The organism is Paenibacillus sp. JJ-100 (assembly GCF_948329825.1).
GTDB lineage: Bacteria > Bacillota > Bacilli > Paenibacillales > Paenibacillaceae > Paenibacillus.
The window spans coordinates 922745-980415 of sequence record NZ_CAOJCM010000002.1 but is presented as its reverse complement, the minus strand read 5'-3'; the positions used below and the strand labels follow the sequence as shown (position 1 = coordinate 980415).

Sequence of the window (57671 nt, the reverse complement as noted above, 5' to 3'; positions counted from 1 at the left end):
CGGAAACATCCAGTGCACTCGGTTTTGGATTCCGATGTGGTTTCCTGGGACTGCTTCATATGGATGTTATTCAGGAACGGATTGAACGTGAATTCAACATCCCATTGATCACAACGGCTCCGAGCGTAATTTACCACGTAACACTGACAAGTGGTGAGATGATACAGATTGATAACCCGTCCAATTATCCTGAAGTAGGCCGGATCGATTATGTAGAGGAACCATACGTGAAAGCATCCATTATTGTACCGAATGATTATGTAGGTACCGTTATGGAACTATGCCAGAACAAACGCGGTGAATATGTGAATATGGAATATTTGGATACAACACGGGTTACGATTACCTATGAGATCCCGTTATCCGAGATCGTGTATGACTTCTTTGATCAATTGAAATCAAGCACGAAAGGTTATGCTTCCTTTGACTATGAGCTATCCGGTTATCGCCAGTCCAATCTGGTCAAAATGGATATCCTGCTTAATGGCGAACAGGTCGATGCCTTGTCCTTTATCGTACACAGAGATCGTGCCTACAATCGCGGCCGCATCATATGTGAGAAACTGCGGGAATTGATCCCGCGGCAAATGTTCGAGATACCGATTCAGGCATCCGTAGGAACCAAGGTGGTTGCTCGTGAAACGGTCAAAGCGATGCGTAAGAACGTACTTGCCAAGTGTTACGGCGGTGACATCTCGCGAAAACGGAAACTGCTGGAGAAGCAAAAAGAAGGTAAGAAGCGGATGAAGCAGGTTGGTAACGTTGAAGTGCCGCAAGAAGCATTTATGGCGGTGCTGAAAATTGATGATTAATAATTCAATTTCGGGTACAGCACAGAGTGTGCGTACCGAAAATGAATTTTAATAATGCAATCTCCGGGTACTTCAATACCTTGCATATCGGAGAATGCATTAAAATATTCAAATTAGATTAACATTTTAAGCTGAAAGGGAAGCCAAATGGCTTTCCTTTTTTCAAATAGAGGGGGACTTGTCGTGACACTTGCAGCACATAGCCAGACAACAGGTGCGCCCCAAGCGGTGTATCTACACATACCATTTTGTACAAATAAATGTTTTTACTGTGACTTTAATTCTTATGTCCTGAAGGATCAGCCTGTGATGCAATATCTGGAGGCACTAGAACGGGAGATGGAGCATACCGTCAAGGCGACTCCGCCTGGCGAGATTAAAACGATCTTTGTCGGTGGCGGTACGCCAACTGCATTGAAACCGGATGAAATGGCGTATTTCCTTCGCTCGGTCAAAACTTATTTTCCGAATTGGGCAGAGGATATTGAATTTTCAATGGAAGCCAATCCGGGAACGACAGATGCTGAGAAGCTTGCGGCGATGAAAGAGGGCGGTGTTAACCGTGTCAGTTTTGGAGTACAGGCTTTCCAGAATGATCTATTAACAGGCATTGGCCGGATTCATAATACGGATGATGTATATCGAAGCTTGGAGAATGCACGCAAGGCTGGGTTGGACAATCTGTCGATTGACCTGATGTTTGGACTGCCGAACCAGACGGTCGAAATGTTGAACGAGAGCATTGATAGAGCACTGGAGCTGGATCTAAAGCATTATTCCATCTACAGTTTGAAGGTGGAGGAAAATACACTTTTCCATACACTGTATCAAAAAAATCAACTGCCTCTCCCGCATGAGGATGACGAGCTGCAGATGTATCTTCTATTAATGAAGCGGATGAAAGAAGCGGGTTATGAACAGTATGAGATCAGCAATTTTGCGAAACCCGGCTTTGAAAGCCGTCATAATATTACGTATTGGCGAAATGAGGATTACTACGGACTTGGTGCTGGTGCACATGGATACGTAGGTCGTGAACGTCATATGAATATCAAGGGCATTAACCCTTATGTAGAAGCCTCGCGTGCAGGTCTGCCTCGTTTGGATCATTTTGAGATTGGCCGTGCGGAAGCGATGGAGGATTATTTGATGGTCGGACTTCGAATGCTGGAAGGGGCTTCATCTTCTCGATTCCACGATCAATTCGGAGAGTCCATGGAGGAAGTGTTCGCGAAGCCACTGGGCAAAATGTTGCATGCAGGATTGCTTGAGCGGACAGCAGACGGCTTCCGATTAAGTGAACAGGGGATTCTGTTCGGGAATGACGTATTTGCAGAATTTATCGGCTCTATATCGCTAAAATCGTAGCTTGAAATTCTATACGCTCTGTTGTATATTTATTCATATTGTTTTACAGGGCGTGTTAATTTAACAACTACGAAACTAGCTTTCCTCGGAAAGCTTCGTTATAGGAGGAGAGCTGGATGTCGGTAATATGCAGGAAAGCTGTACCGGAAGATGTTGAACCACTATTTGAAATGATTAAGGGTTATGCAGAGCGTGGGATCATGCTTCCGCGTTCGCGGGAAGTACTGCATCGACAGCTGGAGCATTTTATTGTGGCAGAGGTGGAAGGAACGGTCGTCGGTTGCGGCTCGCTATGCCGCCTCGGGAATGATCTGGTAGAAGTAAGATCATTAGGCATTTCGGAAGGATATAAAGGGCTGGGCATTGGTTCACGTTTGCTTGAAAGGCTTGTTGAAGAGGCAGAGAGACAGCAAATCCCGAAGGTCATGGCACTCACCTATGAAGTTTCCTTTTTTCTGAAGAATGGCTTTGCAGTTGTAGAGAAAGAGATTTTTCCGGAAAAAGTGTGGACGGATTGCGTCCATTGTAGTAAACAGGATTGCTGTGACGAGATTGCTGTTTTGAAAGAACTAGATGTTTCAGCATAAATGTATCATTATGAACGATGTTTATAAAAAGATCTATATTAAAGAAAGATCACAAGCCAAGAAACCTACCGGTTCAGGGTTGTGATCTTTTTTATAATTTGTTGTTAATCAGGACTGAAGGGTTGGTCTATCTCTCCAGGCTGAAACGATCGATGAGGAGAGATCGCGGGAGGGCAACGTTTCAAGTGTTGTTGAATTTAACTACGTATCCTTCTGCCCAACAAACCATACTAAGGTTTGAGATATTCGTTATAAGTGTAGGTTATTGGCCTATAATATAAATAGATCGTTTCGTTCAGTAAACTCACTTGACAATGTTCATGTCAGTTTGGTATTTTTGTATTACTGATTAGCACTCATCTAACCGGAGTGCTAACGACATGGGACGAAACAGTCAGAAGGAGGGAATACTCACCATGTTAACAGAGCGTCAACGAATGATTCTGAACGCTATAGTGGATGACTATATCCGTTCAGCTGAGCCCGTTGGTTCCCGAAGCATTTCCAAAAGAGGCGATGTTGGATACAGTCCGGCAACAATACGCAATGAAATGGCTGATCTTGAGGAGATGGGCTTCCTTGAACAACCACATACATCGGCTGGACGCATTCCTTCACATAAGGGTTATCGATATTATGTCGATCATCTGGTTCCATGGAATCAGGTGGAGCCCCAGGAATTAGATGATTTAAAATCATTTTTTGCAGAAAAACTAAATGTAATGGAACAGGTTATTCAGCATGCATCCAATATTTTGTCTCATATGACCAATTATACCTCGATTCTTCTTGGTCCAGAGGTGTTTCATACGTCACTACGTCACTTCCAGCTGCTTCCGCTGAATGACAATGAAGCTGTAGCGATCATCGTGACCAACACCGGGCAGGTAGAAAACAAGACAGTTCAGATCCCGCCTGAAATTTCGGTTGCGGATATGGAGGGTGTAGTTCGTCTGTTAAATAGCAAATTGATCGGTGTGCCCATCTATAAACTGAAATCCCGTCTTTACAGCGAGCTAGGTCAAGAACTGGAGCGTCATATCACGCGTTATGAGGAAGTTATGCAGGTGCTTAACAGCGCGTTCGATAATGAGCAGGACAATCGTTTGTTCCTTAGTGGGGCTACCAATATGTTGACCCAACCCGAGTTCAAAGATGTGGAGAAGGTCAAGGATATCCTTGATTTATTAGATGAGACTCCAACATTAATGAAATTAATGATGCCAGTCCCTGGTGGATCTGGAATTCAGGTGCGAATCGGTACTGAAAATGATCATGAGGCATTTGCCAACTGCAGCTTGATTACAGCGTCCTATTCATTGGACGGCGAGGCACTCGGCTCAATAGGAATTCTTGGACCAACTCGAATGGACTACGCACGCGTCATCCATATTTTAAATACATTATCCCGTGATCTTACAACCATGTTGACTACTCGTTTCAAATAAGCAACAGAGGGGGTATGTTTCATTCGTATAAGGAGGTGAACATCTTGAAAGAGGAGCAACAATCATTTACAGAAGAGCAAGAGGTAACAGCCGCTGAGCAGAATCCAGTTAATGAGGCTGCAGCTGCAGAGGCTCAGGCTGAAGAGATCATAGATCAGGAGCAAACGGAGCTGACGCGTTTGAAGGCAGAAGCTGAGGAATCCCAGCAGCGTTTAATGCGTGCTCAGGCTGATTTTGATAACTTCCGACGTCGCACACAAAGGGAAAAAGAGGATCTTGCCAAATACGCTTCGATGAAGCTGATCACTGAATTGGTGCCGGTTATTGATAATTTCGAGCGTGCTATGGCTACTGTACCGGAAGGTACGGAGACTGAATCTTTTGCCAAAGGAATTCAAATGATCTTGCGTCAATTGGAGACTGTGCTGGCGAGCGAAGGACTTGCTGCGATGGAGACGGTTGGACAACCGTTTAACCCTGAATTCCACCAAGCAATTATGCAAGTGGATAGCGAAGAGCATGAAGAAGGCATCGTAGTGGAAGAGGTTCAAAAAGGCTATATGTTGAAAGATAAAGTACTTCGTCCGGCTATGGTTAAAGTTAGTTCCTAAACCTTATTAAGGATAAGAGAGCGTGACTATACAACCTTGACTCATAGGGACGAAATTAATATACACGTTTTTTTACACATAGAGCAGATATGAATTACAGAACAATAAGGCTCACAAGTAGCCTATTCATTTTAAAATGTTGAGGGAGGAAATTTCCGATGAGTAAAGTAATCGGTATTGACTTAGGAACAACCAACTCATGCGTAGCCGTTATGGAAGGCGGCGAGGCTGTTGTTATTCCAAATCCGGAAGGTGCACGTACTACTCCTTCGGTTGTAGGTTTCAAAAAAGATGGTGAACGCGTCGTTGGTGAAACTGCGAAACGTCAAGCGATCACGAACCCGGATCGTACGATCATCTCCATTAAACGTCACATGGGTTCTTCCCACAAAGAAACGATTGATAGCAAAGATTATTCTCCACAAGAAATCTCTGCAATCATCCTGCAAAAGCTGAAATCCGATGCAGAAGCTTATCTGGGTCAAACGGTAACACAAGCGGTTATCACCGTTCCGGCTTACTTCAATGACAGTCAGCGTCAAGCAACCAAAGATGCAGGTAAAATCGCTGGTCTTGAAGTACTTCGTATCGTCAACGAGCCTACAGCAGCTGCCTTGGCTTACGGTATGGAGAAATCCGAAGATCAAACGATCCTTGTATATGACCTGGGTGGTGGTACGTTCGACGTATCGATCCTGGAACTGGGCGACGGTTTCTTCGAAGTTAAGGCAACTAGCGGTGACAACGAGCTAGGCGGCGACGACTTCGACCAAGTTATCATCGACTACCTTGTGAATGAATTCAAAAAAGATCAAGGCATTGATCTGAGCAAAGATAAAGCAGCAGTTCAGCGTTTGAAAGATGCAGCAGAAAAAGCGAAAAAAGAACTTTCTGGTGTATTGAACACAACAATCTCCTTGCCGTTTATTACGGTTGCTGACGGTGTTCCTCAGCACTTGGAGTTGAGCCTGAGCCGTGCAAAATTTGAAGAGCTCTCTGCTGAATTGGTTGAGCGTACCCTTGAACCAACTCGTCGTGCACTGAGCGATGCAGGAATGACACCTAATGATATCGACAGAATCGTATTGGTTGGTGGCTCCACGCGTATTCCTGCTGTACAAGAAGCAATTAAGAAATTAACAGGTAAAGAACCGCATAAAGGTGTGAACCCGGACGAAGTTGTTGCTTTGGGTGCAGCTGTACAAGCGGGCGTACTGACTGGTGACGTAAAAGACGTTGTATTGCTCGACGTAACTCCATTGTCCCTCGGTATCGAAACTGCAGGTGGCGTATTTACAAAAATGATCGAGCGCAACACAACGATCCCTACAAGCAAATCTCAAGTATTCTCTACTTATGCGGACAATCAGCCTAGCGTTGAGATTCACGTACTGCAAGGTGAGCGCGAGATGGCAGCTGGTAACAAAACGCTTGGTCGCTTCATGCTGGGAGATATCCCGCCAGCACCACGCGGTGTGCCACAGATCGAAGTTAGCTTCGATATCGATGCCAATGGTATCGTTAACGTATCGGCAACAGACAAAGGTACGAATAAAACGCAAAAAATCACGATCACTTCTTCTAGCGGTCTGAGCGATGCTGAAGTGGAGCAAATGATGAAAGATGCTGAGCTTCATGCAGAGGAAGACAGAAAACGCAAAGAGCTTGTAGAAGCGAAAAACAGTGCAGACCAACTGATCTACTCTGTAGACAAAACAATTAAAGATCTTGGCGAAAAAGCAGATGCAGGCGAAGTTGAAAAAGCAAATGCAGCCAAAGAAAAATTGCAAGGCGTACTGGCTTCCGATAATCTGGAAGACATCAAAGCAGCTACAGAAGAGTTGACTGAGATTGTTCAACAGTTGTCTGTCAAACTGTATGAGCAAGCTCAAGCGGATGCACAAGCGGCTCAAGGCGCTGAAGATCAACAAGGTTCTGCGAAACGTGATAACGTTGTAGACGCTGATTACGAAGTAGTGGACGAAGATAAGAAATAATTAATTCGCAATTATTGCGAGTTATACATCGGTGACGTTCGGATTGAGGGAAAGTCATAGCCGGGGCTCCCGTGCTTTGACTTTCCTTTTGTCACGATGTGCGATAAGGTGAATGTTATGGGGGTGGAAGAGTGGCTGAAAAACGTGATTATTATGAGGTGCTCGGCGTAAGCAAAAATGCGAGCGACGAGGAGATCAAAAAGGCATACCGTAAGCTAGCTCGTCAGTATCACCCTGACGTGAACAAAGCAGCGGATGCGGAGGCCAAATTCAAGGAAGTAAAAGAAGCTTATGATGTCGTAAGTGACAGCCAGAAGCGTGCTCAGTATGACCAATACGGTCACATTGATCCAAACCAGGGTGGATTCGGTGGTGGAGACTTTGGTGGCGGTGGATTTGGCGACATCTTCGATATGTTCTTTGGTGGTGGCGGTGGACGTCGTGACCCGAATGCTCCGCAACGGGGAAATGACTTACAGTACACCATGACCATTGAGTTTAAGGAAGCTGTATTTGGCAAAGAAACGGATATTACGATTCCACGTACTGAAAGCTGTGATACTTGTCACGGCTCAGGAGCCAAGCCTGGAACGAAGCCTGATACGTGTACAGTCTGCCACGGGAGTGGGCAACAGGAGGTGGTTCAAAATACACCGTTCGGTCGTATGGTGAATCGTCGTGCTTGCTCGAATTGTAGTGGTACTGGTCAGATTATTAAGGAAAAATGTACAACGTGCAGCGGCAATGGTAAAGTTCGCAAACAGCGTAAAATCCATGTTCGTATTCCTGCAGGTGTAGATGACGGTGCACAGCTACGTATGACAGGCGAGGGTGAAGGTGGTCTTCGTGGCGGTCCGGCAGGGGACTTGTACATTGTTATTCGTGTGAAGTCTCACGACTTCTTTGAACGCGAAGGCGATGACATCTACTGTGAAATTCCACTTACGTTTGCACAAGCGGCATTGGGGGATGAGATTGAGATCCCGACACTGACCGAGAAAGTGAAACTGAAAATTCCGGCAGGTACACAGACTGGAACGTATTTCCGCCTCAAAGGAAAAGGCGTGCCGCGCTTGCGGGGCATGGGCCAAGGGGATCAGCATGTAAAAGTGGTTGTCGTAACACCTAGCAAGTTAAGTGATGAGCAGAAGGAACTCCTTCGTCAATTTGCTGCGTTAGATGGCGAACAAACACATGAGCATGAGCAGTCCTTCTTTGATCGAGTAAAACGTGCCTTTCGCGGCGACTGATTATAATGAGAGTAATGACACCTTTCGATGAATCGAGGGTGTCTTTTTTTATGTGAATTGATTGTACGGATGCAACGAGATTGGGGGATTCGGTATATTTTGGGCTCTGTTGCGGAAAGATAGCATGGCGGGAACGATATATTAAACAGATGTACTGTGAGAGAACGAAGGAAGCAGGTGAGCAAGTGACGGAGAAAAATATTTTGGCCTATTTTCATAGCCCCGAGCAGGCACAGGGAGCGGTCAAAAAATTGGAGGCGCTGCGTGTGGAGGACATATCCATCAATCGTTTCAGCCGTTATGCGGGTGTAGGGCCGAGCGGAGCTTCCTACAGACCAGGCGTTTCTGGCAGTTACTCATCATGGGTACCTGATGCGATGCAGACGAATGCCAGCTCAGGGATTATGGCTGCAGCAGACCCTACTGCTAGCGGAATGAGTGATGGCGGACAAGGTGGCCCTACGGGCCGGGACATACTATTGACAGTTGTTGTAGATGAATCGGTACATCACCGGGCGATGTCAATTATTGAACAAGCCGGTGGAATGATCTAATTTCGAGGTAGCCAAAGGGAGGAAGAGCAAGATGGGAAATCGACAACGACCAGGTGAAATTTTAACAAAAACAGAAAAAATGAAACAATTGCAATCTGCGAAAAACGAGGATGTGGAGTTCAGCGCTGAGATGGCAGATCACGAGGATATCGAAGCATTGCGCCGTGGTGAGGCAGCCGATCGGCGTCAGGCGCGGGAAATTCATGACTGAAGATCGCTCGGCGGTCACATTGGAAGCTATATTCTCAAGTTGGTCTGAAGCAGAATCTGCACGTAGAGCACTTGAGCTTCTGTATTCCAACCAGCTAAATATTAAAAGTATACGTGAACATACAGGGGGATCTGAACCCGTTTTTAACCCAGAAGATCAGTCACCTACAGCAATGGTTGGTGGCTTCAGCGGGGAGTTGAATGTGCTGGCTCTCATTAGCGATGAGACTGAGATACTATCGGAAGGACAGGTCTACGACGATCTGCCAGAAGAAGTAGCTCAAAGCATGAGGCCGAAGCAGGGCGTTTTGCTGACGGTATCCGTCTCCCAGAATGCATTGCCACAGACCGCTGAGATCATTACTCGAAATGGTGGACGGTTCTGTTAGTTTTGTTTATAAGTAAGATTCACCAGACACGAAAGATGAGACAGGATATTCAAGCAGTTAGACTGCGGATATCCTGTTTTGTTTTCTTTTATGGCTATGTTTTGTGCTCTGGCTTGCTTGTGTAGTACAATAGTTGGGATGTTCCAATAATGAGGAGGCAAAACCACGTATGTTATGGCATGAACTAACAATACATACCACAGAAGAAGCTGTGGAGATGATTTCGAATTTTTTGCATGAAGCGGGAGCTGGAGGGGTATCGATTGAGGAATCCGGCACTTTAAATAAAAAAAGGGATACAACGTATGGCGAGTTATATGATGTTCCCCTGAATGACATTCCCGAGGGTTGTGCGGTGATCAAAGGTTATTTCTCCGAAGGGACGGACATGACTGCATTGCAGGCAGAGGTGAATCCGAGAATTGAGGAACTGTCCGAGTTTGGTATTGATGCTGGAGAGATTCGGTATGAGACGCGTACAGTGGATGAGAATGATTGGGCAACAGCCTGGAAGCAATATTTCAAGCCGGTACGTATATCGGATCGCCTGACAATTAAGCCAACTTGGGAGGAGTATACACCTGAGAGTGCGGCTGAGAAAATTATTGAGCTGGATCCGGGGATGGCCTTTGGTACAGGGACACATCCAACGACAACGCTCTGTCTGCGTACACTGGAACGCGTCATTCAGGGCGGCGAAGAAATTATCGACGTGGGTACGGGGTCTGGTATTTTGGCGATTGGGGCGGTTCACCTGGGCGCAAAGCACGTGCTCGCACTGGATCTTGATCCGGTAGCTGTTACAAGTGCAATGGAAAATGTAGAACTGAACAACATGCAAAAGGAGATTACCGTTAAGGAAAGTGACCTCTTATCTGTTCTGGGAAGTCAGGACCCTGCCTTGGGCGTAAAACTCCCCGTAAAAATTATCGTTGCCAATATTTTGGCTGAAATTATTTTGCTGTTCGTCGATGATGTGTATAACGCACTGGAGTCTGACGGTATTTATATCGTATCGGGCATATGGAAAAATAAAGAGCAGGTTGTACATGATGCTCTTGTATCCGCTGGATTTGAAGTGCGTGCGATTGAGCGTGAAGAGGACTGGCTAGCATTTGAAGCCAGAAAGAGGTAAGCGATGGATTTTTTAGATCGGATATTCCGTCTTCCACTGGAACAATTGCCGTTTTTTCTCGTAACCATTTTGATTGCATTTACGGTTCATGAATTTGCGCATGCGTATTTCGCTAACAAATTCGGTGATCCAACAGCGAAGCTGCTTGGGCGGGTCACGTTAAATCCGGTTGCGCACTTTGACTTGCTGGGCGTACTGCTGCTCGTGATCGCAGGTTTTGGATGGGCACGGCCTGTTCCCGTGAATCGCAGCAATTTTGATAAACCTAGATTAATGGGAACGATCGTTTCTGTCGTAGGTCCACTGAGTAATCTGCTGCTGGCCATCATCGGTGCAATCATCTACGGAATATTGTTTGGATCCGGGGTGTTGGGAAATATTGAGAATGAACGGGTTGTTACAGCTCTAATGACGTTCTTACCGATGTTCAGTATTACGAACTTCTTTTTGTTTATGTTCAATCTCATTCCACTTCCACCATTGGATGGTTATCGTATTCTTGAAGATGTGTTACCACCTTCGACCAGTCGCAAACTGCAGGGGGTAGAGCACTGGTCTATCTTTGTATTCCTGCTGATTCTGGTTATCCCGCCATTGCAGGCCGTCACCATTCAACCGCTCTATTTGTTTGCTAATCATATGTACTTGGATTTAGTAGGTCTGGTTATTGAATTATACCGATCATGATCATCTAGCATTTGGCGTATAAAGCTGGTCAGAAACACATAAAAGTTGTATGATCATCTGTGGCGACTGGATTCTCGCCTGCTCTTGTGCAAGGAGAATCCCAGTCATAACAGGAAAGAATGGGTGGACAGACATATGCAGCGATATTTTATATCTGCAGAACAGTTCAGTGAACATGATGTTCGTATTACCGGGGATGACGCCCGTCATATTGGTAAAGTCATGCGCGGCAAGCCTGGAGACAAGCTGATTGTCAGCGACGGAAACTCCAGGGAAGCGCTGGTTGCCATAGAGAGTATTGAAACAGGCGAAGTGAGAGCTGCCATTTTGGAACCGCTGGTTATGGATCATGAAGCAAAATGGAATGTAACCGTGGCACAAAGTTTGCCTAAGGGTGACAAGATGGAGACGGTGATCCAGCGATGTACGGAAATCGGTGCCGTATCGTTTGTACCTTTTTTATCTGAACGTACGATTGTACAGTACGATGCCAAGAAAGAAAGCAAACGTTTGGAGCGCTGGCGCAAGATTGCCAAGGAAGCTGCAGAGCAGAGTCATCGTAACCGCATTCCTCATGTTGAGCAGCCGCTTTCCTGGAAAGGGCTGTTATCTTCTTTTAGGGACTATGATCTGGTATGTTATTGTTATGAAAAAGAGGATGGCAAGCAGCTTGGCGATGTTCTTAAGCTGTTTGCCAAACAGCATGCTCCTGATACAGGAGCAAATGTGTTGATTGTTGTTGGGCCTGAGGGCGGATTTTCCGAGAAGGAAACGGCCCAGGCAGATGAAGCAGGGGCAATATCTGTAGGACTGGGCAAGCGTATTTTGCGAGCCGAGACAGCGGGTATGGCTGCACTGACTTGTGTTTTATATGAATCCGGAGAAATGGGGGGAATGTAATTATGCCATCCGTGGCGTTTTACACCTTGGGCTGCAAAGTTAACTTTTATGATACAGAGGCCATCTGGCAATTATTCAAAAACGAAGGATACGAACAGGTCGATTTCGATGAACAGACAGCGGATGTGTATTTAATTAATACGTGTACCGTAACAAATACAGGTGATAAAAAGAGCCGACAAATCATCCGTCGTGCCATTCGTCGCAATCCGGATGCCATTGTTGCGGTAACTGGATGTTATGCACAGACATCTCCAGCAGAGATACTGGACATCCCTGGCGTTGACCTGGTCATCGGAACCCAGGATCGAGATAAAATTTTGCCATACGTCAGAGAAATTCAAGAATCCCGTCAACCGGTTAATGCGGTGCGTAACATTATGAAAACTCGTGTGTTTGAAGAGATGGATGTACCGGATTTTGCGGATCGTACACGTGCCTTCCTCAAAATTCAGGATGGTTGCAACAACTTCTGTACGTTCTGCATCATTCCTTGGTCCCGTGGTCTATCTCGCAGTCGTGAGGCCAACAGCATCGTTCAGCAGGCACATCAATTGGTACAAGCAGGTTACAAAGAGATCGTTCTGACAGGGATTCATACAGGCGGGTATGGGGATGACATGGAAAACTATGATCTGACCGACTTGCTGTGGGATCTGGACAAAGTGGAAGGTCTGGAGCGCATCCGGATCAGCTCGATTGAAGCAAGCCAGATTGATGACCGGATGTTGGACGTCATTAAACGTTCAGACAAGCTGGTTCGTCATTTCCACATTCCGCTCCAAGCAGGAGATGACACGGTGCTGAAACGGATGCGCCGCAAATACACAACCGAAGAGTTCTACAACAAAATGTTGCGTATTCGTGAGGCGATGCCGGATGTGGCGATTACTACGGATGTGATCGTTGGTTTCCCGGGCGAAACCGATGAGATGTATCGGAATGGCTATGAGTTGATGCGTAAAATTGGCTTCTCGGAAATGCACGTATTCCCTTATTCCAAACGTACAGGTACCCCGGCAGCGCGTATGGAAGATCAAGTGGATGATGAAGTCAAAAATGCACGCGTACATGAACTGATCGAGCTGTCTGAACAAATGCAGCTGGAGTATGCCCAGAAATTTGTTGGACAAGTATTAGACGTTATTCCTGAAGGTGAAGCGAAAGGTCGCGAAGGCAGTGGCAAGCTGCATGGTTACAGTGATAACTACATCCAACTTGTGTTCGACGGAACACCAGACATGATAGGTAAAGTGTGCCGCGTGAAGTTGATGGAAGCAGGTGCTAATGAAAGCCAAGGCACGCTGGTTCGTGTAATGGAAGAGAATTTGAAGTCTGCCGCGATGTAATCAAGGCATTATGAACAAGGACATCATTTCCTTGGGGAACGTACCCGAGGAGATGAGGTCCTTCTTTGCCAAAAAAGCTAATTGAATGGGATGGGGGAGATCAGTATGAACAAAAAAGAAATTTCAGCAGGTGGGGTTGTCTATAGAACGGGAGAAGACGGCCAACTTCAAATTCAGCTTATTGTGGATCGGTATGGGAAAACGACACTTGCCAAAGGTAAAATGGAAGAAGGAGAGACCATCGAGCAGACGGCACTCCGTGAAATTTTAGAAGAAACAGGTATGGTGGGTCGTATCGTAGAGCCGATCGATATCATCGCTTATACGTATGAACATGCCGAATTTGGTCCAGTGGACAAGGAAGTGCATTATTACCTTGTGGAAGCACAAAGTGGTGACTTGCAGCCTCAGATTGAAGAGATCAAGGGTGTAGACTGGTATGCTCCTGAAGAGGCATGGGCCAAACAACAGCAGAACGGGTACGATAACAACGATAACATTCTGCGGGTGGGCTTGAACAAATTAGGCATCCACGTGTAAAATGGCACGAAGTTACATTTGAACGATTCTCTGTCTATCTCCACGATTGGATGCCGATATGCGGCATATCATGACAACCTATTAAACGACGGGTGTCTTGGTTGATGAGGCGTGAACAGGTGGCTTATGCCAGATGGGTAGGTAACAGAACGGTAAGGCCAGTAATGAACTGATGATGTTAAAAAGGGTCTGGGCATGCGCAATCTGTGCCCCGTTGTCCGCTGACAGCCAGGCCGACGCTGCATGCAGCTGGCCGATCAGCGGCATAAATAGCAGAGCTCCCGCAATGTTGAGCACAACATGGGAGGCTGCTACAAATTTGCCTGCGGAGGCTCCGCCCGCAGCTGCAATAACTGCGGTGATACAGGTCCCCACGTTGGACCCGATCACAATTGCGATGCCGATCTCCACAGGCAAGACACCTGTGGCGGCCAGTGTAATCGCCATGCTGATTACTGCGGCGCTGCTGTGAATCAAGGCGGTCAAGCAGGCACCGGCAAGGAAGCCCCACCACAGGCTATCCGCAGAACGCTCCAGAAACCATTGGAATACGCCCATACTTCTTAGTGGAATGGCAATAGATTGCATAACCTGTATGCCTGTCATAACTAGAGCGAAGCCTGCTATTGCAAGAAAGCTGAATTGTATACTTGCTAAGCTACGGCGAGTGCGTTCAGGAGCCGCCTGATTGCGTTCACCGAGGACAATGAATATGGCCCAGCCTGTTAGGGACACGAGCAGCAAGGGAAGTGAAGCTCGCCCAATCTGAAGCCCGATCAGTTCTGTCGTCAGACAGGTTCCAATGTTCGTTCCAAGAATGATGCCGAGTGTTCGGCCATAGGTGATTAATCGGGCGTTAGCTAGTCCAATCGTGAGCACCGTCACGGCAGTACTACTCTGTAGCAAGGCGGTGGCACCTGCGCTGAATGCCATCCCCTTCCACGGGGCAGAAGTGGCACGGTTCAGCCAGTCGGCTAGCATTGGACCTGCCATACGCTGGAGTGCTGTCTCCATCAGTTTCATCCCGCCAAAAAAGATTATAAGTCCATATAGCAGAGGTAGAATTACTTCTCTGAACATGATTCCATCATTCCTCCCGTTCAATGCCTTATCACTTATCCTATGTGGAGATAGAGACAAGCATGACAAGCACAGGGGAATCAAAAAAATCTGAGGACAACAGCGATCGTAGGATCAATTCGTCCCTGGAGCGTCTTGCCGCTCACACCTATCTTTTCAACTAACCTAAGAAAGAAGTGGATCAAACTTGCCATCCGTTACACTGGAGCGTAGTCGCAAAAAGCGGCTAGAACATGCACATCCCTGGATTTTCAAAAATGAAATTGCATCTGTAGACGGTAACCCGGAACCCGGAGATATCGTTAATGTACTCAATCATCAAGGTCGCTACTTGGCGACTGGATATTATAACCCGGCTTCTCAGATTACCGTTCGTGTTGTTTCCTATCAACCTTTGGCATTTGAACAGATGGATACTGCTTTTTTTGCAGCACGTTTCCATGATTGTTTACGCCACCGGGAACGCTTTATTCAAGATGGCGAAGCCTATCGTCTCGTTTATGGTGAAGCCGATTTTTTACCAGGATTGATCGTTGATCGGTTCGGCGACATTTTGGTTGTGCAGATCCTTACACTTAGTATGGATCGCTGCCGTGAAGCGATCGTGCAAGCTCTCATTGAAGTGATGCAGCCGGAGGGCATTTATGAGCGCAGCGATGTATCCATTCGTGAACTGGAAGGTCTGGAGCAGATCAAAGGGCCACTCTATGGAGAATGTCCGCGTCATGTGACGGTGACGGAGAACGGGCTGCTCATCAAAGTAGATATTGTGGAAGGACAGAAAACAGGATACTTCTTCGACCAGCGTGAAAATCGTGCGGCCATCGAGCCGTTGATGAAAGGCTGGGGATACAAAAGTGGAATCAATATGCAGCAGGTCGAGTACGAAGGGACTGAACAGCTTCTACCTGTTAACAAGAGCGGCAAAGTGGTTACTTTCCCGTATTGGGACGGCGCTACTGTACTGGAATGTTTCTCTCATACTGGTAGCTTTACGCTGAATGCATGCAAGTATGGAGCCAAAAAAGTAACCTGTCTCGATATATCTGAACATGCCATCGAAAGTGCACGAACCAATGTCGAACTTAATGGTTTCACAGATCGGGTTGAGTTCGTGGTTGCCGATGCTTTCCAGTACCTGCGTGAGCAAGTGAAAGGCCTCGATGAGCGCAATGCACGAGCACGCGCAGCTGAACAAAAAGTGGACACGTCCAAGGCGCTGTCCAGCGCTGGAAAAACGTTCGATGTGGTCATTCTCGATCCTCCTGCATTTGCCAAAACCAAATCGGCAGTCAAGGGAGCATGCCGTGGATACAAAGACATCAACCTGCAAGGCATGAAACTTGTCAATGAGGGTGGATATTTAGTAACCGCAAGTTGTTCATACCACATGCGCCCTGACCTGTTTCTTGAAACGATTGCAGATGCAGCGGAGGATGCTGGCAAAGTTCTTCGTTTGATCGACTGGAAAGCCGCAGGCAAAGATCATCCGCAAATTTTGGGTGTAGATGAAGGGCACTATCTTAAATTTGCTATTTTCGAAGTACGGAGCAAAAAGCAATAGAAGTATTCTATTTTTGGGTAGTACTTAAATGAACAATTAGATTAATTCCATTTTTTATGGGTTAAGGTCCACAGTGGGTATCACTGAGGGCTTTTTGCCATGTGCGGAGATGATCGCCGTTTTTGGTGGATCATGGCAAACATACGTTCCGAATAAGCAAGGTATGGTATACTGAAAATTAAAATCTTGCACGTGCAGTTTGGAGGATGACACATGTCCGTTCGCTTTGTTATTGGCCGGGCAGGCAGTGGTAAAAGTACACTGATCACCCGGGAAATTACATCCCTGCTTCAACAGGAGCCGCAAGGTAAACCGCTGATTTTGCTTGTTCCGGAACAGAGCTCATTTCGGACAGAGCAGGCGCTTGTGTCTTCAGGAGGAATTAAAGGCATGATGCGTGCCGAGGTGCTTGGATTTCGCCGTCTGGCTTACCGCGTTATGCAAGAAGCTGGTGGTTCTGCCCGCATTCCGATTGGAGCCGAGGGTAAAAAGATGCTTTTATATAAAGTTATACAGCGGCGAAAGGAAGAATTACGACTATTCGCTGCTTCGGGAAGCCAGCTTGGGTTTATTGGGGATCTGACCAATCTATATGGCGAGTTTAAACGCTATGAAGTTCATGCGTCAGCACTTGAAGATGGGCTTAAGGAATGGAACATTGCGGCGAATTCACCTATTCTGGAAGACAAACTTCATGACTTGAATCTGATCTACCATGACTATGAGAAGGAATTGACCGATTTATATATAGATGATGAGGACACGTTGAATGAACTGACGGGTCGTTTGCCAGAAAGTACATGGCTGCAGGGAGCAGAAGTGTGGATTGACGGATTTCATAGTTTCACTCCACAAGAGATGAGTGTGATTGGACAACTGATGTTACAGACCTCGTCTGTGACAATTGCCCTGACGCTTGATCGTGCTTACGAGAAAGGAGTGCCCCCAGGGGAACTGGAATTGTTTTATCCAACGGCAAGTGCTTATGTGCGGCTCAAAGGCATGGCTGAACATTTAGGTGTGTCTAGCGAGACTACCGTTCTTCATGATGAAGTTCTACCGAGATTTAAGGATCGCCCTGGACTTGCGCATCTGGAAGCGGGTTTTGATCGTCGTGTCCGCTGGAGAAGTAACGGTGAGGACTCCGGGATATGCTTGTTCGCTGCGGAGAATCGACGGGCAGAGCTGGAGGGAGCTTTGCGTGAAATGCGCCGTCTGGCCCAGGAAGATGGAGCAAGATATCGTGAGATGGCAGTACTGGTTCGTGGATTAGACAATTATGCTGATATTGCTGAACCGCTATTCAAGGATTATGATGTTCCGGTGTTTATGGACCGTAGACGGAGTGAATTACATCACCCATTATCTGAATTTATTCGCTCGGCACTGGATATCGTTCGTCGCAACTGGCGATATGAAGATGTGTTTCGTTGTGTGAAAACCGATCTGCTGCTTCCGCTGGATGGTTCTATCACGCGTGAAGATATGGATCAGCTGGAGAACTATGTACTGGCTTGCGGTATCCATGGATATCGCTGGACGGATGGAAGGCCATGGAAATATGTCCCGAGTCTGTCTCTGGAGGACAACGGTCAGGAAGGACACAGCCGAGGACGCGATGCTGTGTTATCTCTGATGGAGAGCTGCAGAACGGTAATCACAACTGCACTGGGCACGTTTGAGAAACGAATGAAAAGAGCAAAAACAGCTGCCGCTCAGTGTGAGGCGTTGTTTGGCCTGTTAGAGGATGCGAACATTGCACATAAGCTGGATCAGATGTCTGCTCAGGCCAAGGCGCAAGGTGATCCGGAGCGATCCAGAGAGCATCGCCAAATGTGGGGAGCAGTGCTGGATCTGCTAGATCAGATGGTTGATATGATGGGCAATGAGCGTCTGGATATCAATTTATTTGCGGGCATGATGGAGACAGGATTGACTGAACTCAAGCTGGGGCTTGTTCCTCCGGCGATTGACCAAGTGCTGTTTGGTTCCATGGATCGCACCCGTTTGCGTGATATCAAATATGTATTTATTCTTGGAGCGGTCGATGGAGAATTGCCAGCGATCCCTCAGGACAACGGTGTATTAACCGAGCAGGAAAGATCTCTGCTCACAGAGAGAGGCATGGGGCTTGGACCAGGTGCCACAAGACTTATGCTGGATGAACGTTTTCTAATCTATACGGCTTTGACTGCTGCGAGTAATCAGTTATGGCTGAGCTATCCCGTGACAGATGATGAAGGGAAATCATTACTACCATCCGAAATTGTGCGCCATATACGGAAAATGTTCGGATTGCAGGAGCAGCCATTACTTGTACAGCCGCCAGTTTCAGATCTCGACGCTGTACATCTCTCTTACGCTATTCATCCGGAACAGAGTCTTTCAATGTTGATTGGACAGCTGCGCAGGTGGCGCAGGGGTGAAGACATACCCGAGATATGGTGGGCTGTCTACAATTGGCATGTTACCCGCGAAGCGAGCCGCCCGCAACTTGAACGGTTACTCGGCTCTGTCTTTTATCGTAATCGTGCACTCCGGCTGCAAACATCAACCAGCCGCCGGCTGTATGGTACGGAGGTACGGACAAGTGTCTCACGCATGGAACGTTTCGTAGCATGTCCGTTCTCTCACTTTGCATCGCATGGTCTAAAGCTTAAGGAGCGGCAATTGTATCGTCTTCAGGCTCCGGATATTGGTCAGTTGTTTCATGCTGCACTGAGTCAACTGGCGATGCGCCTACGTGAGGAGAATCGTAGCTGGGGCAGTCTGACACCGGAACAATGTCGCCAGGAAGCTGAGCAAACGGTGGAGAAGATTGCTCCACAGCTCCAGGGCGAGATTTTGTTAAGCACGAAGCGTTACGGGTATATTTTCCGCAAATTAAAAGATATCGTCAGCCGAGCATCGGTTATTTTGGGCGAGCAGTCCAGGCGCGGCAGCTTTGAACCGATTGGGCTTGAACTTGACTTTGGCCCTGGTAAACCTCTGCCGCCTCTGCGTTTTGAGCTGGAGAACGGGTGTGTACTGGAGATTGTCGGCCGGATCGACCGTGTAGATGTCGCTGAAGGTGAGAATGGCCTGCTACTCCGAGTGATCGACTATAAGTCCAGTCAGACGGATCTTAAACTTCATGAGGTCTACTATGGATTGTCGCTGCAAATGCTTACCTATCTGGAGGTATTGCTCAGTGCGGCGGAGGAATGGTTAGGGGAAACGGCTTTGCCGGGAGGCACTCTTTATTTCCATGTGCATAATCCGCTACTGCAATCCGCGAATGGCATGACATCGGAACAGGCGGGGCAAGAGCTGTTGAAACGTTTTAAAATGAAAGGTCTGTTATTGGCAGATCGCGATGCGATTGCTCAGATGGATCATACGCTGGATAAAGGACATTCCGCAATCATACCGGTCGCATTGAAAGCGGATGGCAGCTTCTATAGTAGTGCCGCTGTAGCGACGCCAGAACAGTGGGATACACTACTGTCTGCCGTACGTGGTAATATTCGTGAGATCGGAACCCGAATTACTGATGGAGATACAGCGATTGAGCCGTATCGTATACAGCAGGAGGTCGCCTGTACTTTCTGTCCATACAAACCAGTCTGCCAATTTGATGAAAACATCGAAGGGAACGACTATAAAATACTGTCCAAACCGGGCAAACAGCACATCTGGGATATGCTGTCTCACAGCAGGGAGGAGGAATCGTTATGACGCATATGCCTAAACCGGAAGGCAGCTTCTGGAGTGATGATCAATGGAGCGCCATCTCTGAGCATGGAGAAGATATTCTGGTCGCTGCGGCTGCAGGATCGGGAAAAACAGCGGTTCTGGTCGAGCGGATTATACGTAAAATAGCCGATCCTTCTCAAGGGTTCAGCGTGGATCGATTGCTTGTTGCCACGTTTACGAAGGCGGCGGCTGCCGAGATGAAGCAGCGTATTCGAGAGGCATTGGAGCGTGCGCTCGAGGAACAGCCCGAGGATGAGCACTTGCGTAGACAGTTGTCATTGCTTGGACGAGCCTCCATTACGACACTGCACTCCTTCTGTATGGAAGTCATTCGCAGGTATTATCAGCAGATTCCGCTTAATCCGGCTTTTCGTATTTTGAATGAAAATGAGGCCGAGATGCTTCGCCAGGAACTGCTTGAGGAGCTATTTGAGGAAAAGTATGGCGAAGAGGACGAGGGCAGTACGTTCCGCGAATTGGTGGACTGGTTCAGTGGAGAGCGAAACGATGATGCCATGCACCGGTTGGTGCAGCGTCTGTACGATTTCTCGCGAAGCCATTCCTGGCCAGATCACTGGCTCATGGAGATGGCCGAAGCTTTTCAGGTGGAAAGTGTAGAGGCGTTGGGGCAATCAGCATGGGTGCAGAGCATTTTACGGGATGCGGCTCTCGCTCTAAGCGGGGCAGCAGGACTGCTGCGACAAGGGATTCAGGTTTCCTTACAGCCTGAAGGACCAGCACCTTATGCAGAGACACTCAAAGAAGATTTGGCTATGGTTGAAGAGCTTTTATCCGCAGTTGAAGTGATGCCTTGGGAAAGGTTGCCTGAAGTATTCCAGCCGGCTGTATTTGGTAAATTGAAACCGTGTAAGAAAGATCAGACGGACCCCGGGCTACAGGAACAGGTAAAAGAACTGCGCGAAACAGCCAAAAAAGCAGTCGTGGATCTAAAAGGTTCTCTTTTTGGAAGAAGCGCTTTTTCCTTCTGGCAGGAGCTGGAACAAGCCGCGCCGCTTATGAAGGAACTTTCCAAGCTGGTAAGTACGTTTGGCGAGCGTTATCGTCAGGCGAAGCAGGAACGTGGTCAGGTTGACTTTAATGATCTGGAGCATTACTGTCTGCACATTTTGCGGCATGAGGACTCTACCCCTCAACATTCGATGCCTTCGGATGCAGCGATGGAATATCGTGCACGTTTTGATGAAGTGCTGCTTGATGAATATCAGGATACCAATACGGTCCAGGAGGACATCGTTAAGCTGATCTCCAGAGAGAATCCGGGTAACCGATTCATGGTGGGTGACGTTAAGCAGAGTATTTATCGTTTCCGGTTAGCTGAACCAGGTCTGTTCATGAACAAATACCGCAACTATACAGCGAGTACTCGTGTGGAGACGGATGACAACAGAGAGCGCACGGCAAATAGGGGTATTGGAACGGGGAAACGAATCGACCTTGCTCGTAATTTCCGCAGTCGTGCCGAAGTTGTCCATTCCGTTAACCTCATATTCAGACAGTTGATGAATGAAGGGGTCGCAGAGATTGCATACGATGAACGGGCTCAGTTAGCATATGGTGCTTCCTTCCCATCAGAAACACTTGGAAGCGAAGCGTATACACCTGAGCTCATGTTAATTGATCGCCAAGGCAGTGGGACGGATATGTCCGAAAATATGGAAGAGGGTGTGGATGCGGCAGCTGCCGCAGAACTGGAGAGTGCTGAACTCGAAACGGCTCAACTGGAAGCACGCGCCATCGCGTCTCGGATACGAGAAATGGTCGGAGAAACAGACAAGCCTGCTCTGAGCGTGTATGACAAGGCGCTACAAACGATGCGTCCGGCACGTTATGGAGACATTGTTATTTTGCTTCGTTCCACATTGATGTGGGCTCCGTTGATGATTGAGGAATTCAGACAGCAGGGCATCCCCGCAGGTGGAGAGCAGAGCAAGGGATACTTTCAAGCGACGGAAGTTGAAGTGATGTTATCTCTATTACAACTTGTGGACAATCCAAGACAGGATATTCCTCTGGCTTCTGTACTCCGTTCTCCCATAGTTGGTTTGAATGAAGAAGAGCTTGCTCAGATTCGTCTGGGCGACAAAAGACAGTCCTTCTATGATGCCGTTGTATCTGCTACAGGGGATTGGGGAGATGAACTAAATGTAGCCCGTCAGCGTTCTGAGCAGAGACAGCATACAAAGGTTGACCGTGTGATCCAGATGCAATGGCCGGAAGGTTGGTCAGAGATCGAACAAGCACAGCGGGAATCAGCCGCTACTATTGAGCTGGAAGCTGATCTGAAAGCTGGTTTGGAAGATCATGCTCGAACTGAAATACGTGAACAAGAGTCTGGCTCTATGGATGGGAACGAATATGCTCACTCACCGTTGCAACAGAAACTCATTCATTTCATGCGACAACTGGAACAGTGGAGACTTGAGGCAAGACAAGGTAGCTTAAGTGAGCTGATCTGGCGTATTTATCGGGATACCGGATATCTCGACTGGGTTGGCGGTCTTCCTGGTGGTCAGCAGCGCCAAAGTAATCTGAAAGCATTATACGATCGGGCACGTCAATACGAGGAAGCTACTGCGAACCGCGGTTTGTTCCGTTTCCTCACCTATGTCTCCCGATTGCGGGAAAATGGTGGAGATCTCGGAACGGTATCTAGTGGTTCAGGGGAACAGGACAATGCGGTACGAATCATGACGATACATCGAAGCAAAGGTCTGGAGTTCCCGATTGTATTTGTCGGCGGCATCTCTAAATTGTTTAATCAGCAGGATCTGCATGCACCGTTTCTGATGCATAAGGAACTCGGATTTGGCCCTAGATTCGTGGATCGTGATAACAGAGTTGCCTATCCTACTTTAGCCAATCTGGCTATTCGTCGCCGTGCTCAATTTGAACTACTTGCCGAAGAGATGCGTGTGTTATATGTGGCATTAACTCGGCCAAAAGAAAAAATGGTACTGGTAGGTACGGTGAAGGACGCTGTCAAAAAGGCACAGGCTTGGTTACAGGTTAAGGATAGTCCCGAGCTGGCATTACCAGATTATCTCCTTGCGGCTGGACGAAACTATCTGGACTGGATCGGACCAGCACTGATCAGGCACCGGGATGCTGCCGTGTTGCGTGAGCTTGCAGGTGATCCTGATTCATATGCAGCTTGCCTTGCAAGTGATGAATCACGCTGGAGCATATCCGTGGTTGCCGCGGATCAAATGTCCCGTAGCACGAATACAGACGTTGTGCAGAGTGAAGAGGATGAGACCACTGAACTTCGAAGAGAACGAATGTCGGCACTGCAAACGATGCAGCCGGTTCGATTAATATCATCAGCGGAAATCCCAGAGCAGTCAGACGGGATGACAGGTATTGATTTTGCTGAGGTTGAATTCGTCGAATCTGAGAAAGGCATAGATGTGAGTTCAGACCTGAAAGAAGGATCACATGAAGAAAACGTGATGGATGAACCGGGTAGAGGTGATACACTGTTAGGTACTACGTTGGTACGTGAGATTGAGAAGCGGCTTTCCTGGACATATCCATATGAATCAGCGTCTCAGGTGGCAGCAAGCACCTCGGTGACTGAAATCAAGAGCTCTCTTTTGATGCAGGAGGATGTCTCGTATCCTGTAATGGAAGAGTTACAAGAACGAGCTGAAACAGCCTATTCAGAACATCCACTAGACATAAACAATATGGATCGCTCTAAGGAAGGAACGCTGCCAATACAGCAGGAGTTGTTGGATCCCCGTAATCATCGTGAACCTGCATCAAGTTCTAATGCGGCTATAAACGCGGATGTTAGCGAGACTATACCGACCGAATCTTCATTTAAACTGCACCTACGCCGTCCAAAATTTATGAGTGAGAGACAACTGACGGGAACAGAACGGGGAATCGTGTATCATACGCTGATGCAGCATCTCCCTCTAGATGGGTCTGCTGTGGATGATACAATTGTTGATGAGACTATTGCCCGACTACTGACCCTTCAAATTTTGCTTCCTTATCAGGCAGAGGCGATTGAACGAGGAGAACTGACATCCTTTTTTGGTACGCAACCAGGAAGAGAAATGCTGCGTGCGGCATGGGTCAAAAGAGAAATTCCATTTACTTATGGTCTTCCTTCACATCAATCACCGGCCAAGTGGCTTCATGAATTGCGGTTGAACGAGGATCAAGAGAAGTTGAGTGATCGGATTAAGGTAGAAGCTACACTGGAAAACGAAACCGTGCTTGTCAGGGGGATTATTGACTGTCTCTATGAAGTCGATGGCGAACTTGTTCTGCTAGATTATAAGACGGATCGGGTGCTGGAACATCGCGGAGGACTGGAACCTTTAGTTGAAAACTATCGTTTCCAGCTAGAGCTGTACGGGCGGGCTATCGAAGATATATTGGGTCGACAAGTTGACCATACATGGCTTTACTTTTTTGATGGTGGTCATGCGGTTAGATTGTAGAAGAGTCTGTCTGCTTTGCATCCATGGAGGGTAGAACCCATAAATAACAATATAAGAAATGATGTAAGGAACCAGAGAGACATAGGGAAGAGAGGTGTAACGGACGATGCGTATTTTGCATACGGGAGACTGGCATCTGGGGAAAACGCTTGAGGGACGAAGCAGGCTTCGTGAACAGGAGGATTTTGTCGATGAACTTGTCAAATTAGCTGATGATCAGCAGGCTGATGCCATATTAATGGCTGGGGATGTGTACGATTCGGTGAACCCGCCTGCCTCGGCAGAGCAGCTGTTTTATGAGGCGGCAGCACGTTTGACGGAGCAAGGCAGACCACTCGTTGTTATTGCAGGTAACCATGATCAACCTGAGCGTGTAGCCTCGGTGACTCCGCTTGTAAACAGACAGGGGATTACACTGGTAGGTACACCGGTATCAGAAGCTGTCACGATTCATACACGTCGAACAGGAGAGACTGCTCATATTGCGGCTCTGCCTTACCCATCAGAAGCGAGATTAAATGAGCTGTTAACGACTGATGGGGATGAGAATATACTTCGTCAAGCATACAGTCGCAGAGTGGGTATGTTAATGCAGCGGCTCACTTCCTCCTTTCGTCCAGATACAGTGAACCTCGCGATGAGTCATATCTATGTACTGGGTGGAGTGGAGAGCGATTCGGAGAGGCCTATCCAGGTTGGCGGAGCTTACACTGTAGATCCTTCTTCCTTGGCTACAGGGGCACAATACACCGCTCTGGGACATCTGCATCGGGCACAAGCCGTCAAAGGTGACGGTATTATTCGGTACAGTGGCTCTCCGCTAGCTTATAGCTTCTCGGAAGCGGGACAGAGTAAATCGATTACGATGGTCGATCTGACACCGGGCGGAACGGCACAAGTGGAAGAAGTGCTGCTGACCTCAGGCAAACCGCTCGTTCGATGGAAAGCGAGAGGGGGGCTCGCTGAGGTGTATCGCTGGCTGGATGAAGGACGTGACTCACAAGCTTTCATTGATATGGAGGTTTGGCTGGAGGATGCCATGTCACTCAAAGAGATTCAGCAGTTGCGCAAGGCTCATGAAGGTATCATTCATATTCGTCCGGTGTATCCGGAGATGGAGGCTGCCGGGTTTATGGAGCAGCGCTCCGAGCTGCCTGTACATGAACTTTTCCGCAAATTTTATCAGCGTCAAACCGGCGGAGCACAACCAGAAGACAGCCTCGTACAGTTGTTCCTGGAGCTTGTGGACGAAGATGAGCCAGGTGTACGCGAGGAGGTGGAAGGCAGATGAAGCCGATTTTACTGAAAGTCGCAGGTCTGCAAAGTTATCGTGAGATGCAGGAGATTGATTTTACAGTGCTGACCGAGACGGGGCTCTTTGGTATTTTCGGGCCTACCGGCAGCGGTAAATCTTCCTTACTCGACGCGATAACCCTTGCGATGTACGGCAAAGTGGAACGGGCGGTTAATGGTACACAGGGCATTATGAATCATGCCGAAGATTCACTTTCGGTTGCTTTTACATTTGAGTTAGCTTCGGCCGGCGGAACCCGGAGATTTCGAGTAGAACGGCGCTTTAAACGTAATAATGATGTGTCCGTGAGCAACACGGTCAGCAAATTTATCGAGACGATTGATGGGGAAGATCAGGTGCTCGCCGATAAATTGGCCGAAGTTAACCGGTGTGTTGAAGATGTGATTGGGCTGAAAATGGATGATTTCACAAGGGCGGTTGTTTTGCCGCAAGGGAAATTTGCCGAGTTCCTTTCACTAAAAGGTAGTGAGCGGAGACAGATGCTTCAGCGGCTCTTTCATCTGGAGAAATACGGAGACCAACTGGCAATGAAGTTAAGTCGCCGGGTTAAGGATAACGACATGGCCCATCAGGCACTTGCTGCGGAACAACAAGGTCTGGGCAATGCGAGTAAAGAAATGCTTGAAGAAACGAAACGTATGCTTCAGGCTGCCGTTCTGCATGCACAAGAATCACGAAAAGTGCTGGATTCAGCGGTGAAGGAAGCGGAACAATTCAGCCGAATTCGTGAGCTGAGTCAGGAACGACAAGCACGAATCGCAGAGCAGCAGCAACTTCAGTCCAAAGCAGGACAGATTGAAGCGGATGAAGAACGTTTGAAGCTCTCGGGGACAGCTGAAATGATGTTGCCTGCGCTTCAGACGGTACGTGACGCTTCAACAATGTGGAAGCAGCGCAAGACAGAGGCAGAAATAGCCCGGCAACAGGCAGAGGCGCATGAACGTTTGGCTGTGCAAGAATCCGAAAAAGCAGAATCGGCCCGGCAGGAGCTTGCAGCAGAAGAGCCCAAATTGCTCCTGCGTCTTGACCAATTAGAGCAAGCCAAGGAGTTGCAACGGGAACGTGATGCTTTGCAGACCGATTGTTCGAAGCTTGCGGAGCTGATGGAGAAAGGGCAAGTTGAACAGGAAACGTTGAAGCAGCATCTGGATAAGGAGCAGGAACTCCAAATGCGAGGACGTAAGCGGCGTGAGGAATTGCAGGAGAGTCTCAAGCCGAACGAAGTGAAATCCGACGAACGCAGACAGCTACAAGCAGCGCTAGAACTGAAACACCGGATCGACACAGCTTCTGAGCAGGTGAAGCAGCATAAAACGGACATGCAGACATATCAGCAGTCTGCAGAACAAGCCGCGGCGAAGCTACAAGCCGCGGCCGAGGAAGAGAGACGACTGGCTGAACAGCGTCAGCAATTGATAGAACAGGCGTCAGCAGATCTTGAGGCGTTGCTTGCTTGTGAGCAGGATGTCAGCCGCGAACAGCGCTTGCTCGCCCGGGCGGAGGAACAGCTGCGCAGCACGATGCGTGAGCAGGAGCTGCACCGGCTGTCCACCGCCCTGCGCGCCGAGCTGCGCGACGGTGAGCCGTGCCCGGTGTGCGGCTCCGCACACCACCCCCTCCCGGCTGCGTCGCCGGGAGAAGGTCCGCACGCAGACGATGCGGACCTGGAACTGCTGCGCAGCCTGCACGCGGAGCTGCAGGAGCTGCGCTTCGGGCTGCGCCAGCAGCTGCACGAACGTCGCAGCCTGCTGACGCAGCTTGGCGCTGCGGCCGGCGATGCCCTGGCCGCTGCCGAGGCCGCGCCTGCGGCTGCGGAGCCCGAGCCTGCCGGATCGCCCGAGGAGGGGCGATCTCCGGCAGGCTGGGCAGCGCGTGCCGCTGCGCTGCGCGAAGCCGCGCAGGCGCTGGCTAGCGCAGCAGCGCCACTGCAAGGCGAAGCCGCCGCGTTGCAGCAGGCGGCTTCGGGCGCGCAGCAGCGCCGCATGGAAGCGGCAGCTGCGCAGGAGGCCGGCCGTGCCGGTCTCGCCCAGGCGGAGCGCAAGCTGGCCGAGAGCGAAGCCGCTGCGGCTGCATTGCAGAGCCGCTGGGCCGCGGAACTGCCTGACATCGACCAAGCCGAGGCCGCTGGCCTCTATCAAGCGATGCAGGAGCGCGATGCACGCGCCGAAGACATCAAGGAACGTCTGGCCAAAAGCGTGACCTTCCTTGAGGAGAAAGAGCAGCTTGTCCAATCATTGCAGCAGAAGCTGGTGGAATTGGACAAGCAGCTGATCCAGTGGCAGACGGAATGGCAAGGCGTCAGCAAGCAGCTTGCGGACAAAGAAGAACGTCTGCGTCAGTGGGTTGGTGCGCAGCGGGTGGAAGATTTGATCCGCGGGACCCAAGCTCGTCTGCACGAACTGCGCAAGACTGCAGAGGAAGCTGCACAACGTTTTAAACAAGCAGATGCGCAGAAGCAAGAGTCGGTAAAGCGCGACGTCATGACACAACAGGCTGTGGTTTCGGCAGCAGAACATCTGGAACAGGCACAGGAGCGCTGGGTGCGGCTACTCGAGCAGTCTCCGTTTGAGACAGATACTGCGGTTACACAAGCAGCAATGGCTGCAGAGGACGCTGAACAGCTCAAGAAAGAGATTCAGCATCACCGCGAACGAGAGCGTGAACTTGCGTCTCAGTTGCGTGAGTTAGAACAGAAGCTGGATGGTGCGGTTATTACCGAAGAACAGTGGGCGGCGTGCACTGAACGATTAAAAGAGGCGAGACTTGAGGATGAGAGAGCGCTGCAAGCGAAAGCTCGTGCTGAGCGGGATCTCGAAGATGTGCAGAAACGGCATGTTCGCTGGACGGAGCTGGAGACGAAACGGCTGGAGATCAGTCATCAGGGCGAGTTACTCAGCAAGCTACAGAGTGCGTTCAGGGGCAATGCATTTGTCGAATACATTGCAGAAGAGCAACTAATGCAGGTGAGTCATGCGGCCTCTCAGCGCTTGCGTTTCCTGACCAAGCAGAGATACTCCCTTGAAGTGGATTCAGGAGGCGGTTTTGTTATTTGTGACGATGCCAATGGCGGTGTAAGACGTCCGGTGTCTACATTATCCGGCGGAGAGACATTCTTGACTTCACTATCATTGGCCTTGGCATTATCCGCTCAGATTCAGTTACGTGGACAGTATCCGCTTCAATTTTTCTTCCTGGATGAAGGGTTCGGCACACTGGACCCGGAACTGCTGGATACGGTGATTACCTCACTGGAAAAGCTGCATGACGATCGGCTGGCGGTGGGGATCATCAGTCACGTACCTGAACTGCGTGCGCGTTTGCAGCGCAAACTTGTTGTGATTCCGGCGGGGGATGCGGGTGCAGGATCGAGAGTTGTGATGGAAAGCTTGTAGGGCTTTAGCCTTTAATGTGTAAGTGGATATGATTGTAAAAGTATCCTTTTTTCGATCTACTCTGATCACGAGTGAGTTTCATCACAGATACAGGTTCATCGTGCTGTTATAATACAGTTAAGCCGACAACTTGTTTAAGCCCCTCGTCGGACATCTGTCCAGGAAGCTTCCTGTGCAGATGTCCGCGTAGCCGGACTTCTACGGAAGACCGCTCACGAGGGGCTTCTTTTTTGATTCCATTTCTAAACTTCTCTTCTGCAGTGTCAATTCGCCCAGTTCTGAATACGATAAAGGGTGAAGAAGAGTTGAATGGGGAGGCGTTAGGATTGGATAAAGTAGCAGCAAAGAAACTGTGTAAGGATCACATCCATCGTTACGTATGTATACAGATGAATGACGGTTCATATTATGATGGCATTATTGAGAACGTGGATGATGAGATGATCTATTTGGCAGTACCAGTTGGCAATGAAGTCATGGGGGCTCATGCAAATGCAGCTCCAAATATGATGCCTGGTGTTCAATATCCGATGACGCATGCTCGTGGGTTTTATCCTGGTTACGGTTACCCAGGGCCGTATCCTTATTATGGATATGGACGCAGACGCTTTAACAGACTAGTTCTGCCATTGTTTGCCCTGACTGCATTAACTTTGCTGCCATACTACTAAGCAATAGGGATTCTTAACATTGTTTTTACATCAGTTTTTAGGAAAATTAAATCAATTAAATCAATTGAATTGAATTTACAACTTGTCCAAAGAAGCCATACCTCAGCAATGAGAACCTTGCTATGTGGTATGGCTTTTTTTCTAAAAGTAAACCACGTGTCGTGTCCATATTCTTGACCTACTCTGTATACAATTAGGCTAAGATTTAAGGGAACATTGGATCTATAAAAGGTGAATTGTGCTTGTTAGCAATATTTACTATTCAGAGATTGATTTGTCGGATCGGCATTGGACGTACGATTTTACTTTTAGTATGATATAAGGGTGTACATAATTTGAAGATATAGGAAGGAGGGATTGTACGATGGACTGCTTATTTTGCAAAATTGTAGAGGGCACCATTCCCTCCAACAAAGTACTGGAGAACGAGCATGTGATCGTTTTTCATGATATTCAGCCTGCGGCCCCAACACACGTGCTGGTCGTGCCAAAGAAACATATTGCTTCCATGAATGATGTAACTACAGAAGATTTGCCTTTGATTGGTGAGATTCACGCAGCTGCACAAGAGGCGGCCAAACGTCTAGGTGTGCAGGAATCAGGATATCGCTTGATTAACAATTGTGGCAAAGATGGCGAGCAAACGGTGCATCACTTGCACTACCATGTGCTGGGCGGAACCAGACTCGGTGCACTCACAAGTTTGTCTGATTCACACAAATAAGTGTGCGTTATGATGTTAATGAAGCTATAAAATTGTTTTTGTACTTGAAAAACTTTTGTAGCTCAGCTAATATTAAGGGATCACGTTAAGGTTGACACTTTTATTGCCTTTCGCCTATAATGGAAGATGATGAACCGTGTTATTGCTCTTGGACGGTCTGGTCGGAGGGAGGGAAAACTGGTGTCTGAAACTAAAGTTCGCAAAAACGAGACTATTGATGCTGCACTTCGTCGATTTAAACGTTCCATCGCTAAAGATGGCGTCTTGGCTGAGGTGAAGAAACGTAAGCATTATGAGAAGCCAAGCGTAAAGCGCAAGAAAAAGTCCGAGGCTGCTCGTAAGAGAAAGTTTTAGGAGGATTTTAACTACATGAATCTTAGCGAACGATTGAACGAAGATATGAAGCAAGCGATGAAGAGTAAGGACAAGTTCAAACTCTCCACTATTCGGTTGATTCGTTCGACGATCAAGAATCTTGAAATAGATTTGAAAAGAGATTTGGATGACAACGAAGTGCTTGATATCCTGAGTCGTGAAATCAAACAGCGCAAAGATGCCCTCCAAGAATTTGGCAAAGTAGGCCGCGATGATCTTGTGGCGAATGCCGAAGCGGAAATTGAAATACTCATCCAGTACCTTCCTGCACAGCTTACCGAAGAAGAAATTAAAGTTATTGTACAGCAGACCATCCAGGAAACCGGTGCTTCTTCGAAAGCCGAGATGGGGAAAGTGATGACGGCCCTTATGCCGAAAGTTAAAGGCAGAGCGGACGGCAAACTGGTAAATCAAGCAGTTCAACAATTTCTGCAATAAAGCTAATTCAATAAACACCTCCTGACTTGTCAGGGGGTGTTTTTCTAGTGCGACCTGCATGGAGATTTGACGGTAAAAATCTGTTACAGGCTCAGCAGTAGTAAATGTTAATAAGGGCGAGGCGCTCTTTTCACTGAATATACATAATAATGTATAAATAATGGGTTTTAAACTTGAATATGGGTATATTTTTCTTGCAATTGCATTTCCATTCAAATATAATTTTAAGTTTTTGAAACGTAATGTTGCATTGTACGTAATAAATACCATAAGCTGGACAATATAACATTATCGGAAAAGGGGGGGCTATTGTGAAGGGAAAGCGCCGGAAGAAGCTTACGGGGTCGATGATGCTCTTGATGCTGCTCACGCTTTTGCTTCCTGTCTGGATTGGGATACCGTCAGCGCATGCAGCTGAGAAAAGCGGCGCCGTATATGTTATTCCGGTTGACAAACCGATCGAGCAGGGATTAGGCAAATTCATGGAACGCGGATTCAAGGAAGCGGAGAAAATGAATGCGGGTTTGATCGTTCTTGACATCAATACGCCGGGCGGCCGTGTGGATACGGCAGATGCTCTAGGCACGATGATTAAAAACAGCCCGATTGAAACGTTGGCGTTTGTTCGGGGAGATGCTGCATCTGCTGGGAGTTTTCTTGCGCTGAATGCAGATAAGATCGTGATGTCACCAGGCAGTATGATTGGTGCTGCAGCTATGGTAGACAGTTCGGGCAAACATGTGGACGATCCTAAACTAGTTGCTTTCTGGAAGAGTAAGATGCAAGGAGCAGCTGAAAAGAGCGGTCGGGATGGTCAGATTGCGGCTGGCATGACCGACGTTAATATGGTTGTGGAGATGCCGGAAATTAACAAAACAAAGCAAAAAGGTGAAATTATCGCTCTCTCAGCCGAGGAAGCGCTGAAAGTGGGTTACGCGGATCATATCAGTAACACACCCGAGGAAGCAGCGGCTTGGCTTGGTTTTAGTCAGAGCGATGTATTCAAACTAGAGCGCACTGCTGCAGAGAACATTTCTACCTTTTTGACTAATCCGATTGTGATGACAGTGTTACTGTTCCTTGGTATTGCCGGTGTCATTATTGAGTTGATTGTACCTGGATTCGGCGTTCCGGGAATCGTAGGGATTGTATGTTTTATTCTGTATTTCTCTGGAAACTATATTGCGGGGTTTGCCGGAGCAGAGACGTGGGTATTATTTACAGTCGGCCTTGTCATGATGATTCTGGAGATGTTTATCCCGAGCTTTGGTATTCTGGGTATTTTGGGGTCCATTGCGCTGGTGGCTGGAGTTGTTAGGGCGGCTTATGACACGAGTGATGCGTTTGTCTCCCTCGGTATTGCCTTTGGAGCTGCCTTAGTAGTGATTGCTATCATTGCTGTCATCTTCAAGGACAGAGGGATATGGAATCGATTTATATTAAGTGAAAAATTATCTGCTGATCGTGGATATTCCTCGGCAACAGAGCGTAAAGAGCTGATTGGCTTGCAAGGCATCAGTCTGACACCGCTTCGCCCAGCGGGGACGGCGATGTTTGATGGTGAGCGAGTCGATGTAGTTACAGATGGTGCTTTCATTCCTGCGGATACACCTGTAATTGTTATCAAAGCCGAAGGTACCCGAATCGTGGTACAACAGGCTTTGCCGGTGTAATTTTGCAGTTGCCGGAGTGATCCTGTCGCTTCGGCTTGATACATAACCTATTGCTATGCTGCACGCAATGTGGTGGAATAATGTTTCAGCAGCGGATTAACTGGCGTCAGTTCTGATGCTCTCTTTTACAAAAAAACATATTGCAAACGGAGGAATTTAATCTATGGATCCAATGATTACAATTTTGCTCATCGCGGTGCTGGCTATTATCGTCTTGAGCGTATTCTTCAGCTTCTTCCCGGTGATGCTCTGGATCTCGGCCATTGCGTCAGGGGTACGGATTGGTATTATTACACTGGTCGCGATGAGATTGAGACGTGTAACACCTAGCCGGATCGTTAACCCGTTGATCAAAGCAACGAAAGCGGGTCTGGGTCTGAATATTAACCAATTGGAAAGTCACTTCCTCGCTGGTGGTAACGTTGACCGTGTTGTCAATGCCTTGATTGCTGCACAACGTGCCAACATTCCACTTGAATTCGAACGTGCTGCGGCTATTGACCTCGCAGGTCGCGATGTATTGCAAGCCGTTCAAATGAGTGTTAACCCACGTGTTATTGAAACGCCAATCGTATCTGCGGTTGCCAAAGATGGTATTGAAGTTAAAGTTAGAGCACGAGTTACGGTTCGTGCCAACATTGATCGACTCGTCGGTGGTGCTGGTGAAGAAACCATTATTGCTCGTGTCGGCGAAGGTATTGTAAGTACGAACGGTTCCTCGAACTCTCACAAAGATGTCTTGGAAAATCCGGATTTGATCTCTCGTACGGTATTGTCCAAAGGTTTGGATGCAGGTACTGCGTTTGAAATCCTGTCCATTGATATCGCCGACGTAGACGTAGGTAAAAACATTGGTGCGTTCCTGCAAACCGAGCAAGCTGAAGCAGATAAGCGTATTGCACAGGCAAAAGCGGAAGAACGTCGTGCGATGGCCGTCGCCCAAGAGCAAGAGATGAAAGCACGCGTTGTTGAGATGAGAGCACGTGTCGTTGAGTCTGAATCTCAAGTGCCACTTGCAATGTCTGAAGCGTTGCGCAGCGGTAAACTTGGTGTAATGGATTATATGAACCTGAAAAACATTGAAGCGGATACTCAAATGCGCAGCACATTGGGAAAACCAGCTGAAGGTTCCAATTCCAGCGATCAAGGTGATTCCAAAAACGGAAGATAGGCGGTGAGCGTAGATGAGCCTATTCGAATGGATATTTAATAATCTGTATGTTGTAGCGATTGTCGGGTTTGCTCTCTTTTCATTCCTTGGGAAGCTGGGGAAGTCAGCAAATCCGAACCAGAAACGTCCTGGCAATGGGATGCCAACGTTTGGCGGTGAAGACGAGAGGCGTTCTTCTCCACAGCAGACTTCTGCACCGGACGATCGACGTTATGAAGAGCAATACGATGAACGCTATGACGATGAACGTTATGATGACAGATATGATGAGCGTTATGACCAGCCGTACTCCGAACCAGCCGCTTCATCTCTTTCAGGAGATGAATTTAGAGATGAACAATCGCTGAGTAACATGCGGAGCTCTGTGGATGAGCAGATGAGTAAGATGGAAGAACAACAGCGAATGATTCAGGAAAGATTGAATCGTATCTCATCAGCAAGTTCCCTATCTGAATCCAATAGTACAGATGCAACAAGTTCAGGGGCTTCACGCCTTCGTCCGGAGGATATCCGAACAGGCGTGCTTTGGGCAGAAGTATTGGGTACTCCTCGTTCAAAACAGCCTTTTGGTACGAGAGGAAAGTTGTAGACGACGGTAAGTGGTCCATTATATGTTGAAGATCAAATGAAGCCTCTCTGGTGAGTACATGTCACCAGAGAGGCTTTTTTTGTGTTGTTTTATTTTTAGCAAAATATGTACGCCAACCTCTAACCGAATCCTCATAATTCACTGAATTAGAGCATAAGTTGAACTGTAGAGGAAGGGGGAAGACCTTCGAATGACCCGGATCAGCCGCAAGCTGCGCAGATGGACCAGTGAAGTGTTGGATCTGCCGCAGGATGTGCTTTATGATATGCCACGGTTAACCCTGATCGGCAGTAAACAGCTGTATATAGAAAACCACCGCGGTGTTATCCATTTCTCACCGGATCGCATCGTACTTGCCTTGTCACAAGGCCAATTAGAGATCAAAGGAAGCACGTTGGTTATACGCAACATTATGCCAGATGAAGTCGCTGTGGAAGGTACAATTCTGGATATTCATATGAATGGAGTGGAGGGGAACGAATGAAGCAGCCTAGTCTGTACAAATTGCGGGGAACATTGCGAATCACGGTTACAGGCGGAGACATTGAGACGTTAATCAACATGATTACAGAGCAGAGACTGAATGTGTGGGACTTGCGTGCGCATGATGGACGCCAGGCGGAGATGAATATTTTGCTTCCGCATTTTTTCAGGCTGCGTCCTATTATTAAAGGGACAGGCTGCAGAGTGAAAATTACTCACCGCAGTGGTTTTCCATTTTTTATGGCCCGCTTGCTCCGTCGAAAGTTTTTTGTTGGAGGTATGCTGTTTTTTGTGGCGGCCCTATTTGCTCTGTCATCGATGGTTTGGAATGTCGAAGTCAAAGGGAATGTAACAATTCCGACTGACGAGGTGCTCGCTGCAGCTAAAAAGGAAGGAATCTACCCGTTTCAATGGGGATTCCGAATGAAAAGTCAGGACAAGCTCTCCAAACAGCTGGCACTAGCGTTACCGAACGTGACCTGGATTGGTGTAACGAAAGAGGGGACAAGTGTTACCATTCAGGTCGTCGAGTCGGCACAACCTACGCGTGAACCTTTGCAAAACCCTAGGCATTTGATTAGTAAGTCTGATGCGGTTATTACGCAGATTTATGCTGAACAAGGAAGACCTGTTGTGCAAAAGGACATGCGTGTCAAGAAAGGACAAGTTCTGATCTCGGGTATTCTTGGTGATGAGGAAAATACCAAAACGGTTGTTGCCAAAGGTGAAGTGCGAGGAATGGTCTGGAGGGAATATGATATTCAGGTTCCTCTGATCCAGAAACATCAAACGATGACAGGGGAAAGTAAGGAGAGGTTTTATGTGGTGCTTGGTGATTGGGCGATTCAATTGTGGGGATATGGGAGCACTCCCTTCCGTTCATACGATACAGAGACTTATCATAAACCTTTAACTTGGCGCTCATTTCAATTACCAATGGGATGGATGACAGAAAAGGACATGGAAACGAGTTTTCATCAAGAGGAGCAGAGTGTGGCGTGGGCCAAAACGAAAGGATTAGAAGGGGCCCGAAATGATATTTTGGCCAAAAACGGTAAGGGCACAAAAATTTTAAGTGAAAAAATTTTGCATGAGAAGAAAGAGAATGGTAAAGTTTATATGAAAGTATTATTTGAAGTAGAAGAAAACATCGCGGAAGAACTTCCGCTAGTCCATAGTCAAGGAGAATGAGTATATTTGTCAGAGCAAACACGTAGCATACAAATCTCGCTCCAAAGTGCGGGAGAGGGGCAAGCTTTATTTGGACCCCAAGATATTTTTCTTAACCTGATTGAATCGGAGATTCCTGCCCAGATTGCTTCACGCGAAGCAGAGATTAATATCTTTGGTACTGTGAGGCACGTGGAATCACTTGAACAATTATTCAATGTGTTACTGGAATTAATCCGTAACGGGTATGTGTTAACCGAAAGAGATGTCTTGTATGCAATCGAGCTTGCTAAAGATTTGCGTGCAGACCAACTCTTGGATCTGTTCAAAGGCGAAATAACGACAACTTATCGGGGTAAGCCGATTCGTGTAAAAACAGTTGGACAGAAACACTACGTAACCACAATTAAAAAAAGGGATATCGTATTCGGTGTGGGTCCTGCCGGAACTGGTAAAACCTATTTGGCTGTTGTACTGGCTGTTGCCGCGCTTAAAGAGGGGAGTGTCAAACGAATCATTCTGACACGGCCTGCAGTTGAAGCAGGGGAAAGTCTGGGTTTCCTGCCAGGTGATCTGCAGGAAAAAGTAGACCCTTACTTGAGACCACTTTATGATGCGCTTTACGACGTTATGGGGCAGGAACAGACGGCGAAGGCATTGGAACGTGGCTTGATTGAAATCGCTCCTTTGGCATATATGCGCGGGCGCACACTGGATGATTCCTTTATCATTCTGGATGAGGCACAGAATACAACGCCTGAACAGATGAAAATGTTTTTGACTCGTCTTGGTTTTGGTTCCAAAATGGTTATTACCGGAGATGTGACACAGATTGATTTACCGCGTGGTAAAAAATCAGGACTTGTGGAAGCGAGTACCATTCTGAGCGAAGTTCAGGAGATTGGATTTGTCTATTTCGCCGAGCAGGATGTTGTGCGTCATTCCCTCGTCCAAAAAATCATTGTGGCATACAACCACGCCGCAGAAAATCAAGTATAGAAAGGGATTGTCTAAAGTGACCTCGAAAGAAATGTCAAAAGGCAAATCTTTTCAGAATAGAGCGACAGGATGGAAGTATAGCGTGTGGGCACGCTATCTTCTCTTTTTGTTTTTAGTGATTCTCTTTTACGTGAGTCTCTCTTCCAAACTGTTACCTGAGCGGTACGATATCCAGGAGGGGACGCGCAGTGAAGTGAATATTGTCGCGCCCATGCAGATTCCGAATAACAAGGCTACGTTGAAAGCACAGGAAGAAGCTGCCGAACGTGTTCAGCCTATGTTTCAGATCGTACAGATGCGTAACGAGAATTTAATGACAACGTTATTGGATCGTATAGATCGACTAAATCAGGACGATCAAATCTCAAGTCAGGATAAAATCGATATTTATCGAGACGAGATCCCGCAGCGTCAGAGAGACTTTGTCTCAAATTTTATTAATAACAATCGGAAAACAGGTACATACTCCGACACACTGCTGGAAGAGATTCGAAATGTGGTGCAGGAACAAAGTTACCGAATCCCTGAAGAAACGTACATTAAAATCTCGCGCCTGACTTCAGATGATATTCAAGAAATGAAGCCAGTAGCAAGAGATATTGTAGCGAGACTGATGACAGACCAGGTCAGTGAGGCTACTATAGCGCGGGCAAAAGTGGCGGAGATGGTGAGTGCAAGCTCTCTTGGCAAACGCACACAGCGTGAAGTCGTACAGGAGCTGACGCGGCTGGTAGTCACTGCTAACCGCTTTTATGATGAAGAGGGAACCAAAGAAGCGAAAGTACAAGCGCGTGAAAATACGCCAACTGTCTTTATCAAACAAGGAGAGCCGCTCATTTCTAAGGGTGAGGTTATTACCCCGGAAATATATGCTTTGCTTGATGAGAATGGTCTGCTTAAAAATGAGGTCAACTATTGGCCGCAGCTCGGGTTACTTTTGTTCTCATGCATGTTGTCAGCAGCGATTTTAATGTTTATCCAGCAAGGTAGTGGGACGCACTTCAAATACAACAATGCTCAGCTGCTTATGCTTGTTCTCATTTTTATTATTACGATTGTCGTTATGCACGTGACAGCTCTAATTCAGACGAATGAGCGTCCGTTTATCGGTTTTCTTGCACCCGTTGCAGTAGGAGCTATGTTGATTGCTCTGTTGCTGGATACATCGCTTGCTTTTGTATGTTCGATACTGATTGGATTATTGTCCAGTATTATTCTGAATATTCACCAGGGGCAACTTTTCGATTTTGAGCTTGGCTTCTTTGCGGTTGCTGTATCGTTTGTGGCCATTTTTGCGACACACCGAGCGAGTCAGCGATCAACCATTTTGAAAGGTGCTATTATGGTCTGTCTGTTTGGATCATTGGCGGTCTTTACACTAGCTCTGATTGACGCAGGCGATTGGAATCGTACAACCACCCTGTACGGGATCGGGTATGCCTTTGCAGGCGGCGTGCTGACAGCTATTCTGGTTATTGGGCTGATGCCATTCTTTGAAACGTCATTTGGTATTCTATCGGCACTTAAACTGGTTGAGCTTTCGAATCCGAATCACCCGTTGCTTCGCAAGCTGCTGACCGAGACGCCGGGTACCTATCATCACAGTGTTATGGTTGGTAATCTATCCGAGGCGGCGGCTGAGGCCATCGGTGCGAACGGATTGCTATGTCGTGTAGGATCGTATTATCATGATATTGGGAAGACTAAACGTCCCGTCTATTTTATAGAAAACCAGAACAATATGGAGAACCCGCATGATTCCATTGATCCCAAGCTGAGCAAGTCCATTATCATTGCCCATGCAAGGGATGGCGTAGAAATGCAGAAGGACTACAAGCTGCCCAAGCCGATTCGGGATATAGCTGAGCAGCACCATGGTACAACATTCCTTCACTATTTCTATCACAAAGCCTTGCGCCAAGCGGAAGAAGCGGGAATTGAACCCGATTTCACCGAAGAGGATTTCCGTTATCCGGGGCCTAAGGCGCAATCCAAGGAATCGGCCATTGTAGGGATTGCAGACAGTGTTGAAGCAGCCGTTCGTTCGTTGCGTAAGCCCACTGTAGAGCAGGTGGAGTCTATGATTGAAAAGATTATTAAAGGTCGACTGGATGATCATCAGTTCAATGATTGTGATCTTACGATGCGCGAGTTAGATGTGATCTCCAAGACACTGAAGGAAACTGTCATGGGTATTTTTCACTCCAGGATCGAATATCCGGAAGAGATTAAAAAAACTAAGCCGACGTCCCCCGAAGCCGGCTAATCAATATTAAGAGTAGACAGGAGTTAGGGATGAATGAGTCTTAACCTCGCATGGAATAATGAACAACAGGATCGAGAAATTACAGAGCCAATGATTTCAATGTTGGAGCAATTACTGGCGTTGGCTGGTGAAGCCGAAGGGATCACAGAGGGAGAGGTAGCACTCACCTTTGTTAATGATGAGCAGATTCATGAACTCAACCGTGATTATCGTGGCATCGATCGTCCTACAGACGTATTGTCTTTTGCAATGAATGAAACGGTAGATGAAGAGCTGGACATCATCTATGAGCTCGATGAAGACGAAGAGATGGAACAGTTACCGGATGTTCTGGGTGACATTATCATTTCCGTTCCGCGGACTATACTGCAGAGTGAGGAGTTCGGACATTCATTCGAACGTGAACTTGGATTTTTGTTTGTCCACGGCTTCTTGCATCTGCTTGGTTATGATCACCAGGATGAGGCAAGTGAGGCAGAAATGATGGGCAAACAGGAAGCTGTCCTCGCCCAAGCTGGGTTGACACGATAATGAAAAGGCGCTCCTGGGGTCTGGTATTCCTCAATGCTCTGGAAGGAATCGCATACAGCTTACGAACTCAACGGAATGTTAGAGTTCACACAGGAGTTGCCATCTTGATGTGTGTAGCTGGATTTTTCTTCCACATTTCGAGAACAGATTGGATGTTTGTGCTGGCTGCAGTATTCTTAGTTCTCATTACCGAGCTGATGAATACAGCCGTAGAAGCCGCTGTTGACCTGGCACAGCCCAATATTCATCCGCTCGCAAAAGCGGCAAAAGACACCGCGGCTGGAGCAGTATTACTTGCTGCGGTGTTCGCCGTCATCGTTGGATGTTTCGTTTTCTTTAAACCAGTGCTTGCCTGGCTCGGACTTTTATGAGGATAACTGCCATCAAAAGCTTTTCTGTCATCGAAGTTCCCAGTATAATTTAACGCCAGAATCAGCTTAACTAAATGATCCGCATATTATACAACCCCAAAGGGAGAGAAAAATAATGGATAATGGTTTGTTAATGCAGGAAGCAATTAAGGCACGTACTAAGGCGTACACGCCATATTCCCACTTTGGGGTAGGGGCGGCATTGCTGGATAGGGAAGGAAATGTTCATCATGGATGTAACATTGAGAATGCTGCATACACGCCAGGTAATTGTGCTGAGCGAACTGCGATGTTTAGTGCTGTAGCTGGGGGGCATAAACCACGCAGCTTCAAGGCAATGGCAATCGTTGGTGATACCGAAGGGCCGATTGCTCCTTGTGGTGTATGCCGTCAAGTTATGTATGAATTGTGTGATCCGAACATGAAGGTCATTTTGGGTAATTTGAAGGGTGACTTGTTAGAGACAACAGTTGCTGAATTGCTCCCATGGGCATTCGGACCCTCGGATCTCGACTCTACTAAAAAATAAATTTCAGGCCTAGGCGCCTGAGGAGGAACATATGAAAAAACAAGCATTTAAATCCGGTTTCGTTGCGATTATCGGGCGTCCTAACGTTGGAAAGTCCACTCTAATGAATCAAGTCATTGGACAAAAAATCGCAATTATGTCGGACAAGCCTCAAACCACACGTAACAAAATTCATGGCGTGTACACATCTGACGAGCACCAAATCGTCTTCCTGGACACGCCAGGAATTCATAAACGTCAATCCAAACTTGGCGATTATATGAACGAAACAGCCCTGAATACACTAGGAGAAGTAGAAGCTGCGTTGTTCTTGATCGATGCCTCAGAAGGTATGGGGGGTGGAGATCGATATATTGCTGAACAATTGAAAAATTTACGTACACCTGTCATTTTGGTTATGAATAAAATTGACAAAATTGAGCCGGAAGCGTTGCTGCCGCTGATTGAAGAATACCGTAAACTGCATGATTTTGCTGAGATTGTGCCAGTGTCAGCTATGCTTGGCAGTAATGTCAGCACACTGCTGGAGCAAATCGTAAAGTATTTGCCGGAAGGGCCTCAGTATTATCCTGATGATCAGGTGACGGATCACCCTGAACAGTTTGTCTGTGCAGAGCTCATTCGTGAGAAAATTTTACACATGACGCGTGAAGAGGTCCCGCACTCCATTGCTGTAACGATCGAAGATATGAAAGTACAGGATAATGGTGTTGTTTACATCTCCGCGGTAATCTTTGTAGAACGTGATTCTCAAAAGGGCATCATTATCGGAAAGCAAGGTGCCTTGCTGAAGGAAGTGGGTAAACGTGCACGTCAGGATATTCAAAATCTGCTAGGTTCCAGAATTTTTATGGATCTGTGGGTTAAAGTGAAAAAAGACTGGAGAAATCAGGATCGCGTTCTGCGCGACCTCGGTTTTGGACGTGAATAATACTTAATCTGAAGATGTTCATAATGCACTACTGAATATCCAATAATTGCAACACATAGTTTCCTTTGCAGGACTCCATCCTATCGGGTAGAACCAGACGTCATTTCCGAAGAGAGGATGAATTTCCGATGCGGGATTTTTCTTGGAAGGTATTTGCAATGACAGGTGATGTAGAATCCTATTTGTTATATACCGAGACGTGTAACTCGTCAGGACAGGAGTCAGACACTGCAAGGGAAGTGAGTGAAGATGAAGAAGCTGAGACATGACAGGCTGATTCAGGAATGGTTAGGTGACGAGGCATGCTATATAGGGTGGAAGGCATTGTCATCCGCAGCATGGACTACGGTGAAGGGAACAAAATTGTAACGCTGTGTACCGAAAGTGGCGGGAAGGCAGGAGTACTCGTCCGAGGTGCTAAAAAGCCCAAAAGCCGACATGCTGCATTGGTGCAGCCGTTTACTTATGGTCAATATGTTTATTTTCGCAACACAGGTCTCGGCACACTGAACGCAGGAGAGATTATCGATTCCAATCATGAGCTCAGGGAAGACTTGGTGAAGGCTGCCTATGCTTCTTATGCATGCGAGTTGCTGGATCGGGTGCTTCAGGATGAAGAGACAGGTGCGTTTTGGTTCAAGCAATTAAAAGCCTGTTTGCAGGCGTTGAAAGAAGATAAAGACCCTGCCGTAATTATAAGTCTGTATGAGATGAAAATTTTACAGGCAGCTGGTTATGGGCCGCAGCTGGACGAATGCATCTCTTGCAACCAGGAGCGACCAGATGAGCAGTTGTTTATAAGTCCAAGACTTGGTGGTGTCTTGTGTAGAGCTTGTAAACATTTTGACCCACCAGCGATAGCGGTTAGCCCTAAGACGTTAAAGTTACTACGCCTGTTTGTGCAGCTCGACCTGCAACGCTTGGGGAATATATCTGTAAGTGATTCTACGCGTAATGAAATCAAAAAAGTAATGCGAGCTTTTATGGATCACCAGCTAGGTCTTCATCTCAAGTCCCGTTCTTTCCTAGATCAGATGGAGAAGTACGGGATTTGATGTGCCAATCAAAAGTAAAAAAAAGTGGTTGACTTCATACTTAATTTTATATATTATGAAATATAAATTCTCTTTTTGGAGACATGCATTGAACGAGAGAAGTAGGAAACTGGATTCAGGGATTTATATGATAACGAGTTGTGTAACAACTGGGTATCTATAATAAGCGAGTCAGGGATGGTGGGAGCCTGATTGAATCGGTTTGTGAACATGGCACTCGGGAGCATGAATGGACACGGAAAAGTGGGCTTGATCATTCAAGGAATTGTCTGACTTGGGCCAAGTAGGGTGGAACCGCGGGAACAGCTCTCGTCCCTACGTCTGTACATCAGGCGTAGGGCGAGGGCTATTTATTATTGGCTGACTCCTCCTATGCTTGCCAACAAACTACCCGAAAAGGAGCATGATTATGAATTTTCAGCAGATGATCTTGACGCTGCAACAATTCTGGGCCGAGCATAACTGCATTATTGTTCAGCCGTATGATACGGAAAAAGGGGCAGGTACGATGAATCCGATGACCTTTTTGCGTTCACTTGGACCAGAACCTTGGAAAGTGGCTTATGTTGAGCCTTCCCGCCGTCCCTCCGATGGACGTTACGGTGAGAACCCTAACCGGTTGTATCAGCATCACCAGTTTCAGGTCATTATCAAGCCTTCTCCGGATAACATTCAGGAAATTTACCTGGAAAGTTTGAATCGTCTAGGTATTGATCCCCTCAAACATGATATTCGGTTTGTTGAAGACAACTGGGAGAACCCTTCCCTTGGTTGTGCAGGTCTTGGCTGGGAAGTTTGGCTGGACGGCATGGAGATTACCCAATTCACGTATTTCCAACAGGTAGGCGGAATTGAAACCAATCCGGTGGCTGTGGAGATCACATATGGTATGGAGCGACTTGCATCCTACATACAGGACAAAGAAAATGTATTTGACCTTGAGTGGGTTGAAGGAATTGCCTATGGCGATGTGTTCCGTCAGCCTGAATACGAACATTCCAAGTACACGTTTGAAGTGTCTGACGTAAAAATGTTATTTACCCTTTTTAATATGTACGAGGAAGAAGCAAACAAAGCCATGGCACAGCATTTGGTATTCCCAGCTTATGACTACGTGCTGAAATGTTCCCATACGTTCAACCTTCTTGACGCACGCGGAGCGATCAGTGTAACAGAGCGCACAGGATACATCACTCGTGTCCGCAACCTCGCTCGTCAAGTGGCGGCAACATATGTGGAAGAGCGTGAGAAGCTGGGCTTCCCGCTGATCAAGAAAGGGGGAGCCGAGAATGTCTAAGGATCTGTTGTTTGAAATTGGTTTGGAAGAAGTGCCTGCACGTTTTATTCGTGCAGCCATCGCACAGCTTCAAGAGCGTACCGTAAAATGGCTTGATGCATCTCGTATTGCCTACGGTGAAGTGCAAGCTTACGCAACACCACGTCGTCTTGCGATTCTGATTCAGAACGTAGCTGAGAAGCAGGAAGATGTGGAGGAGGAGGTTAAAGGACCTTCCCGCAAAATAGCCCTGGATGACAGCGGCAACTGGAGTAAAGCGGCTCTGGGATTTGCACGTAGTCAAGGAGTAGAATCAGATCAATTTACTTTCAAGGAATTGAACGGTGTGGAGTACATTTATGCAACGAAAAGCAGCAAGGGTGTAAACACCGCATCCGTTATTGGCGAAGGGTTGCTATCGGTACTACACGCGATGACTTTTCCTAAATTTATGCGCTGGGCGTCATATGATTTCAAGTTTGTTCGTCCGATCCGCTGGATGGTTGCGCTGTTTGGCACGGAAGTGATTGACCTTGAAGTGACAGGGGTAAAAGCCGGTAACGTTACACGAGGCCACCGTTTCCTTGGGAATGAAGCTGTCGTGTCCGAGCCTTCTGTATATGTGGATGTGCTGCGTAATGAACATGTTATTGTAGACATTCAAGAACGTGAGCAGATGATTGTATCCCAGATTCAGGCCCTGGCTGCTGAGAAGAACTGGGACATTGCCATCAAGGATGATTTGCTTGAAGAGGTATTGTTCTTGGTCGAAACACCAACCGTATTGTTTGGCACGTTTGATTCTTCCTTCTTGAACATTCCGCAGGAAGTTCTGATTACGTCGATGCGTGAGCATCAGCGTTACTTCCCGGTACTAAATCAGGATGGTCAGTTGTTGCCATATTTCGTTACAGTTCGCAATGGCGGTCGTGATTCGCTTGATGTTATTGCTAAAGGGAACGAAAAGGTGTTGCGTGCTCGTCTATCCGATGCGAAGTTTTTCTACGAAGAGGATCAAAAACTCGAGATTAAAGACGCGTTGTCCAAGCTTGAAAGCATTGTCTTCCAGGAAGAGCTGGGCACGGTTGGAGATAAAGTTCGCCGTATTCGCAAAATTGCTGACAACCTGGCTGCGAAGCTTCAAGTATCAGGTGATGTGGCTGAATCGGTTAGTCGTTCGGCAGATATCTGCAAGTTCGACCTCGTTACACTGATGGTTGGCGAATTCCCTGAGTTACAAGGGGTTATGGGTGAAGATTACGCTCGCAAAGCTGGTGAAAAAGAAGAAGTAGCCAAGGCGGTATTCGAGCATTACCAGCCACGTTTCGCCGGGGATCAATCTCCTGCTTCTCTTGTGGGTGCAATTGTTAGTGCGGCAGATAAGATAGATACCATCGTTGGTTGCTTCTCGATCAATATCATCCCAACAGGTTCGCAGGATCCATATGCTCTTCGTCGTCAAGCAGCAGGAATTGTACAAATTTTGCTGGATCATCAGCTTCCGCTGACCTTATCCGATGTATTTGGTGCAGCACTTGACGTTCATGCCCAGATGAATCTGTTGAAACGTGCAGATGCAGAGATCCGCAAAGATCTGCAGGACTTCTTCGCATTGCGTGTGAAAAAACTGCTGTCAGAGACGGTAAGATACGATGTCGTTGATGCAGTCATTGCTTCGGGATTCGACGATATTAGTGCTGTCGTTCCAAAAGGTGAGGCACTGATGAAAGCCGTGCTGGATGCGGAAGCTTTCAAAACAACGCTGGAGTCTTTCAACCGTGTAGGAAACCTCGCAGCTAAGGCATCGAACGCTACTGTGCACCCTGAGCTGTTTACAGAAGAAGGAGAACGTCAGTTGTTTGATGCATGGAATCAAACGAATGTAGCGTACCGCGATGCCTTGTCTAAGCATAATGCTGTTGAAGCCTTATCGATTGCTTCAGCCTGGAAGGATGCGATTACGGTATTCTTTGATTCAGTCATGGTTATGGCTGAAGATGAAGCGGTACGTGCGAATCGACTCGCGCTTCTGGCATCTATTGATCACGATCTGAAAGGTTTCGCTGACTTCTCTAAATTGGTTGGATAAGGTAATCTGGTTCTTGAAGTTCAGCAGGACACAAGTGCAGTATTAAAGAACCATATATGAGGGTATAAATATACGGAACGGGTTGTTTAGTTGTTGAACAACCGCTCCGTATTTTTAGCCTTTGTTTTTCTCCAGCGGTTGCAGAAGGATTTTGACTGTTTGGGGTCGTATATTACAATAGGCAGATATTTTATGAAACAGGTGGTTCGGGTTTGAGTGAGTTGAATGTACGTCACATCGTTGTGGATGGGGATGCTTGCCCGGTCAAAAAGGAAATCGCCAACACCGCGCGGAATTTCAAGATTCCTGTACTGCTTGTCTCGTCTTTTGATCATATGTTGCAAGCGGGAGAGGGTGTACGTACCGTGCAGGTGGACCGCAGTGATCAAAGCGCTGACTTGTACATTGCGAATCACATCAAGCCGTATGATATCGTGATTACACAGGACTACGGACTTGCTGCGCTTGCGCTTGGCAAACGTTGTTATGTTCTATCATTTAGAGGTCGAGAATTTAACGATCGAGATATTGATTTTATGCTCGACTCTCGCCATACAGCGGCTAAAGCTAGGCGTCAGGGACACTACGGAAAAGGTCCAAAACCTTTTACGGAGCAGGATCGGGAAAATTTTCAACATAAACTGACAAAACTTTTGAATGATTTGCAGGAGAATGTGTAAGTTTATCGAATTATATTTACGTGCTAGAAGAGATGAAGGTGGCCAAGATGAGTACCGGACAAGGCGGTATACCCGAAAGTATTATTGAATCGGTATTGCAGCAACATGATATCGTGGATACGGTTAGCCGATTTGTGCATCTGACCAAGCAGGGGAAGTACATGAAAGGCCTCTGCCCTTTTCATTCCGAGAAGACGCCTTCGTTTACCGTCACACCAGAGAAACAGATTTTCTATTGCTACGGATGCGGCACGGGTGGAAATGCCATCAAATTCAGGATGGAAATCGAAGGGTTATCCTTTCCCGAGGCTGTCAAAACGATGGCAGAAGAAAGTCATATCTCCATGGGTGACTGGCAGGGGCGTGAAGCTGCTCATGTAAATCCGGAGACGGCTCGTCTGCTGGAGGCTTATGAGCTTACCGCGAAGCTGTATCATTTTTTGTTGAAAAATACGGAGCATGGCAAAGTGGCCATGGAATATTTACGCTCACGTGGTATTGGCGACAAATTAATCGATCAATTCCAGATTGGTTATGCGCCAAATCGTTGGGATACACTTGTACAATTTCTCGAAAAGCGGAATTATCCGCTGGAAGAGATGGAGCGTGGCGGTCTTCTATCTGAGCGTAGTGAAGGCAACGGATATGTGGACAAGTTCAGAGACCGGATTATGTTCCCGATTCATGGCAGGAGCGGTAAGCCAATTGCATTTGCGGGGCGTATATTGGGAGAAGGACAGCCGAAATATTTGAACTCCCCGGAAACCCGGTTGTTCAACAAAGGCCGTGTTCTTTACAATCTACACCAGGCTAAAAATGCAATCCGCAAACAAAGACAAGTTATTTTGTTTGAAGGCTATGGTGATGTCATTTCTGCGTGGGATCAGGACGTACAGAATGGTGTAGCAGCTATGGGAACGGCTCTCACGGAAAACCAGGCGCTCATCATTAAAGGCATGTGTGATGAGGTCGTCCTCTGTTATGATGGCGATCGTGCCGGGCAGGCAGCCGCAATGAAGAATATCCCCATTTTGGAGGAGGCGGGGTTGCAGGTCAAAGTGGCGCTTATTCCTGAGGGACTTGACCCGGATGATTTCATCCGAAAACATGGTGGCGAACGATTCCGTAACCAGATTATAGACGGTGCTGTAACGACTACAAAATTTAAGCTTATAAACCTCAAAAAAAACCATATACTGCTAGAAGGCGGCGGACAAATCGCTTATTCCAAAGAAGCAGTGAAATTGATCGCTCCTCTGTCTTCACCAACGGAACGCGAAGTATATCTTCGTGAACTTGCTGCCGAAGTTGATGTATCTTTTGAAACACTGAAGCAAGAATGTAACGAAGAACGAGAAGCAATGAAAAATAACCAGGATTATGGGGATAATAACCCGAAAAGGTGGAATAATGGTAGGCAACAAAATAGGCATGTGCCTACGCCCAATCTGTTGCCGGCTTATCATGTTGCAGAGCGCAAGCTGATCGCCTGGATGTTACAGGATGATGAAGCAGCGCAGTATGTCAATGAACATCTTGGCGAAGCTTTTAATCTGGAGGATCATGCAGCTATTGCTGCTTATCTATATGCTTACTATGCGCAAGGCAAACCGCCGGATACAAGTCGCTTTATGTCTTCGTTGCATGATGATCGTTTGGAAAAGACGGTCAGCTCGATCTCGATGATGGATGGTCCAGGTGAATGGAGTGTTCAGGTGCTCGATGATTGCATCAGGGAAGTTCTAAAGTATCCGCGAAAAAAACAGTACGATTTAAAGAAGGAAGAAATGATTGCTGCAGAGCGGGCAGGTGATTCTGTACGCGCGGCACAAATTGCACTTGAGATGATTGCCCTAGAGAGACAGTGAACGTCTGGCTTATCGGATGTTTCTAGGGAGGAGGGAGTCGAGTTATGGCGAATGATCAGCATACTGAACTAGAAACAGAATTGACACTGGATCAGGTTAAAGATCAATTGATTGAATCAGGTAAGAAAAGGGCCTCACTGAACTATAAGGAAATTATTGAGAAACTCTCTCCATTTGAGCAGGATGCTGAGCAGATGGATGAGTTTTATGAGCAACTCAGTGACTTAGGCATAGACGTCGTTAATGAAAATGATGAAGAGGTGACCCTTCGTCCTAATGATGATTCCGAAAATAGCAGCAGAGATGGAGACGATGAGTTCCACTTTGACGATGATCTAAGCTTGCCACCGGGCATCAAAATTAATGACCCAGTCCGGATGTACCTCAAGGAAATTGGGCGTGTACCTTTGTTGTCAGCTGATGACGAAGTACAACTTGCAAAACGGATTGAGAACGGGGATGAAGAAGCGAAACGCCGTCTGGCGGAAGCGAACCTTCGTCTCGTTGTCAGTATTGCGAAGCGTTATGTGGGACGCGGAATGCTTTTCCTTGATTTGATTCAGGAAGGAAACATGGGTCTGATCAAAGCGGTAGAAAAGTTTGACCACAAAAAAGGCTATAAGTTCAGTACGTATGCGACATGGTGGATTCGTCAGGCGATTACACGTGCAATTGCCGACCAGGCAAGAACCATCCGTATCCCAGTTCACATGGTAGAGACGATTAATAAGCTGATCCGGGTATCCCGTCAGCTGTTGCAAGAACTGGGGCGCGAACCAACTCCTGAAGAAATTGCTGCGGAGATGGATCTAAGCGTCGAAAAAGTACGCGAGATTACCAAGATTGCACAGGAACCGGTTTCCCTGGAAACGCCGATTGGTGAAGAAGATGACTCACATCTGGGTGATTTCATCGAAGACCAGGAAGCTTTGGCTCCGGCAGATGCCGCTGCATACGAGCTCTTGAAAGAGCAACTTGAAGATGTTTTGGATACTTTGACTGAGCGTGAAGAAAATGTTCTTCGTTTGCGTTTTGGTCTGGATGATGGCCGTACGAGAACGCTGGAAGAAGTAGGTAAGGTGTTTGGTGTTACGCGTGAGCGTATTCGTCAGATTGAAGCCAAGGCTCTTCGTAAATTGCGTCACCCGAGTCGTAGTAAACGACTCAAAGATTTCCTCGAATAATTGAACTGTGGGAGACTTTCCGTGAGACGCTTTGGCGGCGGCGGGGTCTCCTTTAGTTTTAATTTGAACGGTTTGATTTCTTTCTTTTGGAAAATCATCCTTCAAATGTTTGATTGGACTTTATTTTATCGCTTTTCTTCACTCAATGCAAATCAATAAATTAAATGAATGGTGTAGGTGCCCCATGAAACTTTCGAATCGATTACAACGGATACATGATCAAATCCCTGCAGGAAGCCGGATGGCAGATATCGGCTCAGACCATGCTTTATTGCCCGTAGCTGCTGTTCGTAGTGGAAAAGCTGTGAGTGCAATAGCTGGAGAGGTTAATCCGGGACCGTACGATGCTGCATGCAAACAAGTCAGCGATGCGGGGTTAAAGGCAAACATCACGGTGCGACGTGGAGATGGACTCGATGTTATTTCGCCGGGAGAAGTGGATGTAATTACTATTGCAGGTATGGGCGGTGCTTTGATCGCTTCTATCTTGGATCGGGGAATCTCCAAACTCGAAGGCGTACAATTACTGATTCTGCAGCCTAACGTAGGCGAGGATATTTTGAGACGGTGGTTGCTGGACCATCACTGGGTTGTTGTGGCAGAGCAGCTTCTTGAAGAAGACGGCAAAATTTATGAGATTATCACCGTTATGCCACAGGCTAGCAGTCCCATTGCGAATGAAGAGGTATATCGCGCTCGCCCCCTACAGGGTGGAGTTACATTGACCGAAGATCTGCTGTTGCGTATGGGTCCGTATTTGACGGACCGTCCAACGGAAGTGTTTTTTACCAAATGGGAAAGTGAGATCGACAAATTGCAAGGGGTGGTTCAATCCATCTCCAAATCGGATCAGGATTCTTCGAGGGAAAAGGCTGCCGAAATGGAGCGGCTTATTATGAGTTTGAAGGAGGTATTGGCATGCTTGCCAAAGGTCAAACAGTAATTCAACTAATGGAGCGCCTAGCTCCAAAACATCTGGCTGTACCGGACGATCGTATTGGACTGCAACTGGGAAGTTTGCAAAAGGAGATTGCCCATGTTCTAGTGGCGCTGGATGTTACTAACGAGGTTGTGGATGAAGCTATTCGGATTGGGGCCAATCTGATTATTGCACATCATGCTATTATATTCCGCCCTGTTAAATCACTTAGTACTGACACACCTATGGGGAAATTGTACGAAAAACTGATTAAGCATGATATTGCGGTTTACATCAGTCATACCAATCTCGACGTTGCTGAGGGTGGCATCAACGACTGGATGGCAGAAGCACTCGGGATCGAAGCCAAAGAATCGCTGGAAGATGTGCATACAGATCAGTTGTACAAGCTAGCAGTATTTGTGCCTAGGACGCATCATGAGCAGGTATTGCAGGCAATTCTGGAGGCTGGAGCAGGAAGTATCGGTCAGTATAATAAATGCAGTTTTAATACCGAAGGTACGGGTACATTTGTACCTGGTGAAGGTACACAGCCTTTTATTGGGTCACAAGGGCAGATGGAACGTGTGGAAGAAATGCGCATTGAAACGATTGTTCCTCAAAGTTTACGGAGTAAGGTAATTCAGGCCATGTTAAAAGCACATCCTTATGAAGAAGTGGCTTACGACCTGTACGCAATGGATCTGAAAGGACGTACATTGGGCCTAGGACGTCTTGGTCCTCTTCGGGAGTCTAAAACCCTTGGCGAGCTCGTAGAGGTGGTTAAAGCTCAATTCAACGTGCCTCATGTGCGTGTAGTCGGGGATCTGAACAAAAAGATCAAAAAAGCAGCGGTGCTTGGCGGTTCAGGCAGCCGTTATGTACTCACTGCACGTTTCAAGGGAGCAGATGTCATTGTAACTGGAGATATTGACTATCACACGGCGCATGATGCATTGATGGCGGGGATGTGCATTATTGATCCTGGTCATAACACAGAGAAAATTATGAAACCTAAGACAGCAGAGTGGCTGCGTGCGCAACTTGCGGATCAGCGCTATGAGACACAAGTCACTGCATCTGAGGTGAATACAGAAGTATTCCGTTTTATGTAAAAGGAAGAGATCAAGCTGATTTCCAGTAATATTTAGCTTGTATGAGACAGCAAATCCCTGTATACTATGTAATGTTGTTCGGAAAGCTTGACAGACAATCGCTGGTGGCCTTTGTTGCCACGAGAGGAAAGTCCGGGCTCCACAGGGCAGGATGCTGGATAACGTCCAGTCAGCGCGAGTTGAAGGATAGTGCCACAGAAATGGACCGCCGATGGCCGGGTTTCCCGGCACAGGTAAGGATGGAACCGAGGTGTAAGAGACCCCGAGGAACGCTGGTGACTTCGTTCCTGGTAAACCCCATCTGGAGCAAGACCTAATGGGACACGGTCCCTCTTTGGAGGAGACAGCCTTAGCCCGAGGTGTGTCTAGGTTGGTCGCTTGAGCTGTGCAGCAATGTACAGCCTAGATAGATGATTGTCGCTTCTGGTGGGAGGGTAGTTCCCGTATGAACCACGAAGAGCACAGAACCCGGCTTACGGTAAGCTTTCCTAACTGCAACAACAAAGCATAACATCATCTCCGAAATGGATGATTGAGTGCATATGATGAGCTTTTTAGTTATTTCTTCGATTAAGTCCTGTCCACATACAGGTTATATAATAATGTCATAAAAGAAAAGGTGGCAGATTCGGTAACTCGAGTCTGCCGCCTTTTCTTTTATGTTGATGGAAAAAACCGCCTATCCTTGTATAGATAAGCGGTCCAACATTTATTGTCAGTTTCAATAGCGTTTAACTGGCTTGAAATTAAACGATAACAATGTCATCTGATTGATTCGAATCATGCCAACGCTGGATTGCTCGATCCATTCGCTCGACGGCCTCCGGAAGAAGTTCTGGGTCGGTATGCGTAAAGTTAATACGCATCCGATTAAGCTCAGGTGTGCCAGCATAGAATGAGTCACCAGGTACAATACATACTTTTTCCTGGATACCAAAAGTGAATAGGTTACTAGCCAACATACCTTCGGGCAATTGCAGCCAGAGGAACATACCACCTTGTGGTGAATTCCATGTAATCCCCTCCCAGGATTTAGCAGCCATGAGGGAGGTCAATTTTTGCATACGTTGCTTATAATCCTGTGAGATGTGACGAATATGAGCATCCAAATCAAAAGTTTCAAGCAAAGCATGCAGTGCCCGCTGATCGATGCTGCTGGAGTGCAAATCTGCACCCTGTTTGGCTCTGGCAGCAATTTTGACGATGTCGGGAGCGGCCAGAATCCAGCCTGTACGTAGGCCTGGTGCAACTGTTTTGGAAAAGGTGCTGGTGTAAATCACGTTAGACGGTCCATTATAGGAAGCTGCATCCAATGCAGCGAGTGCAGGAACATCCAGATTTTCAGGATTAAACCGGATTTCACCATAAGGATCATCTTCCAGAATGAACACTCCATATTTCCGGCATAGATCCACGGCTTGTTGTCTTCTTTCCCGTGACCACACTTTTCCTGTCGGATTGGAGAATGTAGGGTTAATGTAAACGAGTTTAGGGCGATGAAGTTGAAGCTGCTCCTCCAGTGATTCAGGCAACATGCCGTGATCATCACAAGCGACGCCGCGTGACACGCCCTGATAAGATTGGATGACTTGCAGAGCTGCCAGGTAAGTAGGCGATTCAACAAGAACGCAATCACCGGGATCCAGCAGAATGCGGCAGATCAGGTCAATGGATTGTTGTGATCCTGTAGTCAGGAGCATGTGATCAGGCGAAGCCGGAAGTCCTTTCGATTCCAGGCGTTCAGCAATTTTCACTCGAAGAGGGCGGTAACCTTCAGTTTCTGCATATTGAAGAGCAGCTGATCCACTCATAAAAACTTTTTCATACGCCGCACGGATGGCTTCGAGTGGAAAAGATGTCTGTGCTGGAAGTCCACCTGCAAGTGAGATCATTCCAGGGGCCTGTGCGGCCTGTAACATGTCGCGAACGACAGAGGACGGGGTGTTTTGTGCCATTTTGGACCAAGGTGTACTCATATTATTCTCATCTCCTGTTATTCACTGTTATACTGATATTATAAACTATAATAGACTGGAAGCACTATAACAGTAAAACGAAGATCATAACAGTTGGGAGCGATTGGGGATGCATATGGAGTTAAAACGAGGAAGCAGTACCAAATTGTATGTGCAGATTGCCTCGACAATCGCGGACCGCATACGCTCAGGCTTGATTGAACCTGGAACCCGGCTGCCCTCTGTTCGTAAAATGACAGCTGACCTGGGAGTTAGTCTTGTTACAGTGACTAAAGCCTATTCAGAACTTGAAGCTATTCATCTGATTCGCTGCTCACAGGGAAAAGGGTGTTATGTAACGGGAACCGGCATGGGGCTTTCAAATCACACTCAAAGAGACGTGGGTACACACAAAATAGATCGTAACAACTCAGGTGCGTCGCTTAACTGGCAGATGACATTGGTTGATTATTTGCCCCGGGCGCAGCTCTGGAGGCATTTCGATGCATCTCCTCAAGTCCGCTATGAACTTCATATGTCGGCAATTCACCCTGAGTTACTACCTACGCGTGATATTATTGACAGTGCTTACCATGTCTCTTCAGATCATGCGGATCGTATGGCGGCCTACGGATCATTTCAAGGAGATTGGGAACTCAGGCAGACCTTTGCGTCACATTTCGCATCGCGTGGTCTTCAGGCTACACCAGAAAGAATGCTAATTACGAGTGGAGCACAGCAGGGGATAGACCTGGTTGCCCGTACGTTTATTGGTCCTGGAGATGTTGTATATATGGAGGCTCCAACGTACACGGGGGCTATCGATGTCTTTACAAGTCGAGGGGCTAAAATTATTACTGTTCCCATGGACAACGAAGGGATGCGGATCGATCTTCTCACCCGTCTGTGTGACACGTATCCACCCAAGCTTATCTATACGATCCCTACATATCACAATCCGACAGGGATAACGATGAGTGCAAAAAGACGTAAGCAGTTGCTTAACATAGCACAAAGTTATCACTGTCTGATTTTAGAGGATGACCCTTTTGCGGATCTGTATTTCACCACTCCTCCGCCGGCTTCAATTAAATCTATGGATCAAGCGGGGCACGTTGTATATATCAAAAGTTTCAGTAAAGTGCTGTCCCCTGGTTGCCGTATCGCATGTGCTATAGCAGACGGAAGTGTGCTGACGCGTCTGGTGGCCGCCAAATCCACAGCTGATCTGGGCAGTCCTTTATTAACACAGAAGGCGATACAGGCATACATTCAGAATCATTATGATCCTTATGTATGTCGGCTCCGGGAGCAATTGCACGCAAGATTAACCAGGGCGTCCGAGACCTTACAACGACATGCAACGAAGGATATGTATTGGCGTCTTCCGGGTGGAGGACTTAATCTATGGCTTGAATTGCGAGGAAACATGGACATGCATGAACTGCATCGACAGTCGCTTGCTGCGGGAGTATCTTTTCTTCCAGGTTCGGCTTGTTATGTTGCTGAGAGCGACACATCCCATTTACGCATATGCTTTACTGTCACCACCGCTGAAGCTCTGGAGCAAGGACTCCGAACACTATGTGATGTCATTGAGAAGGTTGCTTTTCAGCAAACTGGGACAGCAGCGGACAGGCTACCGCTTATTTAATTTTTTGGATATGGACATCCATCCATACCATTTCGGGTTCACGGCAATAGGTTATATTATCACTTGAAAGGGAGTTGGTTTGAAATGAACCATTGCTGTCCACAGATTGCGCCAATTGTATGTGAACCGATCCAGGTTGTTCAGGACTACTACATTCCACAAATCGTACCTGTGATCCACCCGATTGAAGTTGTAAAACAACATCATTGCGTTCCGATTCCTCACCACATGTATCCAGTTGTCATAAGAGAAGAAGGCCCGCTGTATGTATCCAGCCACAGAAAAAAATCCGTGAAGAAATCCGGGAAAGCCCGCACTACTTCACGCAAACGCTAGTCGCAGCGGATGCCCCGGGGAAACCAATCAAAATGAAAAGAGCAGCGTACGCCCCGGGGCGCAGCTGCTTTTGTTTTATATAAGTTGGCCTATATCATTGGATATATTTTTTCAATGTGTTATCCATCTGCTGTCGGACATGCTGCGGCCAAAATTGCAGCGGAGCACTGCTTCCCGAAGCAGCCTGTAACGCTTTGTATACATCGATCTGCCCATAGCCGTAGAACTTGTCATGACCCGGTTCACCCAAATCGATGACACTTTGACGCATTAGATCCATCACCTCAGTATTGGTGAGATCTGGATTCAGTGAGCGAATTAAACCTGCAAGCGCAGCAACGTGTGGACTTGCCATAGATGTACCTGACAGGGCAGCGTATTGATTGTCTGGATAAGTACTAGCGATACTTGATCCTGGTGCCATCACATCAACATAATCCCCGTAATTGGAATATGAGGCTTTGCTCATGTCCGGATCTGTGGCAGAAACTGCAAAGACCTCTGGGTAAGCAGCAGGGTACCCTGGGCGCTCGGTATTATCGTTCCCGGTCGCAGCGACAAGTACGATGTCCCGATCAAAAGCGTATTTGATTGCGTCATGAAGAAATTGGGCATCCGCATAGTTGCCCAGACTCATATTAATAACTTTGGCTCCATGATCAGCTGCCCAGATGATACCTTCAGCAACTGCATACGTTGTACCTGATCCGGAGCTGTCCAACACTTTGACTGGAAGCACCTTGTTATACCAACTCATACCGGCAACACCTTCGTTGTTATTAACGATGGCTCCGATAATACCCGCAACATGTGTACCATGACCCACGTCATCCAGTGGTTTGCTGGCCGGGTTCACGATATTATATCCTTCAAGCAGTTTGCCTTTAAGATCAGGATGATTCAGGTCAACGCCTGTATCCACGACGGCAACGATGACATCTTTGTTCCCCTTTGTGATATTCCACCCCCGGTTTGTCTCGATCGCAGGCAGATTCCATTGATAATCCGAGAACAAAACATCGTTCGGAATAGGGATGTTCGGTTGTTCAGCGACCTTTTCGTTGGTTAAATACATATAGTGTGGTTCCATATACAATGGATTCCATTTTCCACCAAAGTATTCTCGTAATTGTTTGTAACTCATTGTCTCAGACCGAAAAACATACGTATACCCCAATTTACGTACAGAAGGTTCTTTCAAATCCGAACGGATAATGCGCA

At 47.2% G+C, this 57671-nt stretch carries 49 protein-coding genes and 1 other RNA gene (2 of these 50 running past the window's edge); 47 read left to right on the top strand and 3 right to left on the bottom strand.

Annotated elements, in window-relative coordinates; genetic code table 11:
• The 15 genes from lepA to PQG66_RS10950 form a co-directional block, all read left to right on the top strand.
• Positions 1–812, top strand: partial view of a translation elongation factor 4 gene (gene lepA / locus PQG66_RS11020; RefSeq protein WP_272037714.1) — the 3' end only. It extends 1003 nt beyond the left edge of the window; the window shows 812 of its 1815 coding nt (coding positions 1004–1815); its start codon lies off the left edge, out of view; the stop codon is at positions 810–812.
• Positions 813–995: 183 nt separating this feature from the next.
• Complete coding sequence (gene hemW / locus PQG66_RS11015) at positions 996–2180, top strand: radical SAM family heme chaperone HemW (RefSeq protein ID WP_272037713.1); 1185 nt, start codon at positions 996–998, stop codon at positions 2178–2180.
• Positions 2181–2296: 116 nt separating this feature from the next.
• Positions 2297–2767, top strand: coding sequence for an N-acetyltransferase (locus PQG66_RS11010; protein WP_272037712.1), 471 nt, complete (start codon positions 2297–2299; stop codon positions 2765–2767).
• Positions 2768–3183: 416 nt separating this feature from the next.
• Positions 3184–4215 carry a heat-inducible transcriptional repressor HrcA gene (gene hrcA, locus PQG66_RS11005; RefSeq protein ID WP_272037711.1) on the top strand — a complete coding sequence of 344 codons (1032 nt, stop codon included), beginning with the start codon at positions 3184–3186 and terminating at the stop codon, positions 4213–4215.
• A gap of 14 nt (positions 4216–4229) precedes the next feature.
• Positions 4230–4826 (top strand): nucleotide exchange factor GrpE, encoded by a 597-nt coding sequence (gene grpE / locus PQG66_RS11000; protein WP_272037710.1) that lies wholly within the window; start codon positions 4230–4232, stop codon positions 4824–4826.
• 158 nt (positions 4827–4984) lie between these two features.
• Positions 4985–6823 (top strand): molecular chaperone DnaK, encoded by a 1839-nt coding sequence (gene dnaK / locus PQG66_RS10995; RefSeq protein WP_272037709.1) that lies wholly within the window; start codon positions 4985–4987, stop codon positions 6821–6823.
• A gap of 131 nt (positions 6824–6954) precedes the next feature.
• Positions 6955–8073 carry a molecular chaperone DnaJ gene (dnaJ, locus tag PQG66_RS10990; RefSeq protein WP_272037708.1) on the top strand — a complete coding sequence of 373 codons (1119 nt, stop codon included), beginning with the start codon at positions 6955–6957 and terminating at the stop codon, positions 8071–8073.
• Between the two features lie 185 nt (positions 8074–8258).
• Positions 8259–8627, top strand: a complete 369-nt coding sequence (locus PQG66_RS10985) for a hypothetical protein (RefSeq protein WP_272038143.1) — start codon at positions 8259–8261, stop codon at positions 8625–8627.
• Positions 8628–8658: 31 nt separating this feature from the next.
• Positions 8659–8838: a YfhD family protein gene (locus tag PQG66_RS10980; RefSeq protein ID WP_272037707.1), complete on the top strand. Its 180-nt coding sequence runs from the start codon at positions 8659–8661 to the stop codon at positions 8836–8838.
• The gene (locus tag PQG66_RS10975) at positions 8831–9226 is read left to right on the top strand and encodes a hypothetical protein (RefSeq protein WP_272037706.1); all 396 of its coding nucleotides are present in this window, start codon (positions 8831–8833) and stop codon (positions 9224–9226) included. The genes PQG66_RS10980 and PQG66_RS10975 overlap by 8 nt, the downstream gene beginning before the upstream one ends.
• A gap of 169 nt (positions 9227–9395) precedes the next feature.
• Positions 9396–10361 carry a 50S ribosomal protein L11 methyltransferase gene (gene prmA / locus PQG66_RS10970; RefSeq protein WP_272037705.1) on the top strand — a complete coding sequence of 322 codons (966 nt, stop codon included), beginning with the start codon at positions 9396–9398 and terminating at the stop codon, positions 10359–10361.
• A gap of 3 nt (positions 10362–10364) precedes the next feature.
• Complete coding sequence (locus PQG66_RS10965; protein WP_272037704.1) at positions 10365–11048, top strand: site-2 protease family protein; 684 nt, start codon at positions 10365–10367, stop codon at positions 11046–11048.
• A 135-nt stretch (positions 11049–11183) separates the two neighbouring features.
• Positions 11184–11948 carry a 16S rRNA (uracil(1498)-N(3))-methyltransferase gene (locus PQG66_RS10960; protein ID WP_272037703.1) on the top strand — a complete coding sequence of 255 codons (765 nt, stop codon included), beginning with the start codon at positions 11184–11186 and terminating at the stop codon, positions 11946–11948.
• A gap of 2 nt (positions 11949–11950) precedes the next feature.
• On the top strand, positions 11951–13297 hold the full coding sequence (mtaB, locus tag PQG66_RS10955; protein WP_272037702.1) for a tRNA (N(6)-L-threonylcarbamoyladenosine(37)-C(2))-methylthiotransferase MtaB: 1347 nt from the start codon (positions 11951–11953) through the stop codon (positions 13295–13297).
• Positions 13298–13402: 105 nt separating this feature from the next.
• Positions 13403–13837, top strand: a complete 435-nt coding sequence (locus PQG66_RS10950) for an NUDIX hydrolase (protein ID WP_272037701.1) — start codon at positions 13403–13405, stop codon at positions 13835–13837.
• 81 nt (positions 13838–13918) lie between these two features.
• Here the strand turns inward: PQG66_RS10950 and PQG66_RS10945 are convergent, their stop codons facing one another.
• Positions 13919–14917: a Na/Pi cotransporter family protein gene (locus PQG66_RS10945; protein WP_272037700.1), complete on the bottom strand. Its 999-nt coding sequence runs from the start codon at positions 14915–14917 to the stop codon at positions 13919–13921.
• 187 nt (positions 14918–15104) lie between these two features.
• On the opposite strand from PQG66_RS10945, the gene PQG66_RS10940 reads away from it, so the two are divergent.
• From PQG66_RS10940 to rnpB, 30 genes are all read left to right on the top strand, one after another.
• Positions 15105–16481, top strand: a complete 1377-nt coding sequence (locus tag PQG66_RS10940; protein WP_272037699.1) for a class I SAM-dependent rRNA methyltransferase — start codon at positions 15105–15107, stop codon at positions 16479–16481.
• Positions 16482–16694: 213 nt separating this feature from the next.
• Positions 16695–20198 carry a helicase-exonuclease AddAB subunit AddB gene (addB, locus tag PQG66_RS10935; RefSeq protein WP_272037698.1) on the top strand — a complete coding sequence of 1168 codons (3504 nt, stop codon included), beginning with the start codon at positions 16695–16697 and terminating at the stop codon, positions 20196–20198.
• A complete protein-coding gene (gene addA / locus PQG66_RS10930) occupies positions 20195–24691 on the top strand; it encodes a helicase-exonuclease AddAB subunit AddA (RefSeq protein ID WP_272037697.1) in 4497 nt (1498 codons plus the stop codon). Before addB ends, addA begins: the two co-directional genes overlap by 4 nt.
• A 106-nt stretch (positions 24692–24797) precedes the next feature.
• Positions 24798–25982: an exonuclease SbcCD subunit D gene (locus PQG66_RS10925; RefSeq protein WP_272037696.1), complete on the top strand. Its 1185-nt coding sequence runs from the start codon at positions 24798–24800 to the stop codon at positions 25980–25982.
• Positions 25979–29398 carry an SbcC/MukB-like Walker B domain-containing protein gene (locus tag PQG66_RS10920; protein WP_272037695.1) on the top strand — a complete coding sequence of 1140 codons (3420 nt, stop codon included), beginning with the start codon at positions 25979–25981 and terminating at the stop codon, positions 29396–29398. The genes PQG66_RS10925 and PQG66_RS10920 overlap by 4 nt, the downstream gene beginning before the upstream one ends.
• Before the next feature lie 326 nt (positions 29399–29724).
• Positions 29725–30069: a hypothetical protein gene (locus PQG66_RS10915; protein ID WP_272037694.1), complete on the top strand. Its 345-nt coding sequence runs from the start codon at positions 29725–29727 to the stop codon at positions 30067–30069.
• 364 nt (positions 30070–30433) lie between these two features.
• On the top strand, positions 30434–30793 hold the full coding sequence (locus PQG66_RS10910) for a histidine triad nucleotide-binding protein (RefSeq protein WP_272037693.1): 360 nt from the start codon (positions 30434–30436) through the stop codon (positions 30791–30793).
• Positions 30794–30973: 180 nt separating this feature from the next.
• Positions 30974–31147, top strand: coding sequence for a 30S ribosomal protein S21 (rpsU, locus tag PQG66_RS10905; RefSeq protein ID WP_005547957.1), 174 nt, complete (start codon positions 30974–30976; stop codon positions 31145–31147).
• 15 nt (positions 31148–31162) lie between these two features.
• On the top strand, positions 31163–31606 hold the full coding sequence (locus PQG66_RS10900; protein ID WP_272037692.1) for a GatB/YqeY domain-containing protein: 444 nt from the start codon (positions 31163–31165) through the stop codon (positions 31604–31606).
• Between the two features lie 347 nt (positions 31607–31953).
• Positions 31954–33279 carry an NfeD family protein gene (locus PQG66_RS10895; protein WP_272038142.1) on the top strand — a complete coding sequence of 442 codons (1326 nt, stop codon included), beginning with the start codon at positions 31954–31956 and terminating at the stop codon, positions 33277–33279.
• A gap of 163 nt (positions 33280–33442) precedes the next feature.
• Entirely contained in the window at positions 33443–34450 is a 1008-nt protein-coding gene (gene floA / locus PQG66_RS10890; protein WP_272037691.1) for a flotillin-like protein FloA, read from the top strand.
• A 13-nt stretch (positions 34451–34463) separates the two neighbouring features.
• Positions 34464–35039, top strand: coding sequence for a hypothetical protein (locus PQG66_RS10885; RefSeq protein WP_272037690.1), 576 nt, complete (start codon positions 34464–34466; stop codon positions 35037–35039).
• A 190-nt stretch (positions 35040–35229) separates the two neighbouring features.
• Positions 35230–35523: a sporulation protein YqfC gene (yqfC, locus tag PQG66_RS10880; RefSeq protein WP_272037689.1), complete on the top strand. Its 294-nt coding sequence runs from the start codon at positions 35230–35232 to the stop codon at positions 35521–35523.
• Positions 35520–36713, top strand: a complete 1194-nt coding sequence (gene yqfD / locus PQG66_RS10875) for a sporulation protein YqfD (protein WP_272037688.1) — start codon at positions 35520–35522, stop codon at positions 36711–36713. Before yqfC ends, yqfD begins: the two co-directional genes overlap by 4 nt.
• Positions 36714–36719: 6 nt before the next feature.
• On the top strand, positions 36720–37691 hold the full coding sequence (locus PQG66_RS10870; RefSeq protein ID WP_272037687.1) for a PhoH family protein: 972 nt from the start codon (positions 36720–36722) through the stop codon (positions 37689–37691).
• A gap of 16 nt (positions 37692–37707) precedes the next feature.
• Positions 37708–39957, top strand: a complete 2250-nt coding sequence (locus tag PQG66_RS10865) for an HD family phosphohydrolase (protein ID WP_272037686.1) — start codon at positions 37708–37710, stop codon at positions 39955–39957.
• A 33-nt stretch (positions 39958–39990) separates the two neighbouring features.
• Positions 39991–40488 carry an rRNA maturation RNase YbeY gene (gene ybeY, locus PQG66_RS10860; protein WP_272037685.1) on the top strand — a complete coding sequence of 166 codons (498 nt, stop codon included), beginning with the start codon at positions 39991–39993 and terminating at the stop codon, positions 40486–40488.
• Positions 40488–40859, top strand: a complete 372-nt coding sequence (locus tag PQG66_RS10855) for a diacylglycerol kinase family protein (RefSeq protein WP_272037684.1) — start codon at positions 40488–40490, stop codon at positions 40857–40859. The genes ybeY and PQG66_RS10855 overlap by 1 nt, the downstream gene beginning before the upstream one ends.
• A 115-nt stretch (positions 40860–40974) precedes the next feature.
• Positions 40975–41388 carry a cytidine deaminase gene (locus tag PQG66_RS10850; protein WP_272037683.1) on the top strand — a complete coding sequence of 138 codons (414 nt, stop codon included), beginning with the start codon at positions 40975–40977 and terminating at the stop codon, positions 41386–41388.
• A gap of 31 nt (positions 41389–41419) precedes the next feature.
• A complete protein-coding gene (gene era / locus PQG66_RS10845) occupies positions 41420–42319 on the top strand; it encodes a GTPase Era (protein ID WP_272037682.1) in 900 nt (299 codons plus the stop codon).
• 128 nt (positions 42320–42447) lie between these two features.
• Positions 42448–42588 carry a YqzL family protein gene (locus PQG66_RS10840; protein ID WP_272037681.1) on the top strand — a complete coding sequence of 47 codons (141 nt, stop codon included), beginning with the start codon at positions 42448–42450 and terminating at the stop codon, positions 42586–42588.
• A 33-nt stretch (positions 42589–42621) separates the two neighbouring features.
• Positions 42622–43374, top strand: a complete 753-nt coding sequence (gene recO, locus PQG66_RS10835) for a DNA repair protein RecO (protein WP_272037680.1) — start codon at positions 42622–42624, stop codon at positions 43372–43374.
• Between the two features lie 409 nt (positions 43375–43783).
• A complete protein-coding gene (gene glyQ / locus PQG66_RS10830) occupies positions 43784–44671 on the top strand; it encodes a glycine--tRNA ligase subunit alpha (protein WP_272037679.1) in 888 nt (295 codons plus the stop codon).
• Positions 44664–46739 carry a glycine--tRNA ligase subunit beta gene (glyS, locus tag PQG66_RS10825; protein ID WP_272037678.1) on the top strand — a complete coding sequence of 692 codons (2076 nt, stop codon included), beginning with the start codon at positions 44664–44666 and terminating at the stop codon, positions 46737–46739. Before glyQ ends, glyS begins: the two co-directional genes overlap by 8 nt.
• Positions 46740–46951: 212 nt before the next feature.
• Positions 46952–47419: a YaiI/YqxD family protein gene (locus tag PQG66_RS10820; protein WP_272037677.1), complete on the top strand. Its 468-nt coding sequence runs from the start codon at positions 46952–46954 to the stop codon at positions 47417–47419.
• Between the two features lie 47 nt (positions 47420–47466).
• Positions 47467–49287: a DNA primase gene (dnaG, locus tag PQG66_RS10815; RefSeq protein ID WP_272037676.1), complete on the top strand. Its 1821-nt coding sequence runs from the start codon at positions 47467–47469 to the stop codon at positions 49285–49287.
• Positions 49288–49331: 44 nt separating this feature from the next.
• A complete protein-coding gene (gene rpoD / locus PQG66_RS10810; RefSeq protein WP_272037675.1) occupies positions 49332–50471 on the top strand; it encodes an RNA polymerase sigma factor RpoD in 1140 nt (379 codons plus the stop codon).
• Between the two features lie 184 nt (positions 50472–50655).
• Entirely contained in the window at positions 50656–51414 is a 759-nt protein-coding gene (locus PQG66_RS10805; protein ID WP_272037674.1) for a tRNA (adenine(22)-N(1))-methyltransferase, read from the top strand.
• Positions 51390–52505, top strand: coding sequence for a Nif3-like dinuclear metal center hexameric protein (locus tag PQG66_RS10800; RefSeq protein WP_272037673.1), 1116 nt, complete (start codon positions 51390–51392; stop codon positions 52503–52505). Before PQG66_RS10805 ends, PQG66_RS10800 begins: the two co-directional genes overlap by 25 nt.
• An 82-nt stretch (positions 52506–52587) precedes the next feature.
• An RNA gene (gene rnpB, locus PQG66_RS10795) (RNase P RNA component class A) lies at positions 52588–52996 on the top strand.
• A gap of 255 nt (positions 52997–53251) precedes the next feature.
• Here rnpB and PQG66_RS10790 read toward each other — a convergent pair.
• Complete coding sequence (locus tag PQG66_RS10790) at positions 53252–54481, bottom strand: aminotransferase-like domain-containing protein (RefSeq protein ID WP_272037672.1); 1230 nt, start codon at positions 54479–54481, stop codon at positions 53252–53254.
• A 109-nt stretch (positions 54482–54590) separates the two neighbouring features.
• On the opposite strand from PQG66_RS10790, the gene pdxR reads away from it, so the two are divergent.
• Entirely contained in the window at positions 54591–56114 is a 1524-nt protein-coding gene (gene pdxR, locus PQG66_RS10785; protein ID WP_272037671.1) for a MocR-like pyridoxine biosynthesis transcription factor PdxR, read from the top strand.
• An 84-nt stretch (positions 56115–56198) separates the two neighbouring features.
• Positions 56199–56450, top strand: coding sequence for a hypothetical protein (locus tag PQG66_RS10780; protein WP_272037670.1), 252 nt, complete (start codon positions 56199–56201; stop codon positions 56448–56450).
• 94 nt (positions 56451–56544) lie between these two features.
• Here PQG66_RS10780 and PQG66_RS10775 read toward each other — a convergent pair whose 3' ends face one another.
• Positions 56545–57671, bottom strand: the 3' portion of a protein-coding gene (locus PQG66_RS10775) for a S8 family peptidase (protein WP_272037669.1). The gene runs 748 nt beyond the window's last position; the window shows 1127 of its 1875 coding nt (coding positions 749–1875); its start codon lies beyond the right edge, outside the window; the stop codon is at positions 56545–56547.

Coding starts and splice junctions, on each gene's coding strand:
- PQG66_RS11010 (WP_272037712.1), top strand. CDS start 2,297: ATGTCGGTAATATGCAGGAAAGCTGTACCGGAAGATGTTGAACCACTA.
- hrcA (WP_272037711.1), top strand. CDS start 3,184: ATGTTAACAGAGCGTCAACGAATGATTCTGAACGCTATAGTGGATGAC.
- grpE (WP_272037710.1), top strand. CDS start 4,230: ATGTTTCATTCGTATAAGGAGGTGAACATCTTGAAAGAGGAGCAACAA.
- dnaK (WP_272037709.1), top strand. CDS start 4,985: ATGAGTAAAGTAATCGGTATTGACTTAGGAACAACCAACTCATGCGTA.
- PQG66_RS10980 (WP_272037707.1), top strand. CDS start 8,659: ATGGGAAATCGACAACGACCAGGTGAAATTTTAACAAAAACAGAAAAA.
- PQG66_RS10975 (WP_272037706.1), top strand. CDS start 8,831: ATGACTGAAGATCGCTCGGCGGTCACATTGGAAGCTATATTCTCAAGT.
- prmA (WP_272037705.1), top strand. CDS start 9,396: ATGTTATGGCATGAACTAACAATACATACCACAGAAGAAGCTGTGGAG.
- PQG66_RS10965 (WP_272037704.1), top strand. CDS start 10,365: ATGGATTTTTTAGATCGGATATTCCGTCTTCCACTGGAACAATTGCCG.
- PQG66_RS10960 (WP_272037703.1), top strand. CDS start 11,184: ATGCAGCGATATTTTATATCTGCAGAACAGTTCAGTGAACATGATGTT.
- mtaB (WP_272037702.1), top strand. CDS start 11,951: ATGCCATCCGTGGCGTTTTACACCTTGGGCTGCAAAGTTAACTTTTAT.
- PQG66_RS10950 (WP_272037701.1), top strand. CDS start 13,403: ATGAACAAAAAAGAAATTTCAGCAGGTGGGGTTGTCTATAGAACGGGA.
- PQG66_RS10945 (WP_272037700.1), bottom strand. CDS start 14,917: ATGTTCAGAGAAGTAATTCTACCTCTGCTATATGGACTTATAATCTTT.
- addB (WP_272037698.1), top strand. CDS start 16,695: ATGTCCGTTCGCTTTGTTATTGGCCGGGCAGGCAGTGGTAAAAGTACA.
- addA (WP_272037697.1), top strand. CDS start 20,195: ATGACGCATATGCCTAAACCGGAAGGCAGCTTCTGGAGTGATGATCAA.
- PQG66_RS10925 (WP_272037696.1), top strand. CDS start 24,798: ATGCGTATTTTGCATACGGGAGACTGGCATCTGGGGAAAACGCTTGAG.
- PQG66_RS10920 (WP_272037695.1), top strand. CDS start 25,979: ATGAAGCCGATTTTACTGAAAGTCGCAGGTCTGCAAAGTTATCGTGAG.
- PQG66_RS10910 (WP_272037693.1), top strand. CDS start 30,434: ATGGACTGCTTATTTTGCAAAATTGTAGAGGGCACCATTCCCTCCAAC.
- PQG66_RS10900 (WP_272037692.1), top strand. CDS start 31,163: ATGAATCTTAGCGAACGATTGAACGAAGATATGAAGCAAGCGATGAAG.
- PQG66_RS10895 (WP_272038142.1), top strand. CDS start 31,954: ATGATGCTCTTGATGCTGCTCACGCTTTTGCTTCCTGTCTGGATTGGG.
- floA (WP_272037691.1), top strand. CDS start 33,443: ATGGATCCAATGATTACAATTTTGCTCATCGCGGTGCTGGCTATTATC.
- PQG66_RS10885 (WP_272037690.1), top strand. CDS start 34,464: ATGAGCCTATTCGAATGGATATTTAATAATCTGTATGTTGTAGCGATT.
- yqfC (WP_272037689.1), top strand. CDS start 35,230: ATGACCCGGATCAGCCGCAAGCTGCGCAGATGGACCAGTGAAGTGTTG.
- yqfD (WP_272037688.1), top strand. CDS start 35,520: ATGAAGCAGCCTAGTCTGTACAAATTGCGGGGAACATTGCGAATCACG.
- ybeY (WP_272037685.1), top strand. CDS start 39,991: ATGAGTCTTAACCTCGCATGGAATAATGAACAACAGGATCGAGAAATT.
- PQG66_RS10855 (WP_272037684.1), top strand. CDS start 40,488: ATGAAAAGGCGCTCCTGGGGTCTGGTATTCCTCAATGCTCTGGAAGGA.
- PQG66_RS10850 (WP_272037683.1), top strand. CDS start 40,975: ATGGATAATGGTTTGTTAATGCAGGAAGCAATTAAGGCACGTACTAAG.
- era (WP_272037682.1), top strand. CDS start 41,420: ATGAAAAAACAAGCATTTAAATCCGGTTTCGTTGCGATTATCGGGCGT.
- PQG66_RS10840 (WP_272037681.1), top strand. CDS start 42,448: ATGCGGGATTTTTCTTGGAAGGTATTTGCAATGACAGGTGATGTAGAA.
- recO (WP_272037680.1), top strand. CDS start 42,622: ATGCTATATAGGGTGGAAGGCATTGTCATCCGCAGCATGGACTACGGT.
- glyQ (WP_272037679.1), top strand. CDS start 43,784: ATGAATTTTCAGCAGATGATCTTGACGCTGCAACAATTCTGGGCCGAG.
- glyS (WP_272037678.1), top strand. CDS start 44,664: ATGTCTAAGGATCTGTTGTTTGAAATTGGTTTGGAAGAAGTGCCTGCA.
- dnaG (WP_272037676.1), top strand. CDS start 47,467: ATGAGTACCGGACAAGGCGGTATACCCGAAAGTATTATTGAATCGGTA.
- rpoD (WP_272037675.1), top strand. CDS start 49,332: ATGGCGAATGATCAGCATACTGAACTAGAAACAGAATTGACACTGGAT.
- PQG66_RS10805 (WP_272037674.1), top strand. CDS start 50,656: ATGAAACTTTCGAATCGATTACAACGGATACATGATCAAATCCCTGCA.
- PQG66_RS10800 (WP_272037673.1), top strand. CDS start 51,390: ATGCTTGCCAAAGGTCAAACAGTAATTCAACTAATGGAGCGCCTAGCT.
- PQG66_RS10790 (WP_272037672.1), bottom strand. CDS start 54,481: ATGAGTACACCTTGGTCCAAAATGGCACAAAACACCCCGTCCTCTGTC.
- pdxR (WP_272037671.1), top strand. CDS start 54,591: ATGCATATGGAGTTAAAACGAGGAAGCAGTACCAAATTGTATGTGCAG.
- PQG66_RS10780 (WP_272037670.1), top strand. CDS start 56,199: ATGAACCATTGCTGTCCACAGATTGCGCCAATTGTATGTGAACCGATC.